General features: G+C 62.1%; 51 protein-coding genes and 2 pseudogenes (1 of these 53 cut by a window edge). 32 read left to right on the top strand and 21 right to left on the bottom strand.

Annotated elements, in window-relative coordinates; genetic code table 11:
• Together CFE42_RS19905 and phbB are read left to right on the top strand one after the other, a co-directional pair.
• Window positions 1-323: the 3' portion of a hypothetical protein gene (locus CFE42_RS19905; protein WP_004634042.1), read on the top strand. Its footprint begins 181 nt before the window's first position; only the last 323 of its 504 coding nucleotides appear in the window; its start codon lies beyond the left edge, outside the window; it ends in the stop codon at window positions 321-323.
• A gap of 7 nt (window positions 324-330) precedes the next feature.
• Window positions 331-1,077 carry an acetoacetyl-CoA reductase gene (gene phbB / locus CFE42_RS19900; RefSeq protein ID WP_004634044.1) on the top strand — a complete coding sequence of 249 codons (747 nt, stop codon included), beginning with the start codon at window positions 331-333 and terminating at the stop codon, window positions 1,075-1,077.
• A 23-nt stretch (window positions 1,078-1,100) separates the two neighbouring features.
• On the opposite strand, the gene CFE42_RS19895 is transcribed toward phbB, so the two are convergent.
• Together CFE42_RS19895 and polX are read right to left on the bottom strand one after the other, a co-directional pair.
• Window positions 1,101-1,418 carry an HPF/RaiA family ribosome-associated protein gene (locus CFE42_RS19895; RefSeq protein ID WP_004634046.1) on the bottom strand — a complete coding sequence of 106 codons (318 nt, stop codon included), beginning with the start codon at window positions 1,416-1,418 and terminating at the stop codon, window positions 1,101-1,103.
• Window positions 1,419-1,579: 161 nt separating this feature from the next.
• Window positions 1,580-3,328, bottom strand: coding sequence for a DNA polymerase/3'-5' exonuclease PolX (polX, locus tag CFE42_RS19890; protein WP_004634048.1), 1,749 nt, complete (start codon window positions 3,326-3,328; stop codon window positions 1,580-1,582).
• Window positions 3,329-3,508: 180 nt separating this feature from the next.
• Between polX and CFE42_RS19885 the strand changes: the two genes are divergently transcribed.
• Genes CFE42_RS19885 through CFE42_RS19870 form a run of 4 tightly spaced genes read left to right on the top strand, consistent with a single transcriptional unit; the run spans window position 3,509 to window position 8,546 of the window.
• On the top strand, window positions 3,509-4,102 hold the full coding sequence (locus CFE42_RS19885) for a rhomboid family intramembrane serine protease (RefSeq protein WP_004634050.1): 594 nt from the start codon (window positions 3,509-3,511) through the stop codon (window positions 4,100-4,102).
• Window positions 4,103-4,154: 52 nt separating this feature from the next.
• On the top strand, window positions 4,155-4,946 hold the full coding sequence (locus CFE42_RS19880) for a polysaccharide deacetylase family protein (RefSeq protein ID WP_004634052.1): 792 nt from the start codon (window positions 4,155-4,157) through the stop codon (window positions 4,944-4,946).
• Entirely contained in the window at window positions 4,918-6,201 is a 1,284-nt protein-coding gene (locus CFE42_RS19875; protein ID WP_004634055.1) for a putative glycoside hydrolase, read from the top strand. Before CFE42_RS19880 ends, CFE42_RS19875 begins: the two co-directional genes overlap by 29 nt.
• Window positions 6,156-8,546 (top strand): serine hydrolase, encoded by a 2,391-nt coding sequence (locus CFE42_RS19870; RefSeq protein WP_004634057.1) that lies wholly within the window; start codon window positions 6,156-6,158, stop codon window positions 8,544-8,546. Before CFE42_RS19875 ends, CFE42_RS19870 begins: the two co-directional genes overlap by 46 nt.
• A gap of 52 nt (window positions 8,547-8,598) precedes the next feature.
• Here the strand turns inward: CFE42_RS19870 and CFE42_RS19865 are convergent, their stop codons facing one another.
• Both CFE42_RS19865 and CFE42_RS19860 read right to left on the bottom strand, forming a co-directional pair.
• Window positions 8,599-8,961, bottom strand: a complete 363-nt coding sequence (locus CFE42_RS19865; protein ID WP_004634058.1) for a hypothetical protein — start codon at window positions 8,959-8,961, stop codon at window positions 8,599-8,601.
• 213 nt (window positions 8,962-9,174) lie between these two features.
• Entirely contained in the window at window positions 9,175-9,729 is a 555-nt protein-coding gene (locus CFE42_RS19860) for a hypothetical protein (RefSeq protein WP_238563829.1), read from the bottom strand.
• Window positions 9,730-9,900: 171 nt separating this feature from the next.
• Between CFE42_RS19860 and CFE42_RS19855 the strand changes: the two genes are divergently transcribed.
• Window positions 9,901-11,718 (top strand): adenosylcobalamin-dependent ribonucleoside-diphosphate reductase, encoded by a 1,818-nt coding sequence (locus CFE42_RS19855; RefSeq protein WP_004634062.1) that lies wholly within the window; start codon window positions 9,901-9,903, stop codon window positions 11,716-11,718.
• A 16-nt stretch (window positions 11,719-11,734) separates the two neighbouring features.
• Here the strand turns inward: CFE42_RS19855 and CFE42_RS19850 are convergent, their stop codons facing one another.
• From CFE42_RS19850 to groL, 3 genes are all read right to left on the bottom strand, one after another.
• Window positions 11,735-12,118: a hypothetical protein gene (locus CFE42_RS19850; RefSeq protein ID WP_004634064.1), complete on the bottom strand. Its 384-nt coding sequence runs from the start codon at window positions 12,116-12,118 to the stop codon at window positions 11,735-11,737.
• Between the two features lie 16 nt (window positions 12,119-12,134).
• Entirely contained in the window at window positions 12,135-12,512 is a 378-nt protein-coding gene (locus CFE42_RS19845; protein ID WP_238563830.1) for a hypothetical protein, read from the bottom strand.
• 122 nt (window positions 12,513-12,634) lie between these two features.
• Window positions 12,635-14,272 (bottom strand): chaperonin GroEL, encoded by a 1,638-nt coding sequence (groL, locus tag CFE42_RS19840; RefSeq protein ID WP_004634067.1) that lies wholly within the window; start codon window positions 14,270-14,272, stop codon window positions 12,635-12,637.
• A gap of 132 nt (window positions 14,273-14,404) precedes the next feature.
• Between groL and CFE42_RS19835 the strand changes: the two genes are divergently transcribed.
• Entirely contained in the window at window positions 14,405-15,169 is a 765-nt protein-coding gene (locus CFE42_RS19835) for a hypothetical protein (RefSeq protein WP_238563831.1), read from the top strand.
• 72 nt (window positions 15,170-15,241) lie between these two features.
• Here the strand turns inward: CFE42_RS19835 and CFE42_RS19830 are convergent, their stop codons facing one another.
• From CFE42_RS19830 to CFE42_RS19820, 3 genes are all read right to left on the bottom strand, one after another.
• On the bottom strand, window positions 15,242-15,490 hold the full coding sequence (locus CFE42_RS19830) for a hypothetical protein (protein WP_004634075.1): 249 nt from the start codon (window positions 15,488-15,490) through the stop codon (window positions 15,242-15,244).
• A complete protein-coding gene (locus CFE42_RS19825) occupies window positions 15,487-15,891 on the bottom strand; it encodes an HPF/RaiA family ribosome-associated protein (RefSeq protein ID WP_238563832.1) in 405 nt (134 codons plus the stop codon). Before CFE42_RS19825 ends, CFE42_RS19830 begins: the two co-directional genes overlap by 4 nt.
• 151 nt (window positions 15,892-16,042) lie before the next feature.
• On the bottom strand, window positions 16,043-16,693 hold the full coding sequence (locus CFE42_RS19820) for an Hsp20/alpha crystallin family protein (protein ID WP_238563833.1): 651 nt from the start codon (window positions 16,691-16,693) through the stop codon (window positions 16,043-16,045).
• A 281-nt stretch (window positions 16,694-16,974) separates the two neighbouring features.
• Here CFE42_RS19820 and CFE42_RS19815 point away from each other — a divergent pair.
• A pseudogene (locus CFE42_RS19815) lies at window positions 16,975-17,100 on the top strand (LuxR C-terminal-related transcriptional regulator); the annotation flags it as partial.
• Between the two features lie 32 nt (window positions 17,101-17,132).
• Here the strand turns inward: CFE42_RS19815 and CFE42_RS19810 are convergent.
• Entirely contained in the window at window positions 17,133-18,887 is a 1,755-nt protein-coding gene (locus tag CFE42_RS19810) for a sensor histidine kinase (protein WP_235201974.1), read from the bottom strand.
• A 1,099-nt stretch (window positions 18,888-19,986) separates the two neighbouring features.
• Between CFE42_RS19810 and CFE42_RS19805 the strand changes: the two genes are divergently transcribed.
• Entirely contained in the window at window positions 19,987-21,270 is a 1,284-nt protein-coding gene (locus tag CFE42_RS19805) for an NADH-ubiquinone oxidoreductase-F iron-sulfur binding region domain-containing protein (RefSeq protein WP_238563834.1), read from the top strand.
• 38 nt (window positions 21,271-21,308) lie between these two features.
• Window positions 21,309-23,918 carry a formate dehydrogenase subunit alpha gene (gene fdhF, locus CFE42_RS19800; RefSeq protein WP_363715312.1) on the top strand — a complete coding sequence of 870 codons (2,610 nt, stop codon included), beginning with the start codon at window positions 21,309-21,311 and terminating at the stop codon, window positions 23,916-23,918.
• Between the two features lie 27 nt (window positions 23,919-23,945).
• On the opposite strand, the gene ppsA is transcribed toward fdhF, so the two are convergent.
• Entirely contained in the window at window positions 23,946-26,345 is a 2,400-nt protein-coding gene (ppsA, locus tag CFE42_RS19795) for a phosphoenolpyruvate synthase (RefSeq protein WP_004634090.1), read from the bottom strand.
• Between the two features lie 48 nt (window positions 26,346-26,393).
• Entirely contained in the window at window positions 26,394-26,657 is a 264-nt protein-coding gene (locus CFE42_RS19790) for a hypothetical protein (protein WP_004634091.1), read from the bottom strand.
• Window positions 26,658-26,866: 209 nt separating this feature from the next.
• Here CFE42_RS19790 and CFE42_RS19785 point away from each other — a divergent pair, with 209 nt between their 5' ends.
• Window positions 26,867-27,799 (top strand): 1-phosphofructokinase family hexose kinase, encoded by a 933-nt coding sequence (locus CFE42_RS19785; RefSeq protein WP_004634093.1) that lies wholly within the window; start codon window positions 26,867-26,869, stop codon window positions 27,797-27,799.
• A 132-nt stretch (window positions 27,800-27,931) separates the two neighbouring features.
• Here CFE42_RS19785 and CFE42_RS19780 read toward each other — a convergent pair whose 3' ends face one another.
• Window positions 27,932-28,432, bottom strand: coding sequence for a BCAM0308 family protein (locus tag CFE42_RS19780; protein ID WP_024971992.1), 501 nt, complete (start codon window positions 28,430-28,432; stop codon window positions 27,932-27,934).
• A gap of 267 nt (window positions 28,433-28,699) precedes the next feature.
• Here CFE42_RS19780 and CFE42_RS19775 point away from each other — a divergent pair, with 267 nt between their 5' ends.
• A complete protein-coding gene (locus tag CFE42_RS19775) occupies window positions 28,700-29,986 on the top strand; it encodes an erythromycin esterase family protein (RefSeq protein ID WP_004634099.1) in 1,287 nt (428 codons plus the stop codon).
• On the opposite strand, the gene ftsH is transcribed toward CFE42_RS19775, so the two are convergent.
• From ftsH to CFE42_RS19760, 3 genes are all read right to left on the bottom strand, one after another.
• Complete coding sequence (ftsH, locus tag CFE42_RS19770) at window positions 29,978-31,921, bottom strand: ATP-dependent zinc metalloprotease FtsH (RefSeq protein WP_037044691.1); 1,944 nt, start codon at window positions 31,919-31,921, stop codon at window positions 29,978-29,980. The genes CFE42_RS19775 and ftsH overlap by 9 nt on opposite strands.
• Window positions 31,922-32,074: 153 nt before the next feature.
• Entirely contained in the window at window positions 32,075-32,296 is a 222-nt protein-coding gene (locus CFE42_RS19765) for a hypothetical protein (protein WP_004634103.1), read from the bottom strand.
• Between the two features lie 14 nt (window positions 32,297-32,310).
• On the bottom strand, window positions 32,311-32,811 hold the full coding sequence (locus CFE42_RS19760) for a lecithin retinol acyltransferase family protein (protein ID WP_004634105.1): 501 nt from the start codon (window positions 32,809-32,811) through the stop codon (window positions 32,311-32,313).
• A 340-nt stretch (window positions 32,812-33,151) separates the two neighbouring features.
• Between CFE42_RS19760 and CFE42_RS19755 the strand changes: the two genes are divergently transcribed.
• The 16 genes from CFE42_RS19755 (at window position 33,152) to CFE42_RS19680 (ending at window position 52,453) form a co-directional block, all read left to right on the top strand.
• A complete protein-coding gene (locus CFE42_RS19755; protein ID WP_004634108.1) occupies window positions 33,152-33,574 on the top strand; it encodes an Hsp20/alpha crystallin family protein in 423 nt (140 codons plus the stop codon).
• An 18-nt stretch (window positions 33,575-33,592) separates the two neighbouring features.
• On the top strand, window positions 33,593-34,957 hold the full coding sequence (locus CFE42_RS19750) for an MBL fold metallo-hydrolase (RefSeq protein ID WP_004634110.1): 1,365 nt from the start codon (window positions 33,593-33,595) through the stop codon (window positions 34,955-34,957).
• Window positions 34,954-35,895 (top strand): ribose-phosphate pyrophosphokinase, encoded by a 942-nt coding sequence (locus CFE42_RS19745; protein WP_004634112.1) that lies wholly within the window; start codon window positions 34,954-34,956, stop codon window positions 35,893-35,895. Before CFE42_RS19750 ends, CFE42_RS19745 begins: the two co-directional genes overlap by 4 nt.
• Before the next feature lie 29 nt (window positions 35,896-35,924).
• Complete coding sequence (locus CFE42_RS19740; RefSeq protein WP_004634114.1) at window positions 35,925-36,203, top strand: DUF1488 domain-containing protein; 279 nt, start codon at window positions 35,925-35,927, stop codon at window positions 36,201-36,203.
• A gap of 25 nt (window positions 36,204-36,228) precedes the next feature.
• The gene (locus tag CFE42_RS19735) at window positions 36,229-37,761 is read left to right on the top strand and encodes a thymidine phosphorylase family protein (RefSeq protein ID WP_052035696.1); all 1,533 of its coding nucleotides are present in this window, start codon (window positions 36,229-36,231) and stop codon (window positions 37,759-37,761) included.
• A gap of 173 nt (window positions 37,762-37,934) precedes the next feature.
• Window positions 37,935-38,369 (top strand): hypothetical protein, encoded by a 435-nt coding sequence (locus CFE42_RS19730; RefSeq protein ID WP_238563835.1) that lies wholly within the window; start codon window positions 37,935-37,937, stop codon window positions 38,367-38,369.
• 298 nt (window positions 38,370-38,667) lie between these two features.
• Window positions 38,668-39,753, top strand: coding sequence for an efflux RND transporter periplasmic adaptor subunit (locus CFE42_RS19725; protein ID WP_004634117.1), 1,086 nt, complete (start codon window positions 38,668-38,670; stop codon window positions 39,751-39,753).
• Entirely contained in the window at window positions 39,753-42,866 is a 3,114-nt protein-coding gene (locus CFE42_RS19720; RefSeq protein ID WP_004634118.1) for a CusA/CzcA family heavy metal efflux RND transporter, read from the top strand. Before CFE42_RS19725 ends, CFE42_RS19720 begins: the two co-directional genes overlap by 1 nt.
• A complete protein-coding gene (locus CFE42_RS19715; RefSeq protein ID WP_004634121.1) occupies window positions 42,863-44,128 on the top strand; it encodes a TolC family protein in 1,266 nt (421 codons plus the stop codon). The genes CFE42_RS19720 and CFE42_RS19715 overlap by 4 nt, the downstream gene beginning before the upstream one ends.
• A 45-nt stretch (window positions 44,129-44,173) precedes the next feature.
• A complete protein-coding gene (locus CFE42_RS19710; protein ID WP_004634123.1) occupies window positions 44,174-44,698 on the top strand; it encodes a cytochrome b in 525 nt (174 codons plus the stop codon).
• A 35-nt stretch (window positions 44,699-44,733) separates the two neighbouring features.
• Complete coding sequence (locus tag CFE42_RS19705; RefSeq protein ID WP_004634125.1) at window positions 44,734-47,025, top strand: heavy metal translocating P-type ATPase; 2,292 nt, start codon at window positions 44,734-44,736, stop codon at window positions 47,023-47,025.
• A 5-nt stretch (window positions 47,026-47,030) separates the two neighbouring features.
• On the top strand, window positions 47,031-47,675 hold the full coding sequence (locus CFE42_RS19700; RefSeq protein ID WP_004634127.1) for a hypothetical protein: 645 nt from the start codon (window positions 47,031-47,033) through the stop codon (window positions 47,673-47,675).
• A gap of 233 nt (window positions 47,676-47,908) precedes the next feature.
• On the top strand, window positions 47,909-48,199 hold the full coding sequence (locus CFE42_RS19695; protein ID WP_004634129.1) for a hypothetical protein: 291 nt from the start codon (window positions 47,909-47,911) through the stop codon (window positions 48,197-48,199).
• A gap of 14 nt (window positions 48,200-48,213) precedes the next feature.
• Window positions 48,214-48,918 (top strand): ABC transporter ATP-binding protein, encoded by a 705-nt coding sequence (locus CFE42_RS19690; RefSeq protein ID WP_004634131.1) that lies wholly within the window; start codon window positions 48,214-48,216, stop codon window positions 48,916-48,918.
• Window positions 48,912-51,281: an ABC transporter permease gene (locus CFE42_RS19685; RefSeq protein ID WP_004634132.1), complete on the top strand. Its 2,370-nt coding sequence runs from the start codon at window positions 48,912-48,914 to the stop codon at window positions 51,279-51,281. The genes CFE42_RS19690 and CFE42_RS19685 overlap by 7 nt, the downstream gene beginning before the upstream one ends.
• A complete protein-coding gene (locus tag CFE42_RS19680) occupies window positions 51,278-52,453 on the top strand; it encodes an HlyD family efflux transporter periplasmic adaptor subunit (protein WP_004634133.1) in 1,176 nt (391 codons plus the stop codon). The genes CFE42_RS19685 and CFE42_RS19680 overlap by 4 nt, the downstream gene beginning before the upstream one ends.
• 122 nt (window positions 52,454-52,575) lie before the next feature.
• On the opposite strand, the gene CFE42_RS19675 is transcribed toward CFE42_RS19680, so the two are convergent.
• From CFE42_RS19675 to CFE42_RS19665, 3 genes are all read right to left on the bottom strand, one after another.
• Window positions 52,576-52,914, bottom strand: coding sequence for a hypothetical protein (locus tag CFE42_RS19675; protein ID WP_296159188.1), 339 nt, complete (start codon window positions 52,912-52,914; stop codon window positions 52,576-52,578).
• 395 nt (window positions 52,915-53,309) lie between these two features.
• Window positions 53,310-53,978: a hypothetical protein gene (locus tag CFE42_RS19670; RefSeq protein WP_238563836.1), complete on the bottom strand. Its 669-nt coding sequence runs from the start codon at window positions 53,976-53,978 to the stop codon at window positions 53,310-53,312.
• A 14-nt stretch (window positions 53,979-53,992) separates the two neighbouring features.
• The gene (locus CFE42_RS19665; RefSeq protein ID WP_004634138.1) at window positions 53,993-54,574 is read right to left on the bottom strand and encodes a hypothetical protein; all 582 of its coding nucleotides are present in this window, start codon (window positions 54,572-54,574) and stop codon (window positions 53,993-53,995) included.
• Window positions 54,575-55,079: 505 nt separating this feature from the next.
• Between CFE42_RS19665 and CFE42_RS19660 the strand changes: the two genes are divergently transcribed.
• The 3 genes from CFE42_RS19660 (at window position 55,080) to CFE42_RS19650 (ending at window position 57,167) form a co-directional block, all read left to right on the top strand.
• Complete coding sequence (locus tag CFE42_RS19660; RefSeq protein ID WP_004634140.1) at window positions 55,080-55,664, top strand: fasciclin domain-containing protein; 585 nt, start codon at window positions 55,080-55,082, stop codon at window positions 55,662-55,664.
• A gap of 190 nt (window positions 55,665-55,854) precedes the next feature.
• On the top strand, window positions 55,855-56,439 hold the full coding sequence (locus CFE42_RS19655; RefSeq protein WP_238563837.1) for a sigma-70 family RNA polymerase sigma factor: 585 nt from the start codon (window positions 55,855-55,857) through the stop codon (window positions 56,437-56,439).
• Entirely contained in the window at window positions 56,436-57,167 is a 732-nt protein-coding gene (locus CFE42_RS19650; RefSeq protein ID WP_004634145.1) for an anti-sigma factor, read from the top strand. Before CFE42_RS19655 ends, CFE42_RS19650 begins: the two co-directional genes overlap by 4 nt.
• A gap of 150 nt (window positions 57,168-57,317) precedes the next feature.
• Here CFE42_RS19650 and sdhB read toward each other — a convergent pair.
• Window positions 57,318-57,487 (bottom strand): annotated as a pseudogene (gene sdhB / locus CFE42_RS19645) (succinate dehydrogenase iron-sulfur subunit); the annotation flags it as partial.

Here is a 57,487-nt window from a genome sequence, read left to right as displayed (position 1 = left end):
CACGCCGCTTCAACGTGCGGCTGAACGTGGTGTCGGCCAGAACCAGCGAGGCGTTGTCGGATGTGGATGTGTCTGTTGCGGATGATCGCGGCAAGCTCCGTTTGCGCGTGCGCACGGAGGGGCCGCTCTTGTATATGCGCTTGCCTCGCGGGCACTATCAGATCACGGCCGCGTATCGCGGTGCGATGCAGACCGTGAACGTGAGCGCAGGCGCGCAGCCGGTTGATGCCGTCGTGCGGTTGCGCACCGAACCCGGACCAGACGAGTGGCTCCTGTGCCAGCGCGGATGCCCGCGCGCTGGCGCACGTCCGACGGCGCGATGAGGCCGTCATGACAACACATCGCATTGCGCTCATTACCGGTGGCATGGGCGGCCTGGGCGAAGCCATTGCCATCCGTCTCCATGCACAAGGGCATCGGGTTGTAGTCACCCATTCGATGGGCAATACACATGTGACTGCATGGATCGCGGAACAGCATGCCCAGGGGCGGCTGTTCCAGACGTTCGCGGTGGATGTTGCCGACTACGACGCTTGCCAGCGATGCACGTCCGACGTGCTTTCGACCGTCGGCCCGGTCGACATTCTGGTCAACAACGCCGGCATCACGCAAGACATGACCTTCAAGCGCATGACGCTGGATGCCTGGCGGAACGTGCTGGCCACCGATCTCGACTCCGTCTTCAACATGACCAAGCCGCTGTACGAAGGCATGATCGAGCGCGGTTGGGGCCGCATCATCAACATCTCGTCGGTCAACGGATCGCGGGGCGCGTTCGGGCAGACGAACTACGCGACGGCCAAGGCCGGCATACACGGGTTCACCAAGGCGCTGGCCCTCGAGTGCGCCGCGAAGGGCGTGACCGTCAACACGATTTCGCCCGGCTATCTCGCCACGCGAATGACGCGCGATATTCCCAGCGACATCATGCAAGAGCGGATTCTTCCGCAGATTCCCGTAGGCCGCCTCGGCCGGCCGGAAGAAGTGGCTGCCTTGGTGGCCTTCCTGTGCGGCGAGGACGCTGCCTACGTTACCGGCGCCAATCTGGCCGTGAATGGTGGCTTGCACATGCAATAGCGCGTGTGCATGCCCACGACGCCTCAAGACTGTGACGAGCGTTTACTACCGGCTTCCAAGAGCATTCGTTCCACGTGCGAGAAGGCCTCGTGAAGTGCGACGTATGGGTCCTCGTTGGAGGTGTTGCTCGAAACATGCGTCTGATGCGGTGTGAACACGTGGACGTTGACGTCGAAAGGCTTGCCCTGGTGCTGGTGCTTGGCACCCACGGCAAGGCTGACGCGGCACCGCATCAGATCGGCACGAATACGCTTCAAGCGGTCTGCATGCTTGATAACCGCTTCTTCGACGGCCTTGGAATGCGGAATTCCCTGGAAAGAAATATCGACTGGGACGCTCATGGTTTGGCTCCGATTGGTCTGGTTACTGATGTGGAAAATCATGTGTTCATTCTTGACCGCACGATTTCCGGCACCTTGACTCGGATCAACCCGATGGGCACGGCGTACGACATGTTGCGCTGCAGATACAGACTGTCCGAGGTGGTGTGCGCATGTGGTCGTCACATGGTCCGCTTCAACAACGGAAGCAGCGTGTGGAGCGTGTGCGCATTGAGCACGTCTGCCTGCCCCAGCCACGCCCGGCGGGCCTGCGTGACACCAAGCGGCAGGTTCAGCAGATCGGCCGGGCTGTGCGCGTCCGACGCAATGCTCACGAGCACTCCCTCCGCCTTTGCCATGCGGCATCCAATGTCGGCCAGGTCGAGGCGCGCGGGCTGCGCGTTGGCCTCAACGTAGCAGCCGCGCTGGGCAATGGCGGTCAGCACCCGCTTGAGATCCACGTTGCAGGCGTTGCGCTCGCCGATCAGGCGGCCCAGCGGATGGGCGAGGATGCTGAAGTGCGGATGATCGAGCGCGCGCAGAATGCGCGATGTCTGTTGATCAGCCGACAGGTTGAAGTGGCTGTGGATGGCGCCCACCACAAGGTCCAGGCGGCCCAGCACCGAATCGGGCAGGTCCAGTGACCCGTCCTCCAGAATGTCGACTTCAACCCCCTTGAGCAGCACGGGCCAACCCTTGTGTTCGGCATTGAAACGGTCGATGGCGTCGGCTTGTGCGGCCAGGCGCTCTGCGGTGAGCCCGTGCGTCACGGCAATGCGCGGCGAATGGTCGGTCACCGCCAGGTATTGATAGCCCAGCATGCGCGCCTGTGCTGCCATGGCTTCAAGGCTGGCGGTGCCATCGCTGGCGGATGTGTGGACATGAAGATCCCCCTTGATGTCGCCCTGCTCAACAAGGGATGGCAGTCGGCCCGACTGCGCGGCTGCGATCTCCCCGTGGTCTTCGCGCAGTTCGGGGCAGATCCAGGGCAACCCGACGGCGCGGTAGACCGATGCCTCCGTCTGGCCGGCAATGCGCTCCTTTCCTCGGAAGACGCCGTACTCGTTGATCTTCAGACCCTGGGCCTGCGCAAGCTTGCGCAGTGCGATGTTATGAGGCTTCGAGCCGGTGAAATACACCAGCGCCGCGCCGAAAGCATCGGGCCGCACCACCCGCAAGTCCACCTGCATGCCATTTTTCAGGACGACGCTGGCGCGGGTGGGGCCCGCTGAAATTCGGGTGGCAACCTCCTTGTAGTGCACGAGATGCTCCACGATCTGGGCGCGTTTTCTTCCCGTGATGAGCAGATCAAGGTCCCCCACGGTGTCTCGCCCTCTGCGGTAGCTGCCGGCGACGACGAGCTGGTCGATCAGGCCGCTTGCCAGCAGGTAATGCGTCAATGCATCGGCACACGGCTTGGCGATTGCCAGACCGTAACGGCGATCGCGCGCCAGGCGTGCGTTGAGGGCTTCGAGCAAACGCTGTTCGCTTCGGGCGCCAAAGCCATGCAGTTCGCGAATGCGGTGAGCGGCCGCGGCCCGGGCCAGCTCATCCAGGGATGTGATGCCCAGTTCGTGCTGCAACGCGCGGGCCCGCCTTGGGCCTAGGCCAGGCAACTGGAGCAGTTGAAGCACGTACGCTGGAACCTCGGTCCGCACGCGCGTGAGCATGGCGCAGCTTCCCGTTTCGACGATCTCGCGCATCTTTGCCGCGAGGTCGACTCCCACGCCCGGCAAGGCGGTCAAATCGGCGCCGCGTGCCAGCATGGCGTCAACGCCTTCGGTCATGCCTTCGACCGTGCGTGCGGCGTTGCGGTAAGCACGCACCCGAAACGGGTTGGCCTCTTCAATCTCCAGCAGATCAGCGATTTCGTTGAAGATCGCGGCGATGGCCTGGTTTGCGGGGTATTGATAGGAAGCGGCCAAAGGCATGGGTCATCCTCTTGCGTGCACGTAGCTCCATCGTTTCATGTGGCCATGCCGGGGCCTTGCGGCACATCAAGCGGAACGCGTTGCATTGCAGGATCACGACACACAGTCGAACCGCCTTGCGCGAGATCAACCCAGCAAACGCGCGCAGCCGTATCGTGGGCAGAGATCAGGGGTGCCTTCATGATCAAGCTGCTCATCCTCATCAACGTGGCGGCGTTCGTTGCAGAAGTCTTTGCGGGGGACGCGTTGCTACGAACCTTTGCGCTCTGGCCACTCGGCGCATCTGGCGGCGGCGTTGGGGGAGGATTCCTGCCGTGGCAGCCGCTGACATACGCTTTCCTGCACGCAAATGGCGCGCATCTGGCGTTCAACATGTTCGGCCTCTACCTGTTCGGGCGCGACGTCGAACGTACCGTGGGTGCGCCTCGGACTTGGCAGCTCTATCTGTCCAGCATCTTGAGTGCAGCCTTCGCGCAACTCGCTTTTACGGCCTTGAGCATTCTTCCGGCGGGGCCGGTCATTGGCGCGTCCGGGGGCGTATTCGGACTGCTTCTCGCGTATGCCGTCCTGTTTCCCAATCGCATCATCGTTCCGTTGATCCCGCCCATCCCGATGCCGGCGTGGGTGTTCGCGACGCTCTATGCGATTGTGGAGCTGACCCTCGGCGTGAGCGGCACCGAAGTCAATGTTGCGCACTTTGCGCATCTGGGCGGCATGGCGGGCAGCGGGGTGCTGCTTTGGCACTGGCTGCACGGCACCCCACGCGAGTCATAGGCGGTGCGGGGTAAGCGATGCGCACCCTCCATCCTTATTCGGAGCCACGGCTGTGAACACCTGGGTCTTCTCGTTGTGCTGGGCGATTCTGGTGTTTGCGTGCCCTGGAGCCAACGCAGACATGCCCGCCCTGGAACCGCACGTGGTGGTGCTCGTCTATCACCGCTTTGCACCGACAGTGGATAGCACCATGACGGTTCGGATGCAGACATTCGAGGCGCATTTACAGGCGATCGAGGCGGCGGGTTATCGCATCGTGCCGCTCGCAGACATCGTGCGCTGGCACGACGGCGAGCAAGGTGCACTGCCCGCAAAGGCGGTTGCCATTACGGTGGATGACGGCCATCGGTCTGTGTACGAGACGTTGTGGCCCGCGCTACGCAGCCGGAGCATTCCCGTGACGCTATTTGTGTACCCGTCTGCCATCTCGAATGCTCCATACGCGATGACTTGGCCCCAGTTGCGAGCGTTGGCCCGCACCGGACAGTTTGGCGTGCAATCCCATACGTACTGGCATCCGGACTTCCGCGTGGAGCGGATGCACCGAAGCGCCGATGATTTCACCAAGTTCGCCCGCGATCAGTTGCGCCGCGCGAAGGAGCGCATCGAAACAGAGATCGGAGCCCCGGTGCACGCACTGGCATGGCCCTTCGGCATCCACGATCCCGAGCTGGAGCGCCTTGCACGAGAGGAGGGCTATACCGCAGCCTTCACGCTGGACGCGCAACCGCTGCGGGCGAGTCAACCTGCCATGGCGTTGCCCCGATACCTGATCACCGATGGCTGTGGTGCGCAATGCATGGCGAACATTCTCAATGCAGCCGGGGGTGGTAATCATGAGTAGCCGCGCACACCTCTGGCTTGCAGCGGTCTTGCTCTCTTGGGCGCAGTTTGCCGGCGCTGCCGAGGTCAGGGTGATAGACGCACAGACCCGCGTTCCTGTAGAGGGCGCAATCACATTCGTTCACGGCGAAAGCGGAAAGACCGATGCTGCCGGTCTGATTACCATTCCAGCTTCGGCAGTGGAAGCACGGGCGACTGTCAGCGTCCGCGCCCCCGGCTATGCGCGTGCCGAGCTGGTGCTTGGCGGCCCGCTACCCCCAGTTGAGATACCGCTCAAGCAGATCAAGCCCCGGGCGGTCTACCTGTCGGTACAGGGCGTATCCAACCGTTCCTTGCGCGATGCCGCCGTCGCACTCCAGGGGCAGACGGCCATCAATGCGCTGGTGATAGACATGAAGGGCGACCGGGGCGACACACCTTACCCGAGTGCGGCTCGTGTGGCGGTGGGCGCAGTCCCCGAACAAAAAGACCGGGTGGCCCGCATCAACCATTTCGCCGCCGTGATTCGGAAACTCCACTTGCGTGGGCTGTATCTGATTGCGCGCATCGTCGTGTTCAAGGACGACCGCTTGGCTCGAGCGCACCCCGAATGGGCGGTGCGTGATCGTGATGGAGAGGTCTGGCGCGATCGCGAAGACCAACAATGGATCGACCCCAATGTCGAAGTCGCCTGGGCCAACACGCTTGACGTGGCGGAAGAGGCAGCAAGACTGGGGTTCGATGAAATCCAGTTCGACTATCTGCGCTTTCCGGACGCCAATGGCTTGCAGTTCCATCAAGCCAACACGCAAGCACACCGGGTTGCGGCCATCACGGGGTTCCTTGCGCGGGCGAGAGAACGGCTGCGGGCGTACAACATTTACCTGGCGGCGGATATTTTCGGCTACGTCTGCTGGAACACCGACGACACGGCGATTGGCCAGCAGATCAACACGCTGGGCGCCGTGGTCGATTACATCTCGCCCATGCTGTACCCGTCCGGCTTCACATGGGGCCTGCCGGGCACCAGAAAGCCGACCGAGCAGCCCGGCGAGATCGTCTCGCGTTCGCTCGCTGAAGCGAAGCGCCGCACAGGTTTGCCGGGAGAGAGGTTCCGGCCGTGGCTGCAGGCGTTCCGGGACTATGCCTTTGATCATCGCGAGTTCAACGCCGAGATGATTCGCGCCCAGGTCGACGCTGCCGATGCGGAAGGCACCAACGGGTGGATGCTATGGAACGCGCGCAATCGTTACGATCCAGCCAACTTGCCGCGATAGTCGCGGTAGTGACAGCGGCGCTGTTGGCCTGCATGCAGAGTGGGCAGGCCGCGCCCATTGCCAACGACCCTGGGCCGCTGGGTACGCCAGTGCCCATGCACGAGCTGGAAGCCGTAGTTGCTGCGCAGATTGCCGATGCCAATGTGGCCGGAGCTGTCGTCGCGATCGGTGAAGCCAATGCGGTGCGCGAACGTGTTGCGCTGGGTCAGCGATCCACCGGTCCCGCCGAGCCGATGACCGAAGACACGATCTTCGATCTCGCATCGCTCACCAAGGCAGTGGCCACGGCCACGGCGGTACTGCAACTGGCAGAGCGCGGACGTTTGGAACTGGACGCACCGGCCAGCCGTTACTGGCCGGCCTTCGGCGACGCAGGGAAGGCAGGCATCACCCTACGGCAATTGCTCAATCACACGTCTGGACTCCCTTCGGGCCTGGCTGCCCGATCGGAACTCCGCAGCCACGCCACGGTGCTTCACGCCATCGAAATCATGCCCCCGATAGGGGAGCCGGGGCGCAATGTCATCTACAGCGATCTCAACTATGTCGCCTTGGGCGAGCTTGTCCAGCGTGCCAGCGGAATGGGGCTGGACGCATGGTGCGCGCAGCATATCTTTCGACCGCTTGGCATGCGCGACACCGCGTTCCGTCCGAGCCACAAGGCGATTACCCGCATCGCGCCGACCATCATGCGCAACGGGCGATGGCTTCGTGGCAACGTGCATGATCCGACGGCCGCCGCACTGGGGGGTGTCTCCGGCAATGCGGGCTTGTTCTCCACGGCGGATGACCTCGCGCTGTTCGCCAGGATGCTTCTCAACGGGGGCAGCCTGGGGGGCCACCAAATCTTGCAGCCGGACAGCGTTGCCCTGCTGTTGACGCCCGACAGTTCGACTGCCGTGGAGGCGACGCGCACGTTGGGTTGGGAAGTGCAGGCGCCGTTGATCCCCAACCGCTATCGCGCGCCGAGCGCGGGGCTCGTTCAGCATCTGGGCTACACCGGAACCGGCTTATGGATCGACTTGGTCACGCGCCGGTTTGTCATTGTGCTCACGAGCCGCCTGTATCCGGACGAGCGGGGTAACGCCATGCCGTTGCGTGAAGCCGTCCTGAATCTGGTATCGAGCACTGCGCCGCCGCTCTCTGGTCAGCAGATCGCCACGCGTGCCCCGACCATGGCCGACGCTGTGATCAGCGCGGAACGGCACTTACCCACGGCGGTGGGTCCCGTACGGACAGGCATCGATGTGCTGGAGGCAAGCGGCTTCGCACCGCTGGTCGGGAAGCGGGTCGGCCTGGTTACCAACCACAGTGGCTTCGATGCGCAGGGGCGGCGCACCATCGATGTACTCAGTCAGGCACCCGGTGTGCGGTTGAACGCGATCTTTGCACCGGAGCACGGTATCGGCACCGATCTCGACGCGCGCTTTGGTGACACGATCGACCCGCGGTCCAACGTGATCGTCCATAGCCTTTATGGCAACAGCAATGGCATACCGCGCAGCGCGCTGGCCGATCTGGACGTCCTGGTGTTTGACCTCCAGGACGCCGGCGTGCGGTTCTTTACCTACCTTGCCACCCTGGGGGCGACGCTGGAAGCTGCTGCGAAGGCCTATATCCCAGTGCTGGTGCTGGACCGTCCCAACCCGCTCGGCGGTGATCTGGTGGGTGGGCCGGCATCCGATACGGCGGACCGCTCATTGACAAACTACGTGCCGCTGCCGCTTGTGCACGGCATGACGATCGGCGAGCTTGCCAGGTTGCTGAACGGGGAACTGCACATCGGGGCGGCGCTGCATGTGGTGGCCATGGAGCAGTACGACCGTGCAATGCGCTTTGCCAACACCGGGCTGGGTTGGGTTCCGCCATCGCCGAACCTGCGCGATCTTTCTGCCTTGGAGCGATATCCGGATGTGGGGTTGGTCGAGGGCGCACGTGTGAGCGTAGGCAGAGGCACGACGGCGCCGTTTGGCATGGTAGGAGCGCCATGGATGGACGGCGCGGCGCTCGCGCGAGAACTCAATGCGCTGGACACGGGCGCCATCTATACACCCGTCCATTTCGTTCCTGCGGAAGGGCCGTACCATGGCCGCTCGTGCTCGGGTGTTGCGATCCACCGGGTGTCAGCTCTGACCCGCCCGGGCCGCATCGGTTTAGCGCTCGCCCGCGTACTGTCGCAACGTTATCCCGAGCAGTTCAAGCTGGAGGCGATCCGCACGTCTGTCGGGTCGGAGACGGTCTGGGCGATGCTGCGTGACGGCATTGCGCTGGATGCAATCGAGCGAGCCTACACCGCACAGGCCGATGTCTTTCTTTCCCAGCGCGCGGCATATCTGCTGTATTGACAATGCCAGCTACGCGCCCAGATGGAGCCGGACAAGGCAACACCAGATGCTGCTACTTCGTCTGATTGCCGCCATCCGTATGTGGGTCGCGTTTGCCCTTTGCGCCTTCCGTGTACGGATCGAACTTGCCGCGTCTCGATCCTTCTGTGTACGGGTCACGCTTGGCTTGCGTGGCGCCATCGGTATAGGCATCACGTTTGCCCTTTGCGCCTTCTGTGTACGGATCGAACTTGCCACGTCTTGAGCCCTCTGTGTATGGATCGGGCTTGGCTTGCTTTGCGCCCTCCGTGTAGGGATCCACCTTGCTGGCTTTTTCTCCGTCGCCGTTCTGTGCCGTATCGGGCTGACTCTGCGCGTACACCGACGCAGAGGCTGCTGCGACGACGAGCAGAGTCATCATGAGTTTCCTGTGCATTTTGGGCTCCTGCAAACAAATCAAGTCCAACCGTTGGATCAAAACCTTTTCCATTCGGCACGTCCATGTCCGATGGCTATTTCAAGAATAGGTAGCTACCAGAGACCCTCGTTGAGAGAAATCAAGCTGCTCTCTTTCGTCTGTGCCTGTGTGGCACAGGGCACATGGAAATTGTCTTTGGGCGGGCGTATTTCCATTCACAGCCACAAGCCGTCAGGCGCCTGGCGCGCTCCCGGACTTCGCTTGCGGCTGCGATGGCGATCGGGCTTGCGTAGCCGATGCAGCGATCGCGTTGAAGGTGTTGACCAAGGTCTGCCAGGAGTCAAGAGACGCAATCAACAGTTGTGCAGGAGATGCAGCCGTTCCGGGGCGATGTTGGAACCGGTCGTTCCACTCTGTCGCCTGGCGCAGATATGACCGCTGCGCTTCATTGAGAAGGTCGGCCCACTGGCGAACAGTGCTCGCACTTTGGTTGGCTTGCAGCTTCATGTACGCGCTCTGCGCCGAGGCCAGTGCGGTCCAGTCTTTGACTGTATCCAACTGGCCCTCCAGCTGGGACAGGTTATCCAATGCGGTTTCTGCCATCTTGACGCGAAGGCGCGCGAGCTGAAGCTCGCTATCCACGAAGAACTCCGCAGCGCGGCTGGCATCGCGCATGGTGGCGCAGGCGAGGGTGCAGACGGCATCAGTAGGCTGTTGCATCACGATCTCCGGTTGATATGACTGGAGATTAGGCACTTCGGTATTGCCGGATTTGACCTGACGCAAGTCTCCAGATCGGCTTGTCGTGCGCTCCTGAGGGGTCGGTTCTCTTGGGGCGGTTAGCTGCCTGAGCCAAAGACGTTACGGCGGGGGCGATGCGTTTGGGCGTGATGTCGATCAACGCTCTCAGGGCGGTGTTGCCTAGCATGGAGTCATCCGCGCAAAGGGAGCACGTCGATGCGGGCAGGGCCTCTGAACCGTCCAGGCGGACCATCACCTCTGAGTACCGCTGTACTTGCAGATCGCTATCTTGCGCCCGGCGAAACGACGTGCAATGACGTATTCAAGCGGGTTGCCCATGCGCTTGCCGCTGCAGAGCAGCCAGACCAGCGCGCGCATTTCACGCGCTTGTTCTACGCCAATCTGCTGCAAGGTGCCATTGGAGCGGGGCGCATCATGGCGAACGCGGGAAGTGCGAATCACGGGACGATGGTCAACTGCTTCGTGCATCCTATCGGCGCTAGCGAGCAATCCGTCGCAGACGCTTCCGATGTCGAACGCGCTTTGCATGCAGCACAGCGCACCTTGCAGATGGGTGGCGGGGTCGGCTACGACTTCTCGGTCATCGCCCCTGCTGATGCCGAGCAGGCAACGTCGAACAGCGGAACTGGAAGCGTCTGTGCCGTCCTCGACTCATTTGATCGGGTCTGCGCAACGCAGGCGCTCGTCAACACGCGAGGTGGCGCGCAGATGGCCGTTCTGCGCTGTGACCACCCCGACCTGGCCACTTTCATTACTGCAAAACGTGGGCGCAGGCGCTGGGCAACGTTCAACCTATCGGTTGCCGTTACCGACGCGTTCATGCGAGCGGTTGCCGATGACGGTCTCTGGTGCCTGCAGCATCGAGCAGTGCCCAATGCACAACGGCTGGCGACAGGCGCCCACGCGCTGTCTAACGGCAAGTGGTGCTACGCAGTCGTTTCCGCACGGCAGCTTTGGAACATGATCGCGGAAGCCGCGCATCACAGTGCAGAGCCGGGTCTGCTGTTCATCGATACGATCAACGCTGCCAATGATCTTGCCGAGATCGAGACGATTGCCGCAACCAATCCTTGTGGAGAACAACCATTGCCGCCCTGGGGCAGCTGTGTACTGGGGCCGATTGACGTATCCAGGTGGGTGCAGTGGCCGTTTGGAATGGGCGGTCAACCACTGTTCGATTTCGTCGGCCTGAGCCGGGCGGTGCGTGTTCAAGTCAGAATGCTCGACAACGCGATCGAGATCACACGCTGGCCGTTGCCTGAGCATATGCACGAGGCCCAGACCAAACGCAGGATCGGCGTAGGCGTGACCGGCCTTGCCGATGCTCTCACAATGATGTGCCTGCCATACGACGCTCCGGCAGCACGATGCTTCGCCGCTCAGATCGGGCGATGCTTGCGTGATAGCGCCTACGCAGCTTCGGCCGCATTGGCATGCGAGCGCGGGCCCTATCCGCTGTTCAGTCCGGAACGCAGTCTTGCTTCCGGACATTTCAGCGCCGCATTGCCCAAGGCCGTGTGCGAAGCTGTCGCAAAGCACGGACTGCGCAATAGCCACCTCCTCTCCCTGGCACCAACGGGTAGCGTAAGCCTGGCGTTTGGAGATAACTGCTCCAGTGGTATCGAACCTGCGTTCGATTGGGTGTATCAGCGTCGCGTGCGTATCCAACATCGCGCGCCGCAGCTTTACCGTATTGAGAACCGCGCCTACAGGCTTTTCCGGGCGCTGTACGGACAGCGTGCAGCGTTGCCCGGCTACTTTGTCACCGCAAGGCAGATTGATGGGCTCGACCACTTGCGCATGGTGGCGACGCTGCAACCGTTTGTTGATGCATCCATTTCAAAGACGGTCCTTCTTCCGTGCAGCGCGTCGTGCGCACAGGTTGCGGCACTGCTCTTTCACGCATGGCAGTTGCGACTCAAAGGCATCACGATCTTCAGGCCGGACACCGGTCCGGGCGACGTGCTCTCCGAGCTGCCCCCATTGAACGGTCGCCTCACGTGCTTCTGTTGAGCAACCCAGCCAGCGCCTAATCCAGATCCAGCTCGGGATGGTCCGACAGAACGTCGGCCCGTGAGCGGCACGCACGCAGCGGATCGTCCGGCCCGATCCATGCCGCGCGCACATTGGCGCAGACATCACGAAAACGGGTGGTGGGGATGCCCATGCGATTGGCCGCCGTGGCCCAGTGTGTGAAGACTTTCGAATGCACAGCCAGATACTTCTGGCGAGTGTCTGGATCTCGCGGAAACATGCCATCCGCGGTGGAGAAGTCGGGGCACCTGAGGTAGAGGTTGAACCAGAAGAGCGCAGCGTACGCCCGGAGAATCTCCTCCACCGACTCTGGGCACGTCGTATCGAAGGCAATCTGCGGGCAGGGGCAATCGGTCGCACAGAAAAATGTCGTACGCATGTTTGCGCGCTCCCGGTTATCCGACGTGTTGACGCTGTTGGGCGGCGGGATACGTTCTCAGTGGATTGGTGAGGGCTTCCACCGTAACCGTCATGTCCAGGCCGCCGACGCCTGGCAAGCGGAGCAGGGCCCTCTTCAGAAAGTTCAGCGGGCTGGCATTGCCGACGTGGCCGGCCATGCGAATGCGACCGTGCTCAGCGCTGACATGGATTTCGCTCGCCGATCGCGGGGCAAACCAATGGACGGCAGTCTTTGCCAGCACGGCAAGCGCTGGATCAGGGAGCAGACTGGAACTGGCAACCGGAAGAAATGCCGTCGCCAACGCGTATTCGTTGATGTGCTCAAGTGGTGCCGCTTTCGCGAACTGAGGAGGGACGAATGCTTGAGCGATCATGGCGAACTCGGTGTGTCGAAGCGTCTTGCTACCACTGTAGTAGACGGCTCGGAAGCGCATTTGATCGTGAGCAAAGCTGGAGCCATCGCCAGAAGCCTTCGAAAGGCTCCGGATTGTCTTTGCTATGCGTATCCGGCGTTGAACATGGCCGAGTTTGAAGTTTCATCCGACCGGTCAACGTAGCCTTCCCGCACATCGGCGATCATGCAATCCGTGGTCAACAACAGGGCGGCAATCGACACGGCGTTCTGCAATGCGGTGCGCACCACCTTGACAGGGTCGACAACGCCCAACTCCAGCATGTCGCCATAACGATCGGACGCTGCGTCGTAGCCGTGCGATCCCTCACCGGAGAGCACCTGGTGAACGACTGCCTGTGCATCGGCTCCTGCGTTGGCTGCGATCTGGAGCATCGGCGCGGCCAGGGCGGTGTGCACGATATGGGCACCCGCTTGTTGCTCGGCATTGGGCGCGGTCCATGCGTCGATGGCGGAACGCGCTCGGAGTAGAGCAACGCCACCGCCCGCCACGATGCCTTCCTCAACGGCGGCACGCGTGGCGTGAAGGGCATCCTGGAAGCGGTTCTTGCGCTCGTGCAACGCAGCCTCGGTTGCCGCGCCCACCTTGATGACGGCAACGCCACCGCTCAGGCGTGCAAGCCGTCGCTGAAGCTGCTCGCGGTCGTAGTCCGTCTTTGCCTCGTTGAGCTGTGCCCGTAATAGGGCAACGCGCTGCTCCACTGCGGCCTTTGCCGTATCGCCCGCGATGAGTGTGGTCGCATCCTTGGTGGTTTCCGTACGGTGTACGTGGCCGAGCTGATCAAGCGTCGCGTGCTCCAATGAAACGCCGGTCTGCGATGAGATGACGGTCGCGCCAGTCAGCGCAGCGAGGTCGGCCAGTTGCTCCGTGCGCGACTCGCCAAAGCCGGGCGAATGGATCGCGCAGCTCTTGAGCGTGCCGCGCAGATTGTTGACGACGAGCGTGGCCAACGCTTCGCCTTCCACTTCATTTGCAATGACCAGTAGTGGCTTGCCGGTACCGGACACGGCTTCAAGAACCGGCAGCAGCTGGGCGATTGCGCCGATCGTGGCGTCGCACAACAGCACCCGGGGCTCTTCCAGCACGACGGCCCGGCTTTCGGTGGTGGCAAAGAACGGCGAGAGAAACCCGCGGTCCACGCGCGCGCCTTTCGCGATCTCGACCTGGTCTTCAAGCCTCGAGCCGTCTTCCACGCTGATAGCGCCGTCCTTGCCGACCTGTTCAACCGCGCGCGCCACCAGCGAGCCCACGGTTTGGTCGCCGCTGGCGGAAATCGTGGCGATCTGCCGCATTTCGTCTACGGTCGTGCAGGGGCGTGCCATGTCGTGGAGCTGTTGCGCAACCACGGCGCCTGCGGCTTCAATGCCGCGCCTGAGCTGCATCGGGTCGTGCCCGGCTTCTACGTATTTCACGCCCTCGGCCACGATAGCGTGCGCCAACGTGGTGGCGGTGGTCGTACCGTCACCTGCGACCTCGCTGGTGCGCGCCGCTGCCTCGCACAGCAGCCGAGCGCCCATATCGGCAAATGGCTCGCGCAGTGCAATGGAGCGTGCAACCACAACGCCGGAGTTGGCGACCATGGGCGTCATGCCCGGCCGTTCGATGATCACGTTGCGTCCACCAGGCCCGAGCGTCACCTTGACGGCCCTGGCCAACAGGTCGATTCCGTTGAGCATCATCCTGCGGGCGGTTTGATGGAAGACGAGGGTCCTGGCTGTCATGGTCAACTCACATTGGGTCGGGTGTGCCGCGGCGTACGGCTTCGCTTACAGAAACAGAAGGTGCCGCCGCCGGCATTGCACGCCACGCACGGGCTGTTGTCTTTCAGGTTAGCCATGACGGAGGGCGCGGGGTTGGGCTGGATCAAAGGTTGCGCCATATCAACGCGCTCCGGTGCGCATCGACCATTGTGGGGTGAGGGAAGCGAACGGATTCTCAAGGAGGAGCCGACCATGCTGCGGTTACTGAACCTCTTGCGGGCTGCGCTGGTTGCAGCGTCTCTCGTGTCGACACACGCGGCATTGGCGCAGGCACCCGCCCCCGAGCCACTACACCATCCGAGCCCCGATTTCTGCGCGCAGATGCGCAATGCCCGGACACCGGCAGAACGCCGTGCGTTGATGCAGCGCATGCAGGATATTCACGGCTTGAACGAGTCGGATCGGATGAGCGGCCGGGCACGAGGAGGGATGCCCGGCGGCACGATGAACAGGCGATCGTGGCGGGCCATGTACGAGGAGGGGTGTCTGAATGAAGATGCTTCTGCCGTGCGTCCCATGCCACATGTGCAAGGAGGCGTGGCTTATGTGTCAGGTGGGGTCGGGCAGGATGCGGTGGATGCAATGCGTGGCGTTGCAGCGAACTACAACCTGCGCTTGACGTTCATCGAGCAAGGTGGGGCGTACGTTTCAGATGTCGACACCCGTATTCGTTCCGCAGACGGGGCGGTGTCCCTGGTGGTCGTAACGGAAGGCCCGCTGCTCTACGCTCGCCTGCCGCGTGGCAAGTACCAAGTCAGTGCGTCTTATAACGGCGTGGTACGTCAGGGCACGCTTGTGGTGCCGGCACATGGAGCGATCGTGCGCACGATGACTTGGCCCCGCCAAAGGACTCGGTAGCGACGTCGGCAAACGATGTGTTTTTCAGGATGGCGAAGCATGCATGGCGCCGGCATTCTTCGCCCTGCCACTTCATTGATACGTGGTGGTTTCAACCGGAGTCAATACGGCATAGCGCGCAGCAAGCTCCCGGCCGAGCAAGATACCCGCGCTGAAGGCAAGCTCGCGGGAAACGTAGCCTTCAGCGCTAGCGGCGGAAATCCAGGACGAGCATTTTCCACCGGGCGACACGAACCGGCACTCGCATTCCCAGCGCTTGTCGCTTCGCCGCTTTGTACGAACATCCACCCAACCCCGCCCGGCTTGAACGGTCAAGCTCATATGCCCCCCTTGGCTGCGATGGTTGCTTTCGATTGCCCACGTACCATCTCGCGTCGCAACGCGAACTCGACTTCTCTGAACGCTTCGCGAAGTGCCGCTCGGGCGTCCTCGCCGGAGGCATGGCCCGAGAGGTGGCTATCGTGGCGTGTCATCACATCAATGTGAACCCTGATGGATTGGATGGGTGTCTGCTGTCGAGGCAGTTGAATCAACTTGACGCGGCAACGTGCGATCTCCGCTTGAAACCTGGCAAGGCTGTTCGCCTGTTCGATGACAGCATCCTCGATCGCTTTGGAGTAAGGAAAGTCCCGAAATGAAATGTCCAATGGCAAGGTCACGCTCGCACTCCTTGACCCAATGTCGGGCGCTGCCACGTCTTCAAGGGCAGCAGAAAACTTCAAGGTCGCATCCTGTCAACCGGATGACGCGGCCCGAGCGTAGGCGCGCGGGCCGCGAGTAAGACCAGGATCGGCGCAGCGGAGAATCGGCGAATCGTGCAGCGATTTGCAGCCATCCGTCCTCCGCCGTTCTTGCGATATGCCGTCCGTTACATCAGCCCCCGTTTACGGGGATGGTCTTGGAAGCCGCCTGCGCCGCGTCCGTCTTGGGCAGCGTCACCGTCAATACGCCGTTTTTGAAGCTGGCCTGGATATTGTCTGTATCGACGCCGTCTGGCATGCGGAATGACCGCTCGAACGCCCCGAAGTGGCGTTCATGCAGGTAGTAGTCCTTTTGTTTTTCTTCCTTCTCTTCCTGCTTCTCGCCTTTGATGGTCAAGCCGCCGTTGACCAGCTTGACCTCGACGTCCTTCTCTTCCATGCCAGGCAGGTCGGCTTTGATCTCGTAAGCCTTGTCGGTTTCGACAACGTCTACTGCGGGCGCGGACGTCAATGCCCATTCGCGCCGCCAGAACGGCGCGATATCCAGCGCCGCGCGATGAAACGGAAAGAGATGAAATCCGCGGTCGAAATCATCGAAGACACGTGCAACCTCTTGCCGCAGGTTGTCGAATGCGCGCCAGGGTTGCATGCCACCGGCTTGTTTGGTCGATGCTTCCGTGCCGGTCTTCACGGGAAGCTTGGTATCGGATTCAGCCATGATGCGTTCTCCTATGCGGGTTCGGGGAGAAACCATTCTGGACGCAGATGCGAACAACATCTTGATGGGCATCAACCGTTCTATGCCGTCGATGTTTCGGCTCATGGCCCGTGTGCGCATTGCGTTTCACCGGCGATCACGCAAACGATCTCGCCCTTGCCCGAGCGGTATTGACGAGAGCTTTGGTCCCGTCGGGCCACCAAAACAGCGCGCATTCACGTTCCTGACCTCGATCAGAAGGCCATGTGCCAAGCGTTGGATGGGATTCGCCGTGCCACCTACGATGCAAGAGTGGAAGCACAGATCCAGGGGGCACGCGATGATCAAGGTGCTGATAGCGGACGACCATGCCGTCTTTCGTGAGGGATTGGGTCGGATCCTGAGCGATCGCGCACGATCTCTGCATCAGCAAGAAGAGGGTCAGCATCTATAAGGCTCGCATTCTTGAAAGGATGAACCTGCCAAATGACGTCGCCCTGATTCGGTACGCACTCAGCCACGGGTTGGCATGAGGCTGGCCGGAGCGAGCGCCGCGGCGATGTCATTACATTGCCTTGGGCTCGGCACCGGGAGCTGGCAGCGGCAATTGCGGAGATGTGACCATCGTTTGCGGAATGGTGAGTTCGATCAACGTTCCGGATTCTGGCGACGATTCGATGCTTAAGCTGCCGCGCACAAGATAGGCGCGCTCACGCAAGCCCACAAGCCCGAAAGACAGATCCTTTCTCGGATGCGCGGGGTCAAAACCGATGCCATCGTCCTGCACGGAAAGCTGGACGATGGACGCCTCATAGAGCAGCCGTACATGTACAGCCGACGCGCCGGCATGGCGCGCTACATTGGCCAGGCACTCCTGCAGGACACGATATACGGTGGATGCAAAAGGCTCGGGAAGTTCCAAGTGCCCGGGTACGATCTTCAGTTCGCAATGAATGCGGTGCCGCCGTTGAAACGACTCGACAAGCCATCTGCACGCAGGTACGAGGCCGAGATCATCGAGCATGGAGGGGCGCAGATCGGACGCGAGACGACGTGTCGCTCGGATCATGTCATCTACGGCGTGTTCCATTGCGCTCAAGCGTTCGGCAACCGGCGCGTTCGTGGCATCAAGCTTGTGCTCCAACATTTGCATGTCGACCTTAAGCGCTGCCAGCGATTGGGCAAGCTCATCGTGAAGCTCGCGTGAAAGGCGCCGCCGCTCTTCCTCACGTGCCCTTGAGCTGATCGCTGCCAGCTCACGCAATTCCTCTCTCGAGCGCTCGAGCGCCTGCTCGGCACGCTTACGCTCGGTGATTTCCTGTCGAAGCTCGCTGTTCGTAGCGCTCAGTTGGGCGGTGCGGTCTTTGACGCGCTGCTCGAGATGCTCGTTCGCCGCGTTCAGCTGTTGCGTTTTCTCCAAGGCGCCTGCGCGCGCCGCGCTCTCGTTATCCAGTGCTTTCACCAGCATGGCGTAAAGCCTGGCATGTTCGATGATCAGCCCGACCAGAACAAAGCCGGAAGCGACAAGACCATAGGCGCGGCCGGCGTAAAAACCGAGATCGAACCGCCCGTGATTGAACACGGCAGAAAGTGCCACCTCAAATGCCGAGGTGACGGCGACCACCGTACACCATAGATTCAGCAACGAGTGGCCGCGGTGCCGCCACAGAATTGCTGCGGCCAGCACATTCAGCATCCACACAATGCTGACTGTCGTTGACATGGCGCCGGTATATCCGTTCCCGCGCATGATGGCCGGCAAGAGAGACGGGTGGGTCGCCAGCGCAGTCAGCCCATAAGCCAAAAGCAGCACGGCGCCGGCAGCCCATAGAACGGGAGAGACGGCGCGCGACAACCTGATACGCCGTATTCGCTCGTTCTCTTGCAGAAGGGCATAGCCGATCAGGGACAGTGGAAACCCTCCGTGCCAGAACATGTAAAGCCACGCTGTGGTTTGCGGGCCCGCACCCAAAAGCCCCGATGCAGAGAACAGCCCAGGGAAACTGAGCATGTGCACCGCCGCGACCGTGGCGGTAAAGAAGTAGCCCGATGACAGGGCCAGCAATCCTGGAGAGCGGAGCAGGGTGAACTGCCCGACCAGCATCGCAGCGGTGACAAGGTCGTTGATGACGACCGCGGATTCATAGACGGGAATGAACCCCCAGACCGGCGCCAGCTGCCATTGAGCAAACGGCAATACGGCCACAAAGACCACGACGGACGCCAGCATCACTGCCGTGACCAGGCGCTGCTGATTGGGTCGGGGCAAGACGGTCGACAGGAAGATGCGGGGATTGCTCCCTGGGTCGCTCAAGATCACTCTCCAATAACTGGAACCGGTGCGCGCGGCGCGCTCGCACACGGAATGTGGTGCTGGACGTCTCTGCGAGGGCACCGAAACTTGTCAGGCTTTCCTGACATGCGGAGCGTTATCAGGCGTACACGCCTTGACTCGCCTCTGTAGTGTTCAACCTTAGCCTGCAAGCGAGCGTATCAATATGAGGCAGCGCAGATATCGCGTTGGTCGTCCTCAAGCGATCAATGAAGTCGAGCGCACGATCGCTGCCTGATCAACCGGCTGAGCCCCAAGATAGCCGCCGGCTGTAAGCACGTTTCCGCTGTATAAACGCGAGTCCATTTTCATGTCGAGCGAAATCAAGGCAATCCACGTAGCAAGCTTCCTGCGGCTGTCTGCCCACTACATCGACGGAGCACGGACAGGGGAAACCTGCCATGGTAAGAGCCGCGGGATCGAAACGCCGCTGCGCTGCATGACTATCGGATGCGTAGCAGACCCGGTCTATCGGTCATGGGAAGCTTCTCGTTGCCTCACGAGATACGCTACGACATCGTCCAACGTGATAAGGCGCGCATAGACGAGAATCTCAACTCCGCACAGACACGGCAGCATGGGCGCTTCTGTCAGAGCAAGGGTGAGTATCGACGGCTCCTCGGGGGGCATATTGCTCCCTGCCCGATCCCCCAGAAAAGTGCAGCGCGAAGCGCCAATCCAACCGATGTTGAGCGCCATGGCGGCCTGGCATCAACCGGCGGCTTGACTGGCATCAAGCTGCGCCCGCGCGGCTGGCGAACAATGATTCTGTCCTTCCGTTGCGGCCACGAACATGAAGCCAGTCTTACGAGACGTCCTGCGCAGGCGCCTGCATCGGCATAAGCGGGGTAGGGATGCGGAACAGGCTAATGGCAGCGACGTCGTGTCTACCCTAGCGGCGACGTCGCCTACGAACCGAGGCGCCAGCGAGACCGTGACGATGCCCAGGCAACGGCATCCAGCTCCAATCGGCTTTTATCACCTTGAGCACACGGCGATCAGCGAGTGCGCTTGTGCGGGGTTGGCATGTTTTGCCGCCCGCGCCGATAGACCGGACCGCTGGCAGACCGCAGCCACGCAGACACCGGTGCTCTACTGCCTTGGCAAGTGCTATGACGCACCCAGTGACGGCGCGCACGATATTCGACCGCACGTGGGCGAACATGCGAGCCGAGCCGTGTTGTTGGGCAACGTGCTGCGCGGTGGCGTGCGCGATCTGCCGACCTATTGCAGCGGCGGGGCAGCGCTCGAGAAAGCTCGACGGATGGCGCCACAAGCGTTGGTGAACATGGTGGCGGCGTCCCGATTGCGAGGGCGAGGCGGCGCCGCATTCCCCGCAGGCATCAAATGGCAAGCCGTTGCCAGCGCATGCGCCGAAACCAAGTATGTGGTCGTGAATGCCGACGAAGGTGACCCGGGCGCGTTCTCTGATCGGTTCCTGCTGGAGGACGATCCGTTTCGCCTCATTGAGGCCACTGCGATTGCCGCACACGCAGTAGGCGCGCGACGCGGCTACATCTACATCCGCAAGGAGTACCCGGATGCGGTGCGGGTCATGTCGCATGCGCTGGAACAGGCGCGTGTGGCTGGCTGGCTCGGGCCGACACTCGAACTCGAGCTGGTCGTGGGGCAGGGCGCCTACATCTGTGGAGAAGAGACGTCCCTGCTGAACGCGCTGGAAGGCCGCCGTCCGGAAGTGCGGCCAAGGCCTCCGCAGATCAGCGAGCGCGGACTGTTTGGCGCCCCCACGCTGGTACACAACGTCGAGACCTTGTGCGCGATCCCCTGGATCGTGACCCATGGCGCCGCCGCGTATGCCGCCCTCGGCTTCTCCAACAGCCGAGGCACGAAGTTGTTGTCTTTGAATTCTCTGTTTCGCCGCCCTGGGCTTTACGAAGTCGAGTTCGGCATCAGTCTGGCGGATGTCGTCGAGCAGCTCGGGCAAGGGTTGCGTCGGGGCAAGCTGAATGGGCTGATGGTCGGTGGGCCGTTGGCCGGCATCGTTCCACCGACATTGCTCGACACCCGGCTCGGCTACGAAGAGATGCAGGCCATCGATTGCGCCGTGGGGCATGGCGGCGTCATCGCGTTTGCCGACGACACGTCCATCCCACGCATCGTTGCCCAGGTCTTGCGTTTCGGCGCTCGCGAGTCCTGCGGCAAGTGCACGCCCTGTCATCTTGGTACGCCCATTCTTGCAGCGATGGCGGATGCGGCGGCCAACCGTCTGCCAGTTGATGCGGACCGTTTTCGCCGGTTGATTGACGCATTGGCGGCGACCAGCTTGTGCGGACATGGCCGGGGGCTGGCCGAGTTTGTCCAGTCTGTGCGCCGCCACTATCCGTCGGAGCTGCAAGCATGGTGCGACTGACGATCGACGGCAGCCCATTGGAGGTGGCGGAAGGCGCCTTGCTGATCGACGCGCTGTCGGCGGCGGGCAAGGCAGTTCCGCACTTGTGCCACGACAAACGCCTGGTGCCTTCTGGCGCGTGCCGCCTGTGTCTCGTAGAGGTCGAAGGCCAACGGCGGCCGGTTGCGAGTTGCACAGCCGAAGTGGCTGAAGGCATGGTCGTGCAGACGCGCAGCCACGCGCTCGACACACTGTGCCGCACGAATCTGGAGCTCATCGCCGCGCGCTATCCGCGAACGGCGTATGCCGCAGACCCGAAGCACCCGTTCCACCGTCTGTTGGCCGAGTACGACGTGCCACCCGGGGGCAAGCACGAGGACGGATTTTTCAAAGATGACAGCCATCCTTACCTTGGCGTCGGCATGGAACGCTGTGTCCATTGCGACCGCTGTGTACGCATCTGCGAGGAAGTGCAAGGGCAATTCATCTGGGAGACGATCGGGCGCGACGATACGACGCGCATTGCAATCGGCAAGGGGCTTACGTTGCTCACAGCGGGGTGCGTCAGTTGCGGCGCCTGTGTAGACAGTTGTGCCAGCGGAGCCTTGTTCGACAAACGGTCCGGCGTCAAGCCTACGGCTTGGACCCGTACGACGTGCGCATACTGCGCAGTCGGCTGCCAAATGGAAGTCGGAACGGCCGGTGGCCGCGTAGTCGTGGTGCGCCCTGCCGATAGCCCCGTCAATCGCGGGCATCTATGCCTCAAGGGGCGGTATGCGTTCGAATACAACCACGCCCCAGACCGTGTCACCCAACCGATGCTGCGGCGTAATGGAAGGTGGCAAGCGGTGGGGTGGAATGAGGCGCTTGGCTTCACGGCGTCACGGCTGCAAGACATCATCGCCACAAACGGGGCGGATGCCATTGGCGTACTCGGATCGTCACGTGCGACCAATGAGGAGAACTACCTGGCACAGAAGTTCGCCCGCGTGGTGCTGGGCACGCACAACGTCGACTGTTGCGCCCGCGTTTGCCATACCCCCAGTGCGAAAGCGCTGAAGACGATGCTTGGCATTGGCGCAGCCACCAACACCTTCGATGATATCGAGCATGCGAGCGCGTTCCTGATCTGCGGCGCGAACCCGACCGAGAATCATCCGGTCGTCGGAGCGCGCATCAAGCAGGCCGTGTTGAAGGGAGCGCAGCTTGTGGTCATCGACCCGCGCCGTACCGAACTGGCGGCGTTGGCCGACGTGCATCTGCCAGTGCGCGCTGGCAGCAACATGCTGCTGTTCAACGCGTTGGCCGCCGCGATCATCGAGGAAGGGTGGGTTGATCGCACGTTTCTGTCCGAGAGGGTCATCGGCTTCGATACCTTCGCTGCGCATGTCGCGGACTACGCTCCTGAGAGCGTTGCCGAACGATGTGGCGTGTCGGCTCCGGCCATTCGTGCCGCCGCCAGAATCTACGCCAAAGGGCAGCCCGCCATGTGTTTTCATGGCCTGGGCGTAACCGAACACCTGCAAGGCAGCGAAGCGGTGATGGCACTCATCAACCTGGCGCTGCTAACGGGCAATCTCGGTCGGCCGGGCAGCGGCATCAATCCATTGCGTGGGCAGAACAACGTACAGGGCGCAGCACAGATGGGATGCGACCCGGCTACCCTCACCGGCGCCCAGTCAATTGGTCAGGCGGGCGCGCGCTTTGAACAGGTGTGGGGTGCCAAACTGCCCGCCACGCGCGGGCTGAATGTCATAGAAATGATGGATGCAGCCCAGGCGGGTCGGCTCAAAGCGCTGTGGGTGATGGGCTACGACATTTATCTCTCGCTGGCCAATGCATCCGCAACGGCTGCCGCGCTTGGCGCCTTGGATCTGGTGATTGTGCAGGACCTGTTTATCAACCAGACGGCTGCGGCGTTCGGTACGGTGTTTCTGCCCGCGGCATCGGCCTTCGAGAAAGAGGGCACCTTCATGAACTCGGATCGACGCGTACAGCGTGTTCGTGCTGTCACAACGGCTCCTGGGCAGGCACGGACCGACTGGTGGATTATCCAGGCGCTGGCTGCTCGCATGGGCAAGCCGAAGGGCTTCGAGTTTGACGGCCCCGAGCAGATCTGGGATGAAGTGCGCGCGCTCTGGCCAGAGGGCGCCGGCTTGGCGTATTCGCGCCTGGACGGCGAAAACCTGCATTGGCCGTGCCCTGACGAAACGCACACCGGAACACCCGTGCTCCACAGGGAACGTTTTTCCGGCGGCAAGACGGCCGCTCTGATACCGGTCGCCTATGTGCCGACGCCCGAGCGGCCAGACGATGACTATCCCTTTCTTCTGACCACAGGTCGCGTGCTGGAGCACTTCAACGCCGGCACGATGAGCTACCGCACCCCGAACGCAGCGCTACGGCCGTCGGACACGCTGGACATGGCACCAGCGGATGCAGCACGCCACGGCTTTACCGAAGGTGATGTGGTCGAGGTATCAAGCCGGTATGGTTCCGCGATCCTGCCGTTGCATATCAGCCATGCGATGCAGATTGGACAATTGTTCTGCAGTTTTCACCGCGCCGATCTCCTGGTCAACCGATTGACCTCTCCCGTGCGAGACCGGCTGGTGCATACGCCCGAATATAAGGTGACTGCGGTACGGGTGAAAAAGCGCTGCAACTGATCAGGACCAGTTTGAGTGACGTCCGTATCACGGCGCTTTCGCGGCAGTGCTCTCCGCGGCAGCCACACTGCGCTTGACCGCGATGAAGCTGTCAGGACTCACCGATATGGAATCGATACCGCATTCGACCAGGAAGGCAGCAAACTCAGGGTGGTCGCTCGGCGCCTGACCGCACAGACCGACATGTGCACCCGCCTCGTGAGCACTCGCAATGACGCTTTGGATCATCCACTTGACGGCGTCATCCTGTTCGTCGAAAAGCGCCGCGAGATCGGCCGAGTCACGGTCAACGCCCAGCGTCAGTTGCGTCAGATCGTTGCTGCCAATGGAGAAGCCATCGAAACGTTGCGCGAAGGCCTTTGCCAGAATCACGTTCGATGGGATCTCGCACATCACGTAAACCTGGAGACCGGCTTCGCCACGATGGATGCCGTTGTCAGCCATGACCTCAAGCACGCGGTCCGCTTCTTTTGTTGAACGGCAGAAAGGGATCATCACCACGACGTTCGTGAAGCCCATCTCATTGCGCAGGCGTCGAATGGCGCGGCATTCGAGCGCGAAGCCTTCCCGGTAGCGTGGGGAGTAGTACCGCGATGCGCCACGGAATCCGAGCATGGGATTGTCTTCCTTAGGCTCGAATTCCGCGCCGCCAATCAGATGCGCGTACTCATTGGTCTTGAAGTCGCTCATGCGGACAATGACAGGGTGCGGATACTGGACCGCTGCGATCCGTCCCAATCCACGCGCAAGGCGATCGACGAAATATTCCGTGCGATCTTCGTAGCCAGTCGTCAACGCTGCGATGGCTTGCCTGGCACCTTCGTCCTTGAGTGTCTCGAAACGGGCCAGAGCCATCGGGTGGATCTTGATATGGTTGCTCACGACGAACTCCATTCGCGCGAGCCCGACACCGTCGGCGGGTATCCGCCACCAGCGAAACGCCGCCGCCGGGTTGGCGAGGTTCAGCATGACCTTGGTGCGCGTCGCAGGGATATTGCCAAAGTCGATCTCCTCGACCGCAAAGTCGGCAATGCCTTCGTAGACGAATCCTTCTCGGCCTTCTGCGCATGACACGGTGATCTCCTGCTCGTCATGCAGCAGATGCGTCGCGTTACCGGCGCCGACGATGGCTGGAAGCCCCAGCTCTCGGCTGACGATCGCTGCGTGCGATGTGCGTCCCCCCTGGTCGGTGATGATGGCAGCCGCCCGCCGCATGGCGGGCACCCAATCCGGATCCGTCGTCTGGGTGACCAGGATGGCGCCGTCGACGAAACGCCCCATGTCGCTGGGGCTTTCGATGATGCAGACTTTGCCGGCGGCGATGGCTTCGCCGATGCTGACACCGGAGAGGATCTTGCGGCCTGCCTTCTTGATATGCCACGTCCTTACCGCACTGGCTTCACGACGTGACTCGACCGTTTCCGGGCGGGCTTGCACGACGAACACCTCGCCGGTGAGCCCGTCCTTTGCCCATTCAATGTCCATCGGTTGGCCATAGTGCTGTTCGATCACGCAGGCCCAGCGAGACAAAGCCAGGATATCGTGGTCGCTCAGGACGAAAGCCGCACGCTCGGCTTTCGAGGTGGGGACGTTCTTCGTCGGCTGCTCGTTGTCGGTTGTGCAGATCATTTTGAGGCTTTTTCCGCCAAGCTTTTTCCCGACAATGGGCGATAGCGACGGTTCCGACAACAGCGGCTTGAAGACCTCATATTCATCGGGATCGACTTCTCCCTGAACCACGTTTTCGCCAAGACCCCAGGCCGCATTGATCAGGACCGATTTGTCAAAGCCCGTCTCGGTATCGATGGAAAACATGACGCCGGCGCCCCCAAGGTCCGATCGCACCATGCGCTGGACACCGACCGACAGCGCGACCTTCAGATGGTCGATTCCCTTCGCTTGGCGGTAGCTGATCGCCCGGTCGGTGAAAAGCGACGCGTAGCAGCGCCGGCAGGCGTCAAGCAGGGCGCGCTCGCCCTTGATGTTGAGATAGGTCTCTTGCTGCCCAGCGAAGCTTGCTTCTGGCAGATCCTCGGCCGTTGCGCTGGATCGCACGGCAACGTCCAAGTCGGATTGCCCTGTTCGGCGGTTCAGTTCATCGTAAGCAAGACGGATTGCCCGCGCCGTCTCTTTTGGCCATTCACCGCGAAGCATGGCGCGTCGGATGGCAAGTCCCGCTTCGGCCAGGGAAAGCTTGCTGTCATCGAGGTCGGTGAGCGCCGAGAAGATGACCGGCTGCAAATCATTTGCCTCTATGAATTGCCTGAAAGCATCGGCTGTCAGTGCAAAGCCCGGCGGAACGTTGACGCCCCGTCCCGCCAAGTTGGCCAGCATCTCGCCGAGCGACGCATTCTTGCCGCCGACCCGTGGAACATCGGTCCGCCGGAGATTTTCGAGCCAGACAACGTGCGCGGTGTCGTTGACCATGACGGCCTCCCTTTCGGTGCGGGTTCGACGGATTGTTGCAAGAGGAACCTAGGCGCCATGCCCGAATGCGTCGAAGTCCGGAAACTCGGCGTCAAGGAGCTCATAGATCGTCTTGGCCTTACCAGTGAGTTCGATATTCATGCCGCGAACGAGATGCTCGTCTGAGCGAAGCCACTTGTAGGCGATCTGCACATCCTCGATGGTCGGATCAATCGCAAGAATACGAGTCAACACCTCCATCTCGAACGGGCCGATGATCTCTCTGATCTCTTTCGCGGTGAGGTGCCCGTGGTTTTGTGATGCGGTCTTCATGGCGATTGCGTCTCCTATATTTTCAAGCCGATCCCTAACCTGGGACGACAAGCAGCAAGGGTGACTCGGCCAGTCGAATCAATACTGGCATGATGGATGGCGCTGGTTTTGTGCCGTATCAAACGAGGGCCGATTACCCTGCGCCCAGAAAAATCGCCTGGACACGTTGGCACTGTCATGCTGCCAGTCGTGCCCCCTGGAGGTGTGCAATGCCGGAAATCGTCACGCTCACGGTCAATCCCGCAATCGATATCGCCACGTCGGTGGAGCGCTTGACGGATACGCACAAGATGCGCTGCGCACCGGCCCGCTGTGACCCTGGAGGGGGCGGAATCAACGTCGCCCGCGTTGTCCATCGCCTGGGCGGGGATTGCCTCGCCATCTACCTTGCCGGCGGTCCGGTGGCCGAGCGATTGGCGCGTCTCCTGTCGGCAGAGGGCTTATCGTTCGCAGCCCTCGGGATCGAAGGAGAGACGCGAGAGAATTTTTCCGTGACGGAACTGTGCAGCCACCGGGAGTTCCGGTTCGTCATGCCGGGGCCGGTCGTCTTGGAGGCGGAATGGCAGCGCTGCCTGGACCACCTCGATGCGCTGCAACCAGCGCCGCGCTACCTGGTGCTGAGCGGAAGCCTGCCACTTGGGGTTGCCGACGATTTCTATGCATGGGTCATTGACAGGGCCAAGGCGCGCGGTAGCCGCGTCGTACTGGACACCGCCGGTCCGGCATTGCGTGCTGCGTTGCCGCATACGCCATACCTGATCAAGCCGAGCCTGAACGAGCTTCGGCAACTGACGGGGCACGCGCTGGAGACGGAAGCGGATTGCATGCAGACTGCGCGGGAGATTGTCCGCAAGGGGCACGCGCAGGTGGTCGCGCTCACCCTGGGTGCGGGCGGCGCCATGCTCGTCACGCAGGAAGAGGTTGTCCGCTCGGGTGCTGTCGGAACGTCAATTCTCAGCACGATTGGGGCAGGTGACAGCTTCGTGGGCGGAATGGTGTGGGCGCTAAACCGCGATGCAGGCATGCGAGAGGCATTTCGGTACGGCATGGCCGCCGCCGCAGCCGCGTTGAGCCATGCCGGTACCGAACTTGGCAGCGCCGCCGAAATCGAGCAGCGCTTCGCAGAGGTCTCATTGACTTGAGTCGCACCTGCCTCGGCCTGATTGACCGCTGTTGAAGCGCCGCTTGGCTCGCAAGGCCGGCGATGATCCGTTGTATGGATGATCGGTCTGTCGGCTAGGCGGCTGGGGGCGCTACGGAACGCCCCCTCGGCGCTACCGGCTCCATTTCACGTGCAGTTCGGTTTCGGCGTTGCCATAGTCAAATGTCAGGTGCCCGTGGAATGCATGGTGGATTGCGTGGCCGATGTCGCGCGCCAGATGAAACCCGGTCGTCAGGATGTCAGTGCCGCTGCTCGTGGATTCGATGGCCATGATGCGCTCCATCGGATGATCTGCCCGCAGATCTGCCTCGCGGTGGCGTGCGAGTGTCAGGATCTCCTCCCGATGGGCCGCCTCAAAGTCCCCCGAGAGGTGGATTCTAGCCGCAGGCATCTGGTCGGCGGCACGCTGGCATGCAGAGCAGATCAACGAAGTGGCTCCGGGCGGTGGACTGCGCCATAACCAGCGGCCCTTGAGGTAGACAGCACCGCAGACTGGGCAGCAGCTTGCCGCGGGTGCCTTGTCTGGTTGCCGATACCGGTTGTGGATCGGCTCGACGGCAAATGGGCTCCAGCGTGCCGGCCGCACTCGTTCGGATTGAGAGCGTTGTTTCATGTTGACTCCTATGAGGGCGAGTTCCTCCGGCCTGCTGCAGACCAGAATCTGCAACGCAGTCGCGGTGGACAATTCTCAGAGTACCTCCCGCAGCGCGGCGCACTTTGGGCTGAATCAACTCTGCGTGCAGCAGCTCTCATCGGGCCAGACTCGAGTCGAGTTGCGCCGCAATGCCGAGTGGATCGTCGCTTGAGATAGCGCAATCGACGTGTATCAGCGCTGCCTAGACTGCAGATACTGCCGCTGCATCCGTGGAGTCCGTCGCCCATGTCTGCCCCTCTCACGCCTTTTCTTGGTGTCCGCGAAGCGGCCAGCCGCCTCACCGGAAGCGCTGCCGACTACGCCCCCCTGCTGGAGATGGCAAAGGGAAAGCGCTACGTTCTTCTTGGCGAGGCTACGCACGGAACACGCGAGTTCTATCAGTCACGCGCAGACATCACACGGCAGCTGATTGTGCAAGGCGGCTTTGACGCTGTCGCCATCGAGGGGGATTGGCCGGACGTGTGGCGCATCAACCGCTATGTCCAGGGCGAGGGCGCAGACACCGCTACCGAGGCGCTAGGCGATTTCCAGCGTTTTCCGGAGTGGATGTGGCGCAACCCGGAGATGCTCGACTTCATCACCTGGCTGCATGAGCACAATACGGCCCTTGCTGCCTCAGAACGTGTGGGCGTCTATGGGTTGGATCTGTACAGCCTGTACCGGTCTGCCGAGGCCGTCATCGAATACCTGCAGAAGACCGACCCCGAGCAGGCAGCGGTGGCGCGCATGCACTACGCGGCACTGGACCATGTGCGTGAACCCATGACGTACGGCTACGAAGCCGCCGCAGGTTTGAGGCTGCCAGCGCAACGCGAGGTGGTCGAGCAACTGCGTCGGCTTCGGGCAAGCGAGGCCAGGCTGATCGAGCAGGACGGGATCGCTGCCATCGACTCGCATTTCTTTGCCGAGCAGAACGCCATCGTTGTCGTCAACGCAGAAGCGTACTACCGCGAATCATTCGGGCACCGCGTCAATACGTGGAACCTGCGCGATGCGCACATGGCACAAACGCTGTTTGGTTTGGCTGCATACCGGCAGCGCCGAGGCGGCGACGGACGGGTCGTCGTGTGGGCGCACAACTCGCATGTGGGCGATGCGCGGGCAACGGAGTCCGCCAGCCGGCATGAGTGGAACCTTGGACAGCTCGTGCGTGAGCGGGTGGGAGGCGCCGCATTGCTTGTCGGCTTTACCACCTATACGGGCCATGTATGCGCCGCATCCGAGTGGGGCGGCGAGGCCGAGCGGAAATGGGTGCGCCCCGCGCGGCCGGACAGTTGGGAACATGTGTTCCATAGCACCGGGCTGGATCGCTTCCTCCTGCCGCTTGGCGATGCGGCGGCAGATGTGTTCCATGAGCCGCTGCTGGAGCGGGCAATCGGTGTGCTGTACCTGCCGAAAACCGAGTACGCCTCGCACTACTTCGATGCCGCCATCGGTGCCCAGTTTGACGCGCTGATCCATCTGGACGAAACCTCCGCCATCGAGCCATTGACCACGGCGCTGTTACCGTGAATGCGGCTGTTGCGCGGGCACTAGCGCTGGAACGCTGGCGGGGGAGCCCGCTTCTGCCTTCGGGGGCGGCATTGGGGTCACGTTGCCAGCCAGAATCATGTCGAGGTCGTGGCGGTCAACCACCTCCTTGTCCAGCAACATACGCGACAAAGCGTCCAGTTTGGCACGCTGGCCTTCCAGTGTTGCGGTCACGCGTGCGCTGGCATCGGACAACACCTTGCGCACTTCCGCATCGATCAACTGGGCTGTGTCTTCGCTATATTCCTTGCGCTCGCGCTGCATCAAGCCTGTGCCGGCGAGTAGCGGGTTGGGCGTCTGCTCATAGGTCGCCAGTCCGAGCTGTTCACTCATGCCGAACTGGGTAATCATCTGGCGGGCCATGTCAGTGGCGCGTTGCAAGTCGTTTTGCGCACCGGTCGATACATCGTGGTACACGATCTGCTCGGCAACGTAGCCGCCCAGCAGCACGTCGAGCCGGTCCAGCAATTCGCTGTGCTTGAGGAGATAGCGGTCCTCCGTAGGTGTCTGCTGCGTGTAGCCCAGGGCCGCGATGCCTCTTGGAATGATGGAAACCTTCGAAACGCGATCGGCCAGGGGGCGGTGCTCGGCCACGATGGCATGGCCGGCTTCGTGGTACGCAATGGTCTCCTTTTCCGTGGCGTTCATCACGCGGTTCTTCTTCTCCAGGCCGCCAACGATGCGGTCAAGCGCCTGGTCAAAGTCGGTGGTCTCGACGGCGGATTTACCTTCGCGCGCCGCAAGAAGCGCCGCCTCGTTGACGAGGTTGGCCAGGTCGGCGCCGGCAAAGCCCGGTGTTCGGGCGGCAATCTTGCCTAGGTCGACATCGGCCCCCAGCGTGACGTTTTTGGCGTGGACCTTGAGGATCTGCTCTCGCCCCTTGAGGTCCGGACGGTCCAGGGCGACATGACGGTCAAACCGGCCAGGACGAAGCAGCGCAGGGTCAAGTATTTCGGGCCGGTTCGTCGCGGCCATGATGATGACGCCCTTGTTGCTGTCAAAGCCGTCCATTTCGACCAGAAGCTGGTTCAGCGTCTGCTCGCGCTCTTCATTGCCACCAACCAGGTTGAACGCACGCGTCTTGCCCAGGGCATCGAGTTCATCGATAAAGATGATGCATGGCGCCATGGATTCGGCCTGGCTGAACAGATCCCGCACGCGTGCGGCACCTACACCAACGAACATCTCGACAAACTCCGACCCGCTCATGCTGAAAAAAGGCACGCCTGCTTCACCGGCAACTGCCTTGGCAAGCAGCGTCTTGCCCGTGCCGGGTGCCCCCACAAGCAACACGCCCTTGGGAATCCTGCCGCCCAGGAGCTGATACCGCAGTGGCTCTTTCAGAAAGCTCACGATTTCCGACAGCTCGTCCTTGGCTTCATCGATGCCGGCAACGTCGGCGAAGGTCACGCCGGTTTCCTTTTGCATGTAGACCTTTGCCTTGCTCTTACCGATTTCCATCAGCCCACCGGCGGCGGCCCCGCCCATGCGCCGGATCAGGAAGTTCCAAACCGCGAAGAACAGGAGCGCAGGCACAACCCACGACAAGAGGGTGCTCAACCATTTGTTGTCCGGCCGACCGACAAAGCGCACCTTTGCCGCCTCCAGCTCCTGAACAAGAGCCGGGTCATTCACGCGAAGGGTCTGGAAAGGATGGTCGCCCTTGCCCGTACGGTGGATGGCATCGACTTGCTGCTGCGTCAGCAACGCCTCGACGCCTTCCGTCGAGAACGTGCCGGTGATGTCCTGGTCACCAATGGCGACGTCCTTGATCTTGCCCGCATGCAGTAGGGCCTTGAAGTCGCTGTAGGGGAGTGTGTCGACCTGCTCGGACATGAACAGCGTCTGGAACGCCAGCATGGTCAACGCGACGATGACGGCGTACCAGAGCGAGAACCTTTGCTGCCGTGGCTGCATACTCTCTTTCACGTGTTCACCTTCGCTTGGTCGTGCGTCAACCGGCATCCGGATCGAACCTTGATGTTCGTGCCTGAGCCGGAATGACGGTTGATGCGGATCAACCCACCCGCAAGTTGGGGTCGGCTTACAGCAGGAAAACTTACGTTGCCACTATCGGCGGCGTGTGGGCGATGGCGGAAACAACCTCCAGCAGCCCGCCTGGTGACGAAAGAAGACGATGGCAAGCGGGCGGGCGGATGTCGTCAGCTCCGCCCGCACGCAGCCGCAATCGACGCCGGGGCAATGCAGGCGCGTGATTCGCAGATGCGGCATATCGCTCAGGCCAAACCACTTGGTGACCAGCTCGCGCAACGAGGTATTGCATTGGGGCATGGAGTTCTCCGGTGTCACGCGGCCCGAGCCTGCGGGTGTGCGGTCCGACATTCGGTCGAAAGCGCCAGCAGCATCAGCTTGAATAGCGTGCGCGCAGCTCGCACGGGGCTTTTCAGGCACGCCTCCACCTGTGCGCTGCGGCATTCTCCGAACAGGCACCACGAACAGAAGTGCTCGCAGTTGTTGGTCAGCAGCCGATAATTGCGCTCCCCCAGGCGTGAACCGGCACGGCGGGCGACTTCTTCACCGTCGTAGCAGGGGCTGGCGTCGCGCTGGATGGTCACTGCAAAACCGCATGCAAAGCAGCCAATGGAGATGCGCTCCACCGGCCCGCGGCGCTGACGGCGCGAGAAGCCGGCGTAGTGAATGACCTGCCCATTGCCGACATAGATGCCGTGGTGTTCGTACCCATGGCGGTCCGCTACAAGGTGTGCGCCAACAGGAAGCGCAGTGTCAAAAGCGGCGAGGTCTTGCGGCGCATTCCACAGGGCGATGCATTCGATGTTCCGGCTCATGGCGCGCTCCGTTGTACTGGCTGGGCGTTGTCGAGTTCTAGGGGGGCGATGCGACAAGATGCTGCGCTGTTTGGTGGTGTGCCACCAGTATTGGCAGTGCACACGCCGGCGTCATGCAGGCTGCGCTGAGAATGCTGTCGGAGCCGCGGGTTTCCATGTCAGGAAAGCCTGACACGGCAGCCGGCACCTCAGAAGCGATGTGCTTGATGCGAGTCCCAGGCCGCGCTTGCGACGGCTACCGTGCGCCACCGTTGATCTGCCGCAAGGCGCTCCGGCACTGCCGTGCCACGATGAATCTATTGACCCCAGGAACCCTGGGATCACTCATCAGGAGGCAGTCATGAGTCAACTCAAGCGTTATGACCCGTTCGCCATTGAACCGGTTGGCGATATCTTCCAGGGGCTTCTGCGCTCGGTTCGCGGCAGCATGGATAGCGTGCTGCCATTCAAGGTGGATGTGACGGAGTCTGACAAGGCATACAGCGTTGTCGCAGAAATCCCGGGTGCGAAAAAGGAAGATATCGACGTGACGGTCGATCGCGGTACGGTCATGATCTCGGCCAAGGTGGAGCGCACTTCCGAAGAGAAGGAAGGCGAACGCATCATCCGCAGCGAGCGCTACAGCGGCACCATGCAGCGCATGTTCACGCTGGATGCGGCAGTCGATGAGAGCAAGGTCGACGCCACGTACGAAAACGGACTGCTGCGTGTGACGCTGCCCAAGAAGGACGCCTCTCCACAGCAGCGCATCACGATTCGCTAGGCGCCAGGGGTCTGTGGCATGCGGCTGCAATTTCTCGGCGCAACCGACACGGTGACGGGCTCAAAGTATGTGCTTGAGACCGGCGCGCACCGTGTGATGGTCGACTGCGGGCTGTTTCAGGGCTACAAGTCGCTGCGTCTGCGCAACTGGGACAAGCTTGCCGTCAACCCGCATCACATCGATGCGGTCGTGCTCACGCATGCCCATATCGACCACAGCGGCTACCTGCCGCTGCTCGTGCGCAATGGGTTTCATGGTCCGGTCTATTGCACGAAAGGCACGGCTGAACTGTGCAACATCCTGCTGCCTGACAGCGCTCGGCTTGCGCAGGAGGATGCACAGTACGCGAATGCCGAAGGGTTCTCGCGCCATCATCCCGCGTTGCCGCTCTATGACGAAAAGGACGCCGCCAGGGCGTTACGCCGGCTGCATCCCGTCGGCTATGGCGAGCGCTTCTCCGTTGCCGACGGCGTGGAAGCCGAGTTCCACCGTGCAGGACACATCATCGGTGCGGCCACGGCAACATTGCTGACCGAGGGGCGCCGCATTGTCTTCTCCGGCGACCTGGGGCGGCAGGTCGATCCCGTCATGCGGCCACCCGAGCCCATTGCGGAGGCCGATACCCTGTTGGTCGAATCGACCTATGGCGATCGCGTGCATCCGGAGGGGGACCCGCTCGATGCACTCGAGCAGGTTGTGCAGCGGACCATCGGGCAGGGCGGCACGCTGCTGATTCCGGCTTTCGCTGTGGGGCGTACGCAGGAGCTTCTGTATTGCCTTTACATGCTGATCCGCGAGCATCGGATTCCACATGTGCCGATCTACCTCGACAGCCCGATGGCCGAACTGGCGACGGGGGTGTTTGCGCATCATATTGACGATCTGCATATCGAGGCTGCCGACTGCCAGGCCGCCTGTGCATTGGCCATTCCGGTGCAGAGCCCTGAACAGTCGAGGCATCTGGGGAACGATCGCGCGCCCAAGATCATTCTTGCGGCAAGCGGCATGGCAACCGGCGGGCGGGTGCTGCATCACCTCAAGAGCTTTGGCGGCGGCAAGCGCAACGCCATCCTGATGTCGGGCTTCCAGGCCGCCGGCACGCGGGGCGCCGCGCTGCTGGCCGGTCAAAGGGCGTTGCGCGTGCACGGACGCGAGGTTGCCATCCGAGCCTCGGTTGAGCAGATCCAGAATCTGTCCGCCCACGCGGATGCCAATGAACTGATGACCTGGTTACGGGGCTTCACGCGGCCGCCACAGCAGACCTTCATCGTGCATGGCGAGCCAGCCGCCAGCGACGCCTTGCGCCAGCGGATCGAGCATGAATTGCAGTGGCCGGTCCGCATGCCGGAGTACCGCCAGTCCTACGAACTGGAGGGTGCATGACCGCCCCGACCGTTGCCCTGGACCCGCAGCGTGTGCTCATTGCCATGCCCGGCTGCGACACCGCCACCATGCGACTTGCCATTCCGCTGCGCGCGGAGTTGGGGCATGCCGCAGTGACCCACTTTCCCGACGGAGAGTCGTACGTGCGGCTTTACACGCCCGTGCACGGCGCAGAAGTGGCCATTGTCTGCACACTCGATCATCCCGACGAGAAGCTCTTGCCACTGCTCTGGCTGGCAATTGCCGCACGCCAGGGCGGGGCGCGCCGCGTTGGCCTGATTGCGCCGTACCTGCCGTATATGCGGCAGGATGTCATCTTCAATGCGGGCGAGATTCGCGCTGCGGAACACTTTGCCGCCTTGCTCAATCCCGTGTTCGACTGGCTTGTCACGGTGGATCCGCACTTGCATCGCATTTCGCATTTGTCGGAGGTCTATCGCGTGCCGACGGTCGCCGTGGAAGCCGCCCCTGCCATTGCCGAATGGATTCAGACCCATGTACAGGCGCCGTTCCTGATCGGGCCTGACGAGGAAAGCAGGCAGTGGGTCGAGCAAGTAGCAGGCATGTGCGGGGCCCCATGGGCAGCATTGACCAAGACGCGACACAGTGCGTGGCACGTGGAAGTGACTGAGTTGCCGAACATTCCACCAAGGTGTGTGCCGGTACTCGTCGACGACATCATCTCGACCGGGCGCACGATGCTTGCGGCCGCAGGCTTGCTGCAGCGCGCCGGCAAACCGCAGCCGGTATGCGTAGGAGTGCATGCTGTGTTCGCCGCCGACGCGTACAGCCAGCTGTGTGCGGCCAGCGCCGAGGTGGTCACGTGCGACACGATCCCGCATCCTTCGAACCAGATTGCACTGACAGGGCCGCTGGTCGATGCCATTTCACGCATGTTTGATCTACCCCTGCCTTTGAGCAAACAGATGCTTGTTTGACCGGGGCGCTTTCGTATCTGGAGGCCATCATGAAACAGATCAGGTTCCTGCCTGACGACCCGACATACTGCGCAGCAGGGCCGCGCCTGCAATGCCGCGCGTCGGTCGATGGCTGCTCCGCAAGCTACGCAATCACGGCGGAAGCCCTCGAGGATCATTTTGGTGCGCTTTCCTGCCGGTCGGACGATCTGCTGAGCGCGTTCAAGGTGCACCGCGGAGATATCGAAGAAGTTGCACGCCTTCTGTTCGAGCAAACAGGTTCCAAGGAGATCACGCTGCACAGCGGGCACTTCCGTTTCGCTGGCTGACGTGCCTGTCATGACCACCATCTCCATGCCCTCGGTTGACGCACCCGTTGCGCCGCCGGGATGCCTCAGGTTCAAGGCGCTTGGCATTGACACGTGGCAGGAGCACGTCATCTACATGCACCCGGACAGCGCGATCTGCCGGTCCGAGGGCTTTGCCGCGCAGGCCCGCGTAGAAGTCCAGATCGGGCAGCGATCGCTGATCGCCACGCTGAACCTCGTGGGCTCGGGGTTGCTGGAAAAGCATGAGGTGAGCCTGTCAGCCAGCGCGGTCGATTCGTTGATGGCGCGCCCGGGTGACGAAGTCTGCGTCAGGCACGCGCCGTCGCTTGAGTCGCTGCGCGCCCTGCGGGCCAAGATCTATGGCGGGCATCTGGACGCCAAGCAATTGCAGGAGATCATTGCTGACATCTCGCATGAGCGTTATGCCGATGTCCATATCGCGGCATTCCTGAGTGCCTGCGCATCTGGTCGCATGACCATCAAGGAGACCATCGACCTCACACAAGCGATGGTCGACTCCGGAGAGCGTCTGCAGTGGGACCGCGCGGTCGTGGCAGACAAGCACTGCGTGGGCGGTCTGCCCGGCAATCGCACCAGCCCTATCGTCGTTGCCATCTGTGCGGCGGCGGGGCTGCTGCTGCCTAAAACGTCGTCACGCGCCATCACCTCGCCTGCGGGCACCGCCGACATGATGGAAACGCTCACCCGCGTCAACCTGAGCGCGGCAGAGTTGCGATGCGTTGTGGGGCAGGTTGGGGCATCGCTCGCGTGGGGCGGGGCATTGAGTCTCAGCCCGGCGGACGACGTCTTGATTCGAGTGGAAAGGGCACTGGACGTCGACAGCGATGCCCAGCTTGTGGCGTCCATTCTCTCCAAGAAGATCGCGGCCGGGTCCACCCATGTGTTGATCGACGTGCCTGTGGGGCCGACGGCCAAAGTCCGCAGTGTCGAAGACCTTGAACGCCTTGAAATGCTGCTCAAGCGTGTGGCGCAAGCTTTTGGGGTGCAGGTGCTGATGGTGCGCACGGATGGCGCGCAGCCCGTTGGCCGCGGGATCGGCCCTGCGCTGGAAGCAAGAGACGTTCTGGCTGTACTCCAACGGACCCCTACCGCGCCGTTCGACTTGCGGGAACGGTCTCTATTGCTGGCCGGCGCATTGCTGGAGTTTTGCGGTACGGCTGTTGCCGGAACGGGGCTTGTCATGGCAACCGACCTGCTGGACAGCGGTGCTGCATGGCGAAAGTTCGAAGCGATCTGCGAGGCGCAGGGTGGCTTGCGCATCCCCGGAGAAGCCGTGTTCCGCCGCGACGTCGTTGCCGAGCAAAATGGCATCGTCACCCACATCGACAACCGCCACCTTGCCCGCATTGCAAAGCTTGCGGGCGCGCCGATGCGTCAAGTCGCGGGCGTACAGATGCGTGTGCGACTGCGGGATCAAGTGAATGTTGGGCAACCGCTGTTCACGATCCACGCGCAGGCCTCGGGCGAGCTGGAGTATTCGTCGGCATATGCGTTGACGCATGCTGTGGTGGGACTGTCTCCGATGGGAATCGGTTGAGCTTGATTGCCGCACCGTCGGCTGCTGTTTCGGGACATCTCACGATGCACGTACGAAGCGCTTGGCGGCCAGAGTTTTCTGGGGAGCCAGTGGCCTGGTGCCGCCAAACGAAAGGCACATTGCGTTACAATTCGCAAATGTCACGTGCGACCGCAAGCCTCTCGCTCCGGGCAATGCTGTTGTTGACCATCGTGTTGATGCAGCTGCTAAGCCCGCTTCTGCACGGCCATCTCGGAACACCGAAACAATCTGGCCTGCACGTGCACACCGCGCTTCCCGCCGCGGTTGATTCTCATTTCCAATCCGTATCGTTTGCTCACCGTCCTCCCGCTATTGCGGAGGTCGCACCCCGTCTTCATGACTGGGCATTGACGAGCCAGGAACCCTTCGAGGTGGATGTCGAGCCTGCCATTGGCCCGGCAGACCTTGCCGCATTTCTTTGGGCAGCGGCCGCCGCCGGCGTATCCGCGCTGACGTTCCTTCTCCTTGCGGCGCTTGCCGGCGCCGCTGTATTACGTCCCGCCTATCAGCCAGCGCCTGTTCGAGCGCGCTGGCGCGATCGCATCAATCGGCCACCTCCGGCCCAAGCTCCCCCGCTGAAGTTCTGATCCGTACCCGGTTGACGGCCGGCGTGCGCGTTGCTCCGTGACTTGTTGACTTGCAACAAGCCTCTCGTGTCTGCATTGGCGATGATGAATGTGTCAAAAGCGCTGTCTTTTGCTGCATTGCGCACGCCTAACGCTACGCGGCGGTAGCAACTCCGCTTTCCATGGGCCATCCACCATAAGAGTTTGTCGTTCGCGTCGCATGGAAATGCTGAGCGACGGTTGATCTTGAGCTCGCTCGCGTATGCGCGGCAATCAGAGGTGGCGTCCGTGGCGTCGCCTCCGAGGATTGGAGTCAGGCATGTCTTTCAAACGAATCGTCGCGGCCAGTGCGTGTATTGCGCTGATCGCGTTTCCCCTTGAGCAGGCCGCTGCCCAAGCAGGCGCCCAAGTGGTGCCGCTATCGGCTGAGCAGGCGCGCTCCCTCGGCGTGCGCTTCGGCCCAGTCGCCGCTGCTTCAGGGCTGGAGGTCGGCACGCATGCGCGTGTCGTTCTCAAGCCGGATGCGCAATATGTGGTGGCCGCCCCATACGGGGGCATGGTGCCCCGGGTGTTGGTGTCGGTCGGGCAAACCGTCCGGGCGGGCCAGCCGCTGGCCGGTTTTTTGAGCCCGCAGCTCTTCGAAACCAGCCGCGCACTGACGGAAGCCAACTCGCAGGCGCGGCTCGCGCAGCAATCGCTCGCACGCGACAAGGCGCTGTATGACGACGGCATCATCGCTGCAAGCCGTTGGCAGGCAACGCAGGCGAGGGCCGCTGAAGCCGGCGCCATGGTCAAGGCGAGGCGGGCAGAGCTGGCCTCCGCGGGCATCGCATTCAGCGGCCCGGTTGGTGAGGCGCAATTGGTTGCCAGCCGTGGCGGTGTGGTGTCCGAAGTCAACGCCGTTCCGGGGGCGCGCGTAGAAGCGGCGGCACCCCTTTTCAGGATCGTTGACCCGGCCGCTCTGGAACTGGACCTGCTCGTCGGCCGCGATATACCGGTGCCGGCCACAGGTGACCGCGTCGAGGTCGCGCAACGCGGCGCGGGGGGCTCGGTCATTGGTGTTGCGCCCTCCGGTGATGGCACTGCAGGCGTGCGTGTGCGCGCATCGCTGGAGCGGCGTGGAGACCTGCGTGCCGGGGAGAGCGTCAATGTCACGCTCAAGCTGCGCGGCCAGGCCGATGCAAGCGCCTCTGGCCTGCTGCGGGTTCCTGTGGCCGCGTTGGTCTACGTGCGGGGCGTGCCAGGCGTGTTCGTCGCGACCGATAAGGGCTTCCGCTTCCAGGATGTCACTGTCGCCAGTACAGACGACGCCATCGCCATCATCCGTGCCAACTTGCCAGCCGGTACGCGCGTAGCGGTGACAGGTGTCGGTGCGCTCAAGGGCTTGCTGGCGGGAGAGCAGTGATGTTGCCCCGCCTGATTGAGTTTTCGTTGCGCCAGCGCGTGCTGGTGCTGATCGCGGCCGGTGTGCTGGCTGCCGCCGGCGTCTGGGCGTATCTGAACCTGCCGATCGACGCGTTTCCCGATATCTCGCCGACACAGGTCAAGGTTGTGCTGAAGGTGCCGGGCATGACGCCTGAGGAGGTCGAGCAGCGGGTCTCGACGCCGATCGAACAGGAGCTGCTCGGCCTGCCGCACAAGACGATCGTGCGCTCGGTGTCCAAATACGGCATCAGCGATGTGACCGTCGATTTTGAAGAGGGGGTGGACGTCTACTGGGCGCGCCAGCAGGTATCAGAGCGTCTGGCCGGCTTGGCGCGCGATCTGCCGTCGACGGCTGTGGGCGGCCTGGCGCCCATCACCACGCCGCTGGGCGAGATGTTCATGTTCACGGTGGAGGGCGATGGCTATTCCTTGGCCGAGCGGCGCCGCGTGCTGGACTGGGTGATCCGGCCAGCGCTGCGCACCGTGGCGGGTGTGGCCGACGTCAACGCCCTCGGCGGCGAGGTGCGCAGCTATGAGGTGACACCGGACCCGGCGCGGTTGCGCGCACGCGCTGTCACCCTTGACCAATTGCGCCAGGCGCTGGACGCCAACAACCGCAACGACGGAGCAGGGCGGCTGGATCGCGGCGACGAGCATTGGGTCGTGCGTGTAGAAGGCGGCGTGCGCGGGCTGGATGATCTGCGTGCGATTGTCGTGGTGCCGGCACAGGGCCTATCTTCCGCGCCTGCGGTCACGGTCGGCGATGTGGCAACCGTGCGGCTGGGCGAGGCGACCCGCAACGGCGCTGTCAGCAAAGACGGCAACGGCGAAGCGGTTGAAGGACTGGTGCTGGGCCTGCGCGGCAGCGATGCCCGCAAGCTGGTCGAGGCGGTACAGGCGCGGCTCGATGCGCTCGGCCCGCAGTTGCCAAAGGGCATGTCGACCCACGTCTTCTACAACCGCGGCGAGCTGGTCACCCGTGCGGCCAATACCGTGGTTCGCGCGTTGATTGAAGCCAGCGTGCTGGTCGTCATTACGCTGTATTTGTTCCTGGGTGGGGTGCGGGCAGCCCTGGTCGTGGCGGCCACTCTGCCGCTGTCGATGCTGGCGACCTTTCTCCTGATGCGCTATGTGGGTCTGACGGCCAACCTGATGAGCCTTGGCGGGCTCGCCATTGCACTGGGCATGCTCGTCGATGCGGCCGTCGTCGTGGTCGAGAACATCGAGACGGCCATGGCGCGCGCGCAAGACCACAAGACAGATCCGGCGCTGCGCGGTGCGGTCATCCGCCATGCAGTGGCAACGGTAGCGGTACCCATGCTGTCGGGCGTGTCGATCATTGCCATCGTGTTTCTGCCGCTGCTGTCATTGCAAGGGTTGGAGGGCAAGCTCTTCGGGCCGGTGGCGCTGACCATCGTGCTGGCGCTGGCCTCGTCCGTGGTGATTGCCTTTACGGTGGTCCCGGCCCTCGCTTCCTTGCTCTTGCTTTCACATGCGGATGAACCGCCCTGGCTGATGCGGAAGGTCGCGAGCGGTTTCGCGCGAATCCAGGCATGGACGACAACGCATCGCCGCACGGTGTTCGGGCTGGCCGGGGCAGCATTGGCGCTGGCCGTGGTGTTGTACATGTCGGTCGGCAAGACCTTCATGCCGACGATGGACGAGGGCGATCTGATCGTGCAGTTGCAGAAGGCCCCGTCTGTTTCGCTCGCTGCGTCGCTCGACATGGATCAACGTGTGCAGCAGGCGCTCCTCAAGGAGGTGCCGGAAATACGCTCGATCGTCGCGCGCTCGGGTTCGGATGATCTTGGGCTGGACCCGATGGGCCTGAACGAAACCGACACCTTCCTGGTGCTCAAGCCCAAGGATCAGTGGCGCGGTAGCAAGGAAGACATCGCGGTAGCCATCCGGCGCGTCATGGAGCGCTTCCCGGGCGTGATCTACGGCTTCACGCAGCCCATTGAGATGCGTGTCTCAGAGATGCTGACCGGCACACGCGGCGACGTTGCCATCAAGCTCTTCGGCAGCGACCTTGCCGCCATCGATGCAGCGGCGCAGGCCATCGCTGCCAAGGTCCGCACCATCCCGGGTGCGGCAGAGGTGATTGCGCCCAGCAACAGCGGCGTGCAGTACCTGAAGGTGTCGCTGGACCGGGCGGCCGTCGGTCAGGCTGGCTTCTCCGGCGACGCGCTGCAGGCGCAACTGCGGGCGCTGATCGAGGGCGACCGGATTGGCGTGGTGCCCGAGGGCATCGTCCGCACGCCGTTGATCTTGCGTGGCGGAGCAGGCTTGCGGCAGGCACCCGAAAATCTGACCAGCCTTCTGGTGACGGCACCCGACGGAAAAGCATGGCCGCTCACCTCTCTGGCGCATATCGAGCGCGTGGATGGGCCTGTGCGCATCAACCATGAAGACGGCGCCCGGTTTGCCGTGATCCAGGCCAATGTCGATGGTCGGGACCTGGCCGGCTTCGTGCAAGAAGCCCAGGCAGCAGTCGGCGGCATTGGCACGTTGCCAAAAGGATTGCGCGTCGTGTGGGGCGGCCAGTTTGAGAACCAGCAACGCGCCGCAGCGCGCCTTGCGCTGGTTGTTCCATTGGCCCTGGGCGCAATCTTCCTCTTGCTGATATTGACGTTTCGCTCGGTGCGGCAGGCCGTGCTGGTGGTCGCCAACATTCCGTTCGCGCTCGTGGGCGGCATTGCTGCGTTGCGGATATCGGGCGAATACCTATCGGTGCCCGCCTCCGTGGGCTTCATCGCGTTGCTCGGGATCGCGGTGCTCAACGGCGTGGTGCTGGTCTCGCACTTCAACACGCTGCTGGAGTCCGGCCTGGGCATGGCGCAAGCCGTACGCGCCGGCGTGCGAGACCGCCTGCGGCCCGTCCTGATGACGGCCTGCATTACCGCGCTGGGGATGATTCCGCTGCTGCTGGCCAGCGGGCCAGGGTCAGAAATTCAGCGGCCGCTGGCGATCGTCGTGTCAGGTGGGCTGATCTCTTCGACTGCGCTGACGCTGCTTCTTCTGCCCCTGCTGTTTGAACGCTTTGGGTTGCCTCGGCCGCGTGCGGCTGCCGGGCAAGGAGATTCACAATGAGGTTGGATCTGTTTCGCATCGTATTGGCGGGAGCGGGCACGCTGGTGCTTTGGACGGCCGTAGCGCAAGCGCAAGGTTCGTCGAGCCATCTGCCATCCGAGAACGCCGTGCGCGAGGCCGTCGCGCTGTCGCCCGATGTGCTGGCGGCGGAGGCCCGCCGCGATGCCGTACTGGCCCGGGCTGAAGGCGTCCGCGCCGGCACGGCGGAAACCGTGGTGCGTGCGATTGGCCAACGCCGCCAGGTGCGCGACCCTTCCGAGCGCCATGCCGAAGGGCAGATCACTGTGGAGCGGCCCTTACGGCTATGGGGCAAAGCGCAAGCCGATGCGCAGCTCGCCGACGCGGCCGCCGAGGCGGGCCAGCTTGCCGTCAAGGACGCACGCCATGAGGCATCGCGCCAGGTTCTGACTCTGTGGTTTGGTGCCGTACGAGCAGGCCAGGCACGCCTGGCCGCGCTGGAAAATGCCAAGGCAGCTGCCGATCTGGCGGCGCTGACTGCCCGCAGGGTTCAAGTGGGCGATGCCTCACGCCTGGATGCCGAAATGGCCGCAGCTGATCGCGCGCGCACGCAAGCCATGCTGGCGACAGCCGCGGCAGCGGAACAGACTGCGCAGGCGGAGTTGCAAGCCCGGTTTCCAGGGCTGGGCCATCCCGCGTTCGGCGCCGATACCGCGCTACCCCCGTTGCAACGAGATCCACACGATCCACCAGACCGACTGCGTACCCAGTACATCCAGGACAGTCACGAATACCGGCTTGCCATGGCAGAAGAGGCGCAGGCGCAGCAGATGGCCAAGCGCGCCGATCTGGAGCGTCGGCCCGACCCGACCGTCGGCATGTTTGTTACGGTGGAGCGCGGCGGTGCCGAACGCATCATGGGTGTGAGCGTTGCCATGCCGATCGGTTCTGCGCATCGTCGCTCAACGGCGGTGGCGGCCGCTGCCGATGCAGAAACGGCGGCACGGCGCAGGCTGGGTGCCGAGCGGCGGCTCGGTGCCGAATTCGATGTGCTCTATGGCAACTTGCAAGGCAAGCGGGCGAGCGCGCAAGCGCAGATGGAAGCGGCTACGCTGCAAAAAAGCGCTTCCGACCGGGCAATGCGCGCGTATCGCGCAGGGGAGTCGGGCCTGACTGAGCTATTGGCCGCGCGCCGTAGTCTGGCCGAGGCCCAACTGGCCGAGAGGCTCGCCCGCGTCGACCTGCTGGAGGCAGACAGCCGTCTCCAGCTCGATCTGCATCGGATGTGGGACTTCGACGATTGATCTGCTGCCGCTTGACCTCTTACTCAACACATCCTGGATAACGCTATGCAATCCGAACTGAAATACTCCTTCACCATGCGCGCGCTCCATTGGCTGGTGGTCCTGGCGGTGTTGATCGCCGTCGTGGCCATCGAAATCATGGATTTCTTCCCGAAAGGCAGTGCCGAGCGCGCAGCGCTATTCATCATTCACCAGACGGCGGGGCTTTCCTTGCTCGCTTTGATGGTGTTGCGCCTATTGGCCCGGGTGGCCACGCAGGCCCCGCCTCCCGTTCCGGGCACACCGCTGATGCAGCTTGCAGCACGAGTTACGCATGGCGCGCTCTATACACTGATGGTTGGGATGCCCGTTCTGGGCCTGTTGGCACTGGCCTGGGGTGGCAAGCCGATCCAACCGTTCGGGCTGGATCTGCCGCTGGCGGTTGCACAAGACAAGACGTTGGCGCACTTGGCCAAGGAGGTGCATGAGTCGGGCGCCACGCTGGTCTATATCGCGGTGGGGCTGCATGCCGCCGCGGCGCTCTGGCACGAATTCATCCTGAAGGATCGGCTGCTGCGCCGCATGATCTAGCGCACATGAAAACTGCGCCGACAAGAGGCTCAATGATGCACTCCACGCGCTTGCTCGCCAACGTAGCATTGCTTGCCGTGTCGGCGCTGACTCTGGCGGCCGGGTTGTGGGCACGGTACCTCGGTGCCGATGTCCTGGCGTGGCAACTCTGGCTGATTGGTGTCGTTCCAAACTGGCTAACCCTGGTCGTCACGATTGTTCGGTCACTGATGCGACGGCAGGCCGGCGTGGATGTTCTGGCAGTGATATCGATCAGCTTTGCGCTCCTGTCCGGCGAGGTGCTGGTCGCAGCGGTCATTGCGTTGATGCTCGCGACGGGGCGCACATTGGAAGACTTCGCGCAAGCGCGTGCGCAGCGCGAGATGACCGCGTTGCTCGGCCATGCACCCAAGCGGGCCAATCGCTTCGCCGACGGGCAGTGGCACCAAGTCAGTCTGGAGAAGGTGCAAGCGGGTGACCGGTTGCTGGTGCGGCACGGTGAAGTCGTGCCGGTGGATGGCACCTTGTCCGGGCCTGCCGATCTCGATGAATCCACGTTGACAGGAGAATCGCTCACCCGCCATCGTTTGACGGCAGATGCCATTTGCAGCGGCGTGCTGAATGTGGGCGCCGCTTTCGAGATGATCGCGAGTGCATCCGCCGAAAAGAGCACGTTTGCAGGCGTTGTCCGGCTAGTCAGTGCGGCGCAGTCCGAGCGCAGTCCTTCCGTAAGGCTGGCTGACCGGTACGCCTTTGCCTTTGGGGGCGTCGCCGTTCTCCTCGCTGGGGCAAGCTGGATTCTCACGGGTGATTCGGCGCGTTGTCTTGCCGTGCTTGTCGTGGCTACGCCGTGTCCGCTTATCCTGGCAGTGCCCGTCGCCATCGTTTCAGGGCTGTCGCGTTGTGCCAAGCGAGGCGTGCTGGTCAAAGGCGGCGGCGCGCTCGAGCGGCTGGCGTTGGCCGACACGCTGTTCTTCGATAAAACTGGCACGCTCACCAGCGGATTTGCACGACTGGTCGATGTTGAATGCGCACCGCACTACGCGTCCGATGTTGTGCTGGGCCTGGCCGGATCAATCGCACAGGCATCGAATCACGTCACGGCAGAAGCCGTCGCCAAGGCTGCGCGCGAACAGGGTGCAAAGCTGCGACTGCCAAGTGGGGTTGTCGAGAGTCCGGGCGCTGGCGTTTGCGGCCGCGTTGACGGGCATGTCGTCTCCATCGGCTCATTGCCTTATGTCTTGGGCTCGTCCGCCGAGCCGTCCTGGGTGGAAGCGTTCGCCAAGCGCGTGAGCTATGCCGGTGCGTCGGCTGTCTTTGTCGGCGTCAATGGTGAACTCGTGGGCGCATTGCAGTTGATTGACCGCGTTCGCCTTGAGGCGCCTCGTGCGCTCCGACTCCTGCGTCGAGAGGGCATCAAACGGCAAGCGATGTTGACCGGGGATCGGGCAGATGTTGCCGAATCGGTTGGATCCATGTTGGGGGTGACGGAGGTCCATGCGGCCCTGTCGCCAGCGGCCAAGCTCGCGGTGATTCGGGGCGCCCGCGCCGACGGCAAGGTGATCATGGTCGGTGATGGCGTCAACGATGCACCTGCGCTCGCCGCGGCGGACATTGGCGTGGCAATGGGTGCGCGCGGCGCTGCGGCCTCTTCGGAAGCTGCAGACATTGTCTTGTTGGTCGACCGCCTGGATCGGCTCGTTGACGCGGTCCGAATAGCGCACCGTACACGCAGCGTGGCACTGCAGAGCGTGATGATTGGCATGTCTTTGTCGCTGGCAGCCATGGTTGTCGCAGCGCTGGGCCATCTACCACCGTTGGCGGGCGCCATGCTGCAGGAGCTCATCGATGTATTAGCGATCGCCAGCGCGTTGAGAGCGCTATTGCCCACGCCAGATGAAGCGACCCGTTCACTCGTCTGCGCAGACGTCGAGCGCCTCAAGGCTGAACACGCGGAGCTGGAGCCCATTCTGAGCCGGATCCGCATGGTCGCAGACTCACTGCCCCATATGGGAGGCAGTGCCGCAAAAGGCGCGCTGCTGTCGCTCAACCAGTCCTTGGCTGACGTCCTGGTGCCACATGAGCGCCGAGACGATACCCAGCTCTATCCGGACGTCGCCCGCCTGCTCGGAGGAGACGACCCGATGGCGGCAATGAGCGCCATGCATCGCGAGATATTCCGCGTGACGAACCTGTTGGGCCGGATCGTGGCGGATGTTTCCGCCGACGGCCCCGATGCCGCTGTGACGCAAGAGCTGCAACGCTTGCTGTATGGGCTCGATGCCATTCTGCGGCTGCATTGCGCACAAGAAGACGAACTGTTCCATGTGCTCGGAGGAGAGGCTTGATCGTCATGACAAACCTGCTCGCATTGTTCGCGACCATCCTGCTGCTGAATGTGATGCCGGCCTTCGCACCGCCCACATGGATGGTGATGTCATGGGTGGGCTTCTCACGGCCTGATGCCAACCCGGTGCTTCTTGCGGGCATTGCCGCTTGCGCAGCAACCCTCGGCCGCCTGGTTCTGGCGCGGCTATCCTGCACGCTCGTACGCAACCGCTGGATGCGCGAGGCGGATCGTCAGAACATCGACGTTGTACGTGCCTGGCTGGAAGACCGCAAAGGTATGACGGTCGGGCTGATGCTCGCGTATGCCTTCAGCCCGTTCCCATCCAACTACATCTTCATAGCCTACGGCTTGACTGGGATGCGGCTTTGGTTGATCGGCCTGCCGTTCTTCGTTGGCCGCTGGATAAGCTACCTGACCTGGACGCGCATTGCCCAGATTGGTGCCCGTTATCTGGATGTGGAAACGGAGATCGACGGGGCGTATATGGGTGTGTACTTCGTCGTGTCGCAGGTCGTGTTTCTGGCGCTCGTCTATGGGTTTGCCAAACTGGATTGGCAGCACTTGTTGCAAACGAAGCACCTGCGATGGCGGCGACGGGAATCGATTGCATCTTCCGCCAAAGACACACGGACAAAGGTCGAACGCTGAGCAGGGTGCATTGGCAACGAGCCTGAGACGTATTGCCGACACGCTGGGCCCGCAGGGATCGCGTCCGCAGTGGTTGAGGTACGTCAACGCCTTGCGGGCGAATACAAGTAGCCTGAAAGAACCAGTGCGTTGCCCCTCTCTTCTTCGCCCGGCAAACCATGCCAAGACATGGGCGGCAGAGCTTGATCAGTCAGGCATGCACTACGACCCCGAGCGCCTTGCAGGAGATCGATATGTCGGCCTGGGCAATTGAACAGCACCGTGGCTGCTCCATTCATATTCTGGTGGTCGTTGGGCGTTGCGATGGATTCAAGTACGCCTACACCGGCTTTGTCTGCTCGCCAAAACAAGCCGCGTTGGAGTATCCGAAACTGGAGCGTTTCCACCACGTCTCTCCGGATTTTGATTCTGTGGATGTTGCCATTGCGACAGGCATGCAGGTGGGGAGGGCGATTGCAGAACGCTGGACGTCGCATTCAGCGCAGCACCAAACATCTGAGCGGCCCACTCGCCCGCCCTCCTAGCAGCCCGGTGTGTCGTGGAAACGGTGTTCAATATTCAGGCCGTCAGCAAGGTCTACCCAATGGGGAGCGTGAGCGTGCGCGCTCTGGAACACGTCGACCTGGAAGTCGGGCCGGGTGAAATCGTTGTGCTGCTCGGGGCGTCGGGTAGCGGAAAATCCACGCTACTCAACCTGATGGGCGGGCTGGATACACCAACGAGCGGTTCCATCGTGTATCGGGACCACGATCTTTCCCACGCGGGAGACCGGGGCCTGACGCGTTTCCGACGGGAACATGTTGGATTCGTCTTTCAGTTCTACAACCTGATTCCAAGCCTGACTGCCCGCGAGAACGTCGCACTGGTGACGGACATCGCGGAGCATCCGCTGGATCCCACTGAGGCTCTGAACAGGGTCGGGATCGGGACGCTTGCGGATAACTTTCCCTCACAGATGTCGGGTGGTGAGCAGCAACGCGTTGCCATCGCCCGCGCGGTCGCAAAACGGCCAGATGTCCTTCTGTGCGATGAGCCGACCGGCGCACTGGATTTTCGGACCGGGCAACTGGTGCTGGAGGTGCTCGAACAGGTGAACCGCGAGTTCGGCACCCTGATCGTGATCGTCACGCACAACGCCGTCATCGCCGACATGGCGGATCGTGTCGTTCGTATGAGCAGCGGCACCATTGTCGAGCACCGCCGAAACGGGCAGCGTGCCCGAGTCGGAGACCTGGCATGGTGAGCATGCTTGTCCGGCTACTCTGGCGAGACCTCTGGCAAATGCGGGCGCAGGTCTTGGCGGCAGTCCTCGTTGTCGGATGTGGTGTCGCCACGTTTGTCGCGATGCGCAGCACCTATCTGGCTTTGTTGAACGCCCAGCAGGACTACTACGCGTCATACCGTTTTGCCGATCTCTTCGTGCATCTGAAGCGCGCACCACTGGAGATTGCCTCGCGCGTTGCTGGATTGCCTGGAGTGTCACATGTGGACGCACGCGTAGTGTCAGATGTCACGGTCGACATACCTGGCCTTTCCGAGCCAGCCATGGCGCGCCTCGTTTCCATCCCGGAGCTCGGTTGGCCCGCGCTCAACCTGCTGCATCTTCAAAGCGGCCGATACATTGCGCCGGGCAGAGAGGATGAGGTGTTGGTCAGCGCGGCCTTCGCAGATGCCAACAGCCTGCGAGCGGGCGAGTACTTCAGCGCCATCCTGAACGGCCGCTGGAAGCGCCTGCACATTGTTGGTCTTGCAATCTCGCCGGAGTATGTCTACGAGGCAGGCGCGGGCTCCATTTTCCCGGACAACCGCCATTACGGCGTAGTCTGGATGGGAGTGAATGCGGTTTCGGCAGCGTTCCGCATGGATGGCGCTTTCAATGATCTCGTGCTGTCTCTCGATGGCAGCGTGCCCGCGCCGCACGTCATCGCGCAAATCGATCGAACGTTGTTGCCGTACGGCGGACTTGGAACAATCAGCCGCGATCACCAAATATCGAATCGGTTCATTACCGACGAGATCGCACAGAACCGCGTGACTGCCACCTATGTGCCAGCCATCTTTTTTCTGGTCGCAATGTTTCTGCTGCAGAACGTCCTGACCCGACTGATCGACACACAGCGCTCACAGATCGGCTTGATGAAGGCGTTTGGATACGGTGACCTTTCAGTCGGTTTGCATTACCTGCAGCTCGGATGCGTCGTTGCTGCGGCAGGCACCGTTGTCGGTATTGGAGGGGGATTGGCGTTAGGGACATATCTAACCGACCTCTACGCCCGGTACTACCGGCTGGCCCACCTCGAGTTTCGCGCCGATTTTTCGACGATGGCCTGGGCGTTCTTCATTAGCTTTGGAACGGCGGTTGGCGGTGCCATCGCGAGCACTGCGAAAGCCATGAGATTGATGCCCGTCGAGGCGCTTCGCGCGGTCGTTCCGCCAGCGTTTTCAGTGGGCTGGGTAGAGCGTGCGGGCATCTACCGGCAAATGAGCGTGGTGTGGCGAATGATTGCGCGCAATATCGCGCGCCAGCCAGTCAAGTCGCTCCTTGGTTCTTTGGCCATTGCGTGCGCAAGCGCGATTCTTGTCGTCGGCGGGTTTTTCTTCGATTCAATCGATTTCCTTTTCGATACCCAGTTCCAGCAAATCGAGCGGCAGGATGTGACGGTGGCCTTTTCTCAACCCTTATCCCACCGAGCCATCTACGCAATAGAGCGTCTGCCCGGCGTGCTGAAGGTCGAGGGGTTCCGCGATGTACCGGTCAAGCTATCCGCGGGGTATCGGTCTCGGCGCGTCTCGCTGAGTGGGATCGCTCAGAAGGCGGATCTGCACAGGCTAATTGATGATGAGGGCAGACCGTTGCATATGCCCCCGGACGGCTTGGTGGTTTCGGCCCGACTCGCCGCCGTGCTTGGCATAAGACCTGGTGATCCGATCACGATCGAAGTGCTTGAAGGAGAGCGTCAAACCAGGCAAGTCACCTTGATGCGGCTGTCCGGAGATCTGGTGGGCGTCGCGGCCTACATGGACCAGCATGCACTGGCAAAGCTGCTTGGGGAGAGTGGAAACTGGTCAGGTGCGAGGCTGTCCGTCGATCAGCATGCGGCTGCCCATCTGTATGCGACGCTCAAGCGTCTGCCAGCGGTGAATGCAGTGGCGGTTCGCCAGTCCGTCATCGCCAGCTTCCGCAAGATCATGGACGAGAGCGTTCGTCTGTCCACGTCCATCAACTTCGCCTTTGCCTGTGTGATCGCGTTTGGTGTGGCGTTCAACGGCATGCGCATCGCTTACTCGGAACGTGTTCAACAGTTGGCTTCCCTGCGCGTGCTCGGGTTCACGCAGGCCGAAGTCGCATGGATTCTGCTCGGGGAGCAGTTTGTGCTCACCGCCATTGCGCTGCCAGCCGGACTTCTGCTCGGCTACTGCGTGTGCGGTCTCCTCTCTACTCGGCTGGCAACCGACTTGTACCGCCTTCCGCTCGTGGTTCACGCCGCGACCTTCGCTTACGCATTCGTTGTAGCCGGTGGCGCGGTCGTGTGTTCGGGGCTGCTGGTGGCGGCCAAGATCAGACGGTTGGATATCGTCGCAGTGCTCAAGGCAAGAGAATCATGAAGCGTGGTGACCTGCGAAAGACGCTCGCACTTGCAAGTGCTGCGCTGGCGCTGGCATTGGCGCTCACGTACGCACTCTGGCCGGTACCTGCGGCCGTGGACACAGGGCGTGTCACCCGTGGGCCGCTTCAAGTCACGATCGATGAAGACGGCGAAATCCGTGCGCATGATCGTTACGTCATCACTGCGCCCATCACAGGCCGACTGCTTCGCGTTGAACTGCATGAAGGCGATCAGATTAAGGCAGCGCAGGTGATCGCCGTTCTGGTGCCGGTGCCGATGACTCCGGGAGAACGAGCGGCCCAACGCGCACGTGTTGATGCGGCAGAGGCAATTTTCAGTGAGGCCCAGGCGCGGGCCGCGCATGCGCGGGCAGACTACGACCAAGCGCGCCGAAACTTGGACCGGGGCGAAACGCTTTTGAGCAGCGGTGCCATGTCCAGGCAGGAAGTGGAGCAGATGCGGACCATGGCTGCCTCAAGTGCCAGCGATCTGACAGCAGCACGCGCAAGAGAAACGTCCGCCGCCGCCGACGTTCGTGTCGCCATGGCAAATTTGAAGGCGTTGGAAGCCGGGCAACCCGTTGAAGTTCGTGCCCCGACCAATACCGTTCTGTTGCGCATCGAGCAACAAAGTGAGCGCGTGGTGCTTGCAGGCGCGGCCCTGATGCTTCTGGCCGACCCATCGCGCTACGAACTCGTCGTCGACGTGCTATCGACCGATGCGGTCAAGATCAGTCCTGGCATGCGCGTATCGGTAGTGGAGTGGGGCGGTCCGTTGGCCGTCAACGCCACGGTCCGGACAGTAGGTCCAGGGGCGTTTACCAAGGTGTCGGCGCTCGGGGTTGAAGAACAGCGCGTCCATATTGTGGCGGATCTTGTCGACCCGCCAGGCAGGTTGAATGATGGGTACCGCGTACAAGGCCGCATCGTCATCTGGGAACAACCCGACGTACTGAAGCTGCCGATTGGCGCGTTATTCCGCTGCGGCGGTAACTGGTGCACGTTTATCGTTAAGAGCGGAAAAGCTGTACAGCGAATCATTCAGATCGGACAGCGCAACGCGGAGGAAGCCCAGGTGCTCGATGGGCTTCAGGACCACGACACCGTGGTCGTCTATCCTCCGACCACGCTCAGTGACAGCATGAGCGTGCGCCCCCTGAACGCCCGCTGATTGCACGGAGGCTAGATGCTTACGCGGCGCAGACGCAGCGCATTGGATACCGCCGAAACCGAACTCACGCTCATCGCGAGCGTCGCGGTCATGGGAGACAGCAGCAAGCTGGCCTGCCGAATCTACTTCTGCATCATGCCGCCCGTACCCGGACCCATTCCGCGGCCCATGCCCATTCCCGTGCCCTGATCGTCCATCATCATTTGCATCATCTCCTGCATCACGGCGGTGTTCCGTTCCATCATGCCCCGACACGTGGCCATCTGAGTGGCTTGGCCTCTTCTTGTCGCCGGTTGCCTGTCGCCCATCTGTCGCATGCCGGCCATCATGTCTTGCATGACCCTCATGCGCTCGTTCATCAGCGCCTGTCGTTCTTCTGGGGTATCGGCACGTGCCATGCGTTCCCTGATGGCGCGCAGATGGGCAATCTGCGCGTCAAAGTCTGCATTGCCTTGCTGCACAGTCGTCGCGGCTGGCGGCGATGCCTTCTTCTCCTTGGATGGGCCGGCGGCGGGCGCAGCACAACTCCACGCGAGCAGTAGCGCGGTCGAGGCGGTTGCGATGAGGGTACGTCGACTGTTTGCCATGATGAGCGACCTTGCGTGTGATGTGCGGCGGATACCCGCACTGTCTGCCAATGTAGAGGCTCGCCACAATCGGCCATTGATGCATGTCAAGCGCTGCGGCTTGGTCTGTGGAGGAGGGAGGTTGGGGCAGGTGGCGTGGATTCGGCGGGGACCATACAAAAGTCGCACAAGCCTGGCTGATGCGCTGTTCAGCCGTTCATGCGCACGCAGTTACTTAAGTGGAGGCCGGCGAATTTGCCGGCCCCAAGGTATTGCAGAGTCAATTCAAATCAAAGGCGAGACGACATGTACTGTTCCCGGACCGCCAGCCCGGCGTAAGGCAGGTTGCTCGCGGTGACGATTGCCACGTAGTCGGAAAATCGCCACTGCAAACGTGCGGTCTGCAGTGGCGATCCGCCCAGTACCGCTGGCGATGCATCACCCATTGTCGACGTTGGCACACCGAGCACATCTCGCAGCGCATAACTAGCGCCGTCCCAGGCGGCGGTTGTGTCGTTGGCGCTCATACCCCGCCGGTAGACGTCCACACCGATCAGATGGCCATTTGGACCGAAGCTGAGCCATAACTCGCTGACGGGCGGACCGGCAAGACCGAGCTTATTGGCGTCGACGCCGCGACAACGAAGATAGCTGTAGCCGTGCTTGACATCTTCACAGGCTATGCGATTTTCGTGTGCCCACTGGCGGGCCTCCTCGGGGGTCGTGGCATCCAGTACGAACCCGCCGGGGACGGGGCGAGCTGGCGCGAACTTCACAGCCCGGAGGTGCGCTAGTCCGCTGGCGCGCAGCGCGCTGACTTGCTCCGCAGTGGTGTTGTCGACGGGGCACGGAACGCCAAGCATCGCGAGCACAGGACGAGCCGCCTTCAAGTGCATTGCACCGACCAGACCGATTGCAACCGTAAAGGCTGCAATGCTGGGCAGTGCGTAGCGGCGCAACCCGCTTCGCGGGCTCACTTGCAGTTCTGGGCGGTGTTAGGGCCCAGATACTGAGGCATGGTCGACACGATGGTCGACTTGAGGCCGGTGAGCACGGGTGCTACGCGAGAGATGTAGCCATCCGGAACGCCATCGGTCTTCATGACAGCGGCGGCATCGGTGATGAACTGATCGAACACACAGCCAGGGATGCCAACGTCAGAGTGTGCAGTGGCCATGTCGTCACACATCACGGTAGTGCCATCCGCCGCGACTTGCCCCGGGTAGCTGAAGGGGCCCCCAAACAGCGCTTTGAACTGGAGGTTCAGGCAGGCTTTGAGACGTCCGACCGTATCGTGTCCCGGCTTACCGATGTTTGCGAAGTACGGTGCTTCTTTGGGGTCCGCAAGCAGTCCGGACACCGCATCGTCGACCACCTTTGAAATGGCGGCCGGTGCGCTGGCATCTCCACCAAGCCCGGCCCACATGTCGGCGTTTTGGGGAAATTGTGCTGTCGACGCCGTTGATGCCATCGCCATGGGCGTGTCATCGCCCCCTCCGCATGCACTCAAGGTTGCGGTAGTCAAGGTCAAAACCAGTAGCAGTGCTCGCTTCATGGGTCAATCTCCTTTGGCAGGGTATGGATCGGGCACTGCGCGGTTTATCTCAAGGGCTGCGCAGCGCTGTTTTGATATACGTCTGCCAGGCGATTTCGGATGCAGAATGGATCAAGCCAGCACCCCATTCATGCGCTCCACGCGTTCCAGGCGTGACCCTTGGCCACACGTCGATCCGGCTCTAGCGGCAGCGACCAACACAGACCCCGCTGTTCTGCCAGCGTGCGCCGATCCGCCATCAGCACGGTAGCCGGCGTTCATGTAGCGTCCCCCTCCAGTTCTGCGAGCATAGCCGCGATCAACAACCCCAATCTGCGACCGCACGACGCTCTGAGCGTCGGCAACCATCGGCTCGGAGGATATCGACGATCTTTCTGATGCAAAGCCAACTCAATTCTGTGAACTGCCAATGCGTTGTCGCACGATCTGTTTGTGCATCCGATAGCCGGTTGGGCTCGTATATCGGTTGCTTCCACATTGCGAAGCGCCACGATAGAGGTCAACGATGAAACGGTATCAACTCGCAGGGTTGTCTGGTGTTCTGGTTTCTTTCGCAATCATTTCTGGCGGCTATGCGTCCGTAGCGGCGGCCGCAATGGGCGATAGCGAAGCGACCACCATGGTGGGCGGCGCTCCGATGTATCCGTCCAAGAACATTATTCAAAATGCGGTCAATTCGAAGGATCACACCACGCTTGTTGCTGCCGTGAAGGCAGGCGGCTTGGTCGATACGCTGTCCGGGGCAGGCCCATTCACCGTATTTGCACCGACCAACGAAGCCTTTGCGGCGCTGCCCGCCGGTACGGTCGATAAGTTGCTCAAGCCTGAAAGCAAGCCGACCTTGGTCAAGGTGTTGACCTATCACGTGGTGCCCGGCCGGCTCACAGCACAAGACCTGATGAAGGCCGTCGCCGATGGCGGCGGCAAGGCGATGCTCAAAACCGTCGAAGGTGATCCGCTCACCGTCATGCAGAAGGGCGACCATCTGACCGTCACCGACGACAAGGGCGGGGTCGCCATGGTCACCATCGGCAACGTGTACCAGTCGAACGGCGTGATTCACGTCGTGGACAAGGTATTGATGCCGTAATCCTTCCCGTGAAGCGCGGGGGCGAGTGCCCTCGCGCGCTCGGACTATGACGAGAGGAAAGGCAATGTCATCCCAACTTCGCTACGCTCAAGACGTTCGTTGCGGGAACAACGCCGGTGGTATACCTTTGCCACATCCCGTCATGGGCAACCGAGGCACGCGAAATCATATGCACGTTGTCGGAGCATCTTTGCCCGAAGCCGAGGGCACGATATCAGCGCGCCAGGAAGCCGTTCGGGAACGGCTCGTTGAGTTGCTCAAGCAAACTGGCGAAGGAAGTAAATCAGCGTTCGCAGAGCTCTACACGCTAACTTCTCCCAAACTCTATTCGTTGGCGTACGGAATCCTGCGCAGCTCAGGTGAAGCCGAAGACGTGCTGCAGGATATCTATGTCGCCATCTGGCAACGCGCCGACCAATTCGATCCTCATCGGGGGACCGCCATGACATGGCTGATCTCGCTGGCGAGGAACAAGTCGATCGATCGTCTTCGGCAATCGCGCGAGACCACCGGTGACGAGGCGGACTGGGGCCAGATCGTCGATGAACGGGCAACGCCATCAGAAGTGGCGGACATGAGCCAGGAGCATCGACGCCTGGAGAGTTGCATTCGCAAGCTGGAGGGTCGCCAGCGTGGTGTGATCGTGGAAGCGTTCTATACAGGGGCGACTTACGCTGAACTCGCAGCGCGTCTGAGCGTGCCGGTCGGTACGATGAAAAGTTGGGTGCGACGCAGCCTGCTGCAACTGAAGATGTGTCTGGAGCAGCAGTCATGACGCCAGATCGTGATCTGGAATGCGCTGAATACGTTCTCGGTTTGTTGGACACCGGGGAGCGCAGCGCCGTGGAGCGTGCACTGCATGAAGATGCAGCCCTACAGGCAGCAGTCGATGCTTGGGAGTCTCGTCTTTCTCCCCTTGGTGAAGCCGTCACTTCCAGGCAGCCACCTGCGCGCGTGTGGAGGCGAATCGAGGCCGATCTGGGGCTTGTAGAGCGAACTGGCGCGCCTACGACTCTGCCAGCAGGGGCACAGATGCGGCGTTTTTGGAACAGCATTCGGTTCTGGCGCACGTTGGCGCTTGCAACGACGTTTGCAATGGTTGCTGTCGTCGCGGTGAATCTTTTCCTCGCAGCGCCCACTGAGGCGCCGTCTGGTTTGAAGTCAGCTTATGCTGCGGCGGCGATTGCAGATGACGATGGCGTGCCGCATTGGACCGCGACCGTCGATAAAGCAAAGCGCGAGATCATCGTCGTGCCGGCTGTCGCATTTCAGGTCTCGGACAGCGCTTCGACTGAGCTCTGGCTGATTCCAGAAAATAGCAAACCGATCTCGTTGGGAGTCTTCCCCTCCAATCGCTCAACTTCAATTGTGTTGTCGAAGGAAAATGCCGCCAAACTCAATGCCCGTTCAGCTTTGGCTGTTTCGGTAGAGCCCAAAGGAGGCTCTCCGACGGGCCAAGCGACGGGTCCTGTGGTGGGCAAGGGCGCGATGCATGAGACGTAGTGAGATCGTCTATCTCTGCGTGAGTAACTTCATTGCTGCAGCTCAGCTCGACACTGTTTGAAGTGCCGAGCAACGTCGCAGTCATGTAACCTCCCTTCGCGCTACTGTCGCATTTACGCCTATACAAGGCCGCCGTGAGCGCCGGCCTCCTTACACCGCGCGGCGCACCATCAATTCCTTGATCTTGCCGATAGCCTTGGTGGGGTTCAGACCCTTCGGGCACACATCGACGCAATTCATGATGGTGTGGCAGCGGAACAGGCGGTACGGATCTTCCAGATTGTCCAGACGTTCGCTGGTGGCCTGGTCGCGGCTGTCGG

It is taken from the genome of Ralstonia sp. PBBBR1 (assembly GCF_002256165.1).
GTDB lineage: Bacteria > Pseudomonadota > Gammaproteobacteria > Burkholderiales > Burkholderiaceae > Ralstonia > Ralstonia thomasii.
This window is presented reverse-complemented; position numbering and strand designations above follow the sequence as displayed.

Excerpts from the sequence above, each read along its gene's own strand:
- phbB (WP_004634044.1), top strand. The coding sequence starts at position 331 with ATGACAACACATCGCATTGCGCTCATTACCGGTGGCATGGGCGGCCTG.
- CFE42_RS19895 (WP_004634046.1), bottom strand. The coding sequence starts at position 1,418 with ATGAGCGTCCCAGTCGATATTTCTTTCCAGGGAATTCCGCATTCCAAG.
- polX (WP_004634048.1), bottom strand. The coding sequence starts at position 3,328 with ATGCCTTTGGCCGCTTCCTATCAATACCCCGCAAACCAGGCCATCGCC.
- CFE42_RS19885 (WP_004634050.1), top strand. The coding sequence starts at position 3,509 with ATGATCAAGCTGCTCATCCTCATCAACGTGGCGGCGTTCGTTGCAGAA.
- CFE42_RS19875 (WP_004634055.1), top strand. The coding sequence starts at position 4,918 with ATGCAGCCGGGGGTGGTAATCATGAGTAGCCGCGCACACCTCTGGCTT.
- CFE42_RS19870 (WP_004634057.1), top strand. The coding sequence starts at position 6,156 with ATGGAACGCGCGCAATCGTTACGATCCAGCCAACTTGCCGCGATAGTC.
- CFE42_RS19865 (WP_004634058.1), bottom strand. The coding sequence starts at position 8,961 with ATGCACAGGAAACTCATGATGACTCTGCTCGTCGTCGCAGCAGCCTCT.
- CFE42_RS19855 (WP_004634062.1), top strand. The coding sequence starts at position 9,901 with ATGCGGGCAGGGCCTCTGAACCGTCCAGGCGGACCATCACCTCTGAGT.
- CFE42_RS19850 (WP_004634064.1), bottom strand. The coding sequence starts at position 12,118 with ATGCGTACGACATTTTTCTGTGCGACCGATTGCCCCTGCCCGCAGATT.
- CFE42_RS19845 (WP_238563830.1), bottom strand. The coding sequence starts at position 12,512 with ATGATCGCTCAAGCATTCGTCCCTCCTCAGTTCGCGAAAGCGGCACCA.
- groL (WP_004634067.1), bottom strand. The coding sequence starts at position 14,272 with ATGACAGCCAGGACCCTCGTCTTCCATCAAACCGCCCGCAGGATGATG.
- CFE42_RS19830 (WP_004634075.1), bottom strand. The coding sequence starts at position 15,490 with ATGAGCTTGACCGTTCAAGCCGGGCGGGGTTGGGTGGATGTTCGTACA.
- CFE42_RS19820 (WP_238563833.1), bottom strand. The coding sequence starts at position 16,693 with ATGAGCCGAAACATCGACGGCATAGAACGGTTGATGCCCATCAAGATG.
- ppsA (WP_004634090.1), bottom strand. The coding sequence starts at position 26,345 with ATGGTCAACGACACCGCGCACGTTGTCTGGCTCGAAAATCTCCGGCGG.
- CFE42_RS19790 (WP_004634091.1), bottom strand. The coding sequence starts at position 26,657 with ATGAAGACCGCATCACAAAACCACGGGCACCTCACCGCGAAAGAGATC.
- CFE42_RS19785 (WP_004634093.1), top strand. The coding sequence starts at position 26,867 with ATGCCGGAAATCGTCACGCTCACGGTCAATCCCGCAATCGATATCGCC.
- CFE42_RS19780 (WP_024971992.1), bottom strand. The coding sequence starts at position 28,432 with ATGAAACAACGCTCTCAATCCGAACGAGTGCGGCCGGCACGCTGGAGC.
- CFE42_RS19775 (WP_004634099.1), top strand. The coding sequence starts at position 28,700 with ATGTCTGCCCCTCTCACGCCTTTTCTTGGTGTCCGCGAAGCGGCCAGC.
- ftsH (WP_037044691.1), bottom strand. The coding sequence starts at position 31,921 with ATGCAGCCACGGCAGCAAAGGTTCTCGCTCTGGTACGCCGTCATCGTC.
- CFE42_RS19765 (WP_004634103.1), bottom strand. The coding sequence starts at position 32,296 with ATGCCCCAATGCAATACCTCGTTGCGCGAGCTGGTCACCAAGTGGTTT.
- CFE42_RS19760 (WP_004634105.1), bottom strand. The coding sequence starts at position 32,811 with ATGAGCCGGAACATCGAATGCATCGCCCTGTGGAATGCGCCGCAAGAC.
- CFE42_RS19755 (WP_004634108.1), top strand. The coding sequence starts at position 33,152 with ATGAGTCAACTCAAGCGTTATGACCCGTTCGCCATTGAACCGGTTGGC.
- CFE42_RS19750 (WP_004634110.1), top strand. The coding sequence starts at position 33,593 with ATGCGGCTGCAATTTCTCGGCGCAACCGACACGGTGACGGGCTCAAAG.
- CFE42_RS19745 (WP_004634112.1), top strand. The coding sequence starts at position 34,954 with ATGACCGCCCCGACCGTTGCCCTGGACCCGCAGCGTGTGCTCATTGCC.
- CFE42_RS19740 (WP_004634114.1), top strand. The coding sequence starts at position 35,925 with ATGAAACAGATCAGGTTCCTGCCTGACGACCCGACATACTGCGCAGCA.
- CFE42_RS19735 (WP_052035696.1), top strand. The coding sequence starts at position 36,229 with ATGCCCTCGGTTGACGCACCCGTTGCGCCGCCGGGATGCCTCAGGTTC.
- CFE42_RS19730 (WP_238563835.1), top strand. The coding sequence starts at position 37,935 with ATGCTGTTGTTGACCATCGTGTTGATGCAGCTGCTAAGCCCGCTTCTG.
- CFE42_RS19725 (WP_004634117.1), top strand. The coding sequence starts at position 38,668 with ATGTCTTTCAAACGAATCGTCGCGGCCAGTGCGTGTATTGCGCTGATC.
- CFE42_RS19720 (WP_004634118.1), top strand. The coding sequence starts at position 39,753 with ATGTTGCCCCGCCTGATTGAGTTTTCGTTGCGCCAGCGCGTGCTGGTG.
- CFE42_RS19715 (WP_004634121.1), top strand. The coding sequence starts at position 42,863 with ATGAGGTTGGATCTGTTTCGCATCGTATTGGCGGGAGCGGGCACGCTG.
- CFE42_RS19710 (WP_004634123.1), top strand. The coding sequence starts at position 44,174 with ATGCAATCCGAACTGAAATACTCCTTCACCATGCGCGCGCTCCATTGG.
- CFE42_RS19705 (WP_004634125.1), top strand. The coding sequence starts at position 44,734 with ATGCACTCCACGCGCTTGCTCGCCAACGTAGCATTGCTTGCCGTGTCG.
- CFE42_RS19700 (WP_004634127.1), top strand. The coding sequence starts at position 47,031 with ATGACAAACCTGCTCGCATTGTTCGCGACCATCCTGCTGCTGAATGTG.
- CFE42_RS19695 (WP_004634129.1), top strand. The coding sequence starts at position 47,909 with ATGTCGGCCTGGGCAATTGAACAGCACCGTGGCTGCTCCATTCATATT.
- CFE42_RS19685 (WP_004634132.1), top strand. The coding sequence starts at position 48,912 with ATGGTGAGCATGCTTGTCCGGCTACTCTGGCGAGACCTCTGGCAAATG.
- CFE42_RS19680 (WP_004634133.1), top strand. The coding sequence starts at position 51,278 with ATGAAGCGTGGTGACCTGCGAAAGACGCTCGCACTTGCAAGTGCTGCG.
- CFE42_RS19665 (WP_004634138.1), bottom strand. The coding sequence starts at position 54,574 with ATGAAGCGAGCACTGCTACTGGTTTTGACCTTGACTACCGCAACCTTG.
- CFE42_RS19660 (WP_004634140.1), top strand. The coding sequence starts at position 55,080 with ATGAAACGGTATCAACTCGCAGGGTTGTCTGGTGTTCTGGTTTCTTTC.
- CFE42_RS19650 (WP_004634145.1), top strand. The coding sequence starts at position 56,436 with ATGACGCCAGATCGTGATCTGGAATGCGCTGAATACGTTCTCGGTTTG.